This window comes from Myxosarcina sp. GI1, from assembly GCF_000756305.1.
In the GTDB taxonomy this organism is placed as follows: domain Bacteria; phylum Cyanobacteriota; class Cyanobacteriia; order Cyanobacteriales; family Xenococcaceae; genus Myxosarcina.
Map to the genome: position 1 here is coordinate 1 of NZ_JRFE01000029.1, position 57,671 is coordinate 57,671.

Consider the following 57,671-nt stretch of genomic DNA (forward strand, 5'->3'; position numbering starts at 1 on the left):
AGGCGGTAGCCTCTGTGGGTCGCATCGCTTTTTCTAAAAATCGTACTTTAATTTACTAACGCCAAATGTTATTGCTAGTTTGCATTTCTGACTCGTGGTCTGCTATTCGTTTTTCCACTTCTCGTAATGAAGGAAAAGCATAACCTCCCAATGCTAATAGAAAACCACAACTAGAAAATAAAGCGATCGCCAGTGCCATACCCGCACCGATTTGAGTACCAAATAAACCGCCAAAGATTGGAGCCAAACTACCCCCTTTTCGCATAGCTGGCTCGAAAAAGCGATCTGCTAGAGGTCCTGCGATCGCGGCTCCTAGAGGAATGGCAATCTGAGCGATGAGATCGCGAGCGGCAAAAACTCGTCCTTGCAGATCTGGTTTGACTTTTGACATCCAAATTGCTTGGTTAGAACTATCGGGGAAGGGAGAGCAAAAACCGCAGGTTAGGGCTGCGCCAATCTTTACAGACGTAGTTCGGGTAAGGGATAACACGATTAAACCCAGTTTCCAAATCGCACTACCAAGTAAAATTCCGTGAATGCGACGTTTAAAACCGCCCCAAATACTAAGAGTTGCCGCACCTAATACGCCGCCGATGCCAAAGCTAGTTAAAAGTCTGCCCCAGGTAGTTGAGTCGTTACCGCTACGAGCTAAAATCATCGCGGGCAGAATGGCAAAATTAATATTTTCAATTAAATTTTCTAGTAAAAAAAAGATAAGTATGGCTAGTAAACCAGGATGTTGTAGCAGATAGCGAAAGCCAAGAGTTAAATCTTGTTTGAGATTAGAATGTCGAATGACTGGATTCTGCCTAAATTGGGGTATACGAACGATACTAAGGGTGCTAACAGCAATAATAAAGGTAATAATGTCGATAACTAGAATACCCGTTAGTCCAATTATCGGGTAGAGAGTTCCTGCTAAAGCAGGAGCTAAAATATAGGCTCCCGACATCCGAACCGAATTAAGGGCAGTAGCTCTGGTGTAATGCTGCTTGGGAACGATAGACGAGAGAGAAGCAGAATAAGCCAAACCCTGCAAGGAACCAAACAAGCCATTGACCGCAGCAGTAAAGTAAAGATGCCAAATTTCTAGGCGATCGCCCAAAAACAAGAATAAAATGGCGATTGTCGAACAACCAGCCAATAAATCTCCTACCATCATTAATTTTTGGCGATTCAGGCGATCGACCAATACCCCCGCAAACAAGGCAGCAATCACCTTGGGAGTTTGAGTAAAAAACAAGATAAAAGATAGGGGAGTTGCCTGTTGAGTAACCGACCAAGCCCAAATTGTAATGGCAAAATTGGTCATTTCCGAACCAAGCATGGAAGCTAATTGACCGAGCCAAATTATGATAAATTTACGCACTTGTTAAGAGGGAGTAGGGGAGATAAAGTTATCTGTCGTATTCTTTTTGCTAATTGGTATAAAGATACTGAATACAAAAATTACAATTGAAAATAAAATGGAAAATCATAAGCGATCGCTCAAGCGAGATGATGTACTGATACGATTGAACAGATACAAACCCAATTTGGAAGAATTTCAAGTTAAGTCTCTCTTGCTTTTTGGCTCAGTGGCACGAGATGACGCAAATACCGAAAGCGATGTAGATTTATTAGTTGAATTCGAGCAAACTATAGGTTTATTTACCTTTGTTCGCTTAAAACGATATTTAGAGAAGATTTTGGACTGTCCAGTTGATTTGGGAACACTTGATTCTTTAAAAGCACATTTACGAGAAAAAGTTTTACAGGAGGCGGTGCGTGTCTTCTAGAGATTTGCGCCGACGACTTCAGGATATTCTGGCAATGTGTGCTGAAATTGCAACTTTTACAGCAGGAATGTCTTTTGCTGATTTTGAACGAGATCCGAAAACGATAAAAGCGGTTTTGTATAATTTGGCAGTCATTGGCGAAGTAGCTAGTCAACTTTTGCCAGAAGTAGAATTGTTGTATCCAGAAATTCCTTGGGTAGATATTCGTGGAATTCGTAACTTGATAATTCACGAGTATTTCCGGGTAAATTTAAATATTGTTTGGGAAACAATTCAAACTGATTTACCGTTATTAGTGCATCAGCTAGAAGAATTAATAGAAAATTTAGACAAAGAAAGTTAGCGATCGCTCCAAAATTGTCCTAATTCATCCACTAAGTGCTACGGCTAAGACATTAATCGAAGTGGTAAATACGGTTTAAAACTCAAATGAAATCGAACCCAACACCGTAAAAGGCTCGCCGCGATCGTTACCTCTAACTCTTACAGTAGAAGCACCTGCTATGTAGTCCACATCGAATATATTTCTAAAATTAAGTGCCGCACGCCAGTTATTACGCTCGTAAGACACGGCAGCATTGGTCAGAAAATAACTATCTAATTCAAAAGAATTATCTAAATCTCCCTGTCTTTCGCCAACAAAGTTAAAACCCAAACCCAAACCGAGTCCTTGTAGATTGCCTTTTTGAATTTCATAAGTCGTCCATAAACTGGCACTGTTTTCGGGAGCGTTGTTAAGGCGGTTGCCAATTTCAAAAATATTGTCTTCGGTAACTTCGGCATCTATATAAGCATAGGAAGCAATAACATTCCATCCAGGCATAATTTCACCTACTACATCCAGTTCGATACCCTGGCTTTCTTGTTCTCCCGTAGCCACCACAGAAAAAGGATCTTCGGGATCTTCAGTGGCAACGTTTTGCTTGGTAATGTTGAAATAAGCCAAAGTCGCCAATAAATCTCCCTCTAAAAACTCAGATTTAACTCCAACTTCAAAACCTTCTCCTTCTTCAGGGTCTAAAGCTTCTCCTTCAGATGTGGTTTCCGTATTGGGTCTAAAGGATTGGGAATAGCTGGCATAGAGAGAAACCGTATCGATAGGTTTGTAAACTACTCCTACACGAGGAGTAAGATTATCGTTAGTATTGCTGACTTCTGTTTGTTCCAAATTATCGGTAACGATTTGTTCTACAGTGTCGTAACGCAACCCTGCTAAAAGAAAGAAATTATCGCCAAAAGAGAAGCGATCTTGAGCAAAAAGTCCCAGTCGTCGAGTTTCCGTTTCGCGATCGCTAATTAAGGGTAAAGTATCAAAATCTGGTCTGGGGGATGTACCGTATACGGGGTTAAATAAATCTAATTCCAAAGGAGTTTCAAGATCCAAGCGAATTAAATCGTTAAAATTATCTTCGGTTAAATTAAGATCTAAGCCAAATAAAACCTGATGATCGATCGCACCCGTAGCAAACTCTCCCTCGGTACTGGTTTGTAAAGAATAACTCTCTCCTTCTTGGGGTTGTGCCGCCCAAAAACGAAACACATCACCCGTTTCATCGTCAATTTCAAAAGGAAAAGCCACTTCTAGTAAGCCGTTTTGTTGCGTGTAGCGAAAAGCATTCCGCAATTTCCACTTATCGTTAAATCGATGCTCCAAGTCATAACCAGCACTGAGAAATTCTTCTTCACCAAAGTCATCGGGTTCGTTGGTAATGCGATCGTAGGGAATGTCGGCAATTTCGTTACCAATGGCAGGTAAACCAAAACTGGGTGGTCGATCTTCATCGAAATATACTAACTCAAAATCAATATCGGTGCGATCGCCTATTTTCCAGGTAACTACGGGTGAGATAAAAAACCTTTCGATATTTTCGTCAACATCCTGAATATCGTCACTGCTACGATATAGGGCATTGAGTCGATAGAGTACGTTTCCATCTTCGGTTAATGGTCCTGAAAAATCGATGCTAGGACTAATAAAATCGCGGTTGCCAAACTGACCTTGGATTTCATAAAAGGGTTCGGATGTAGGCTTTTTGGTGACGATGTTGATTAAACCCCCAGGGTCTATTTCTCCATATAGAATTGAGGCTGGTCCTTTTAATACTTCTACCCGTTCTAAATTTGCTATCTCTGGAACCACATCCGCGCCAAATTGCCGAAAACCATTACGCAAAATCGGTGCTTCGTCAAAACCACGAATGCTAAACTGCAAATTTCTCCCCAAATCCGTACCGCCAAATGTTACCCCACTAACGTTACGCAAGGCTTCATCAAGGCGAATTACCTGTTGGTCTTCTAAGACTTCTTGGGGAACTACCTGAATCGATTCTGGAGTATCGAGAATTGGTGTTTCGGTTCGAGTAACAGATGTAACATCAGGAACAAAATAATCATCGTCCTCTGCTTCTCCCGTAGCGATAATTTCAATTTCTTCATCCGCTTCGGTTTGTGTCGTACTTGCTTCTGGGGTAACACTCAATACTAAGTTTTCCTGCGATGGAATTACTTCAGCATCAGGTGTTTGCCCTTCGCCTGCGATAGTCACGCGAATGCTGCTGTCATCTACTTGAGTAACATTAACTTCCCTAATGCCTTCTACGGGATTGGTTTGATTAAATTTATCTCCCTCTGGCAAAGCTAAGGTAGCATCAAGAATATCGATAACCAGATTATTTCCTTCTGGAAGGATTAAAGGTACTAATCGTTGTCCTGAAGGTGTTTGGAAAGTTATTTCTAGTCCACGCTCTGTTTGCTCTAGTTTTATTTCCGTAATCCGAACCAGTTGAGATTGGGTATTTTCCTGAGCTAGCAAATCTCGGGCAGATATAGAAGAGCTTGTCTGTCTATTTTGAGAAGCAACATCTGTTAAAGCCTCTGTTTTTGCCAGGACTGGCTGCACTTCAGATAAACAGATTGATATCCCCAACCAACTCACGAAAAAAACAAGATTGTCTAATTTTATTTTCATTAACTTACACTAAAATTTTTTGTTCGTATTAAGCGCGATCTCACTCCGCGATCTTGCAAAGCTAATCGCGCAAGCCAAACCAAGACCGTCAATAAAATCCACGATCTGCATTGCAGACACATACGCCAGCTAAATTTTTAATTTACTGCAAATAATTTGCAGTAAATTAAATTAATTATTGTCAATAGTTAAAATTGGTTGTTTTGGATATTTCTCTGTCTGAAATGACAAAAGCCGTGAAACAACCTAAATAAGCGTGCAATTTTAGTTAAATATCATTTTAAAATCGGTATGTATTTGCCAAAGTAATCTTATAGCTTAATGAAATCTATAGTCAATAAAATTAAAAACAAATTTTGAAAGGGTGATGTCGTTCGACAAAAACTTTTCCGCTTTGTCGCCAAAAGCATTGGAAAGTCAGATTTTAGCAAAGTTGTTACTTAAATCACCTTACAAGCTAAATAGAAACAGTTCTTAATAAACTCAGTTCTCCAAACTTATTGATAAATTCTTTTAATAGCTTTTTTGAATAGCAACACAAAAACTTAACGATCTGCGATTGGGTATTTTTTTAGAAATAAAGATGGTACTATCTGGATTATCAAGTTTATTAAAACTAATTCTCAATAAGCGATCGCCAGATAAAGCAATTTTGGTGTATTGAATTGTTGGAGATAGGAGGCTGGATAGTGTGACAGACACTGTAAAAGCAATGAATCACCTTAAAGAGATACTCAAAGATTTAGGGATTCCTAAAGATTTAATTAGAGCAAATGCTGCAATCAATCGAGATTTACAGCTAGATTCTACGGAAATAGTTGAAATTTCTCTGGCATTAAAGCGCAGATTGGGAGTAAAGGTAAAGTTAGAAAGCCGTCAGGATAAGACTTTAGCAGAAGTTTCTGACGCGATCGCCTCTGCAATGACAGAACGCAATAACTAAAAAATTTAGCTTTACTTATTGCAAATTATTTTATATAGTGAAGGAAATCAATGAACTATATTGCGCTGGCAAACTCGCTCATAGAACAAAAATTCAAGCAGTGGGTGTTGACATTGCATCCATATCCAAAATTGCCAGATTAATTAATGCTAGCGATCGCAAAACTTTAAGTCTGATTTTTAGCGATCGCGAACAAAGTTATTGTCAGTTAGTGAATAATTCTTTTATCTACTATGCCTTATGCTTTGGCATTAAAGAAGCCGTTGGCAAAGCGTTAGGTACTGGTTTAGTAGGAATTGACTGGCATGAAATTGAAGCCGATATAAGTAAAGAACTTGTATCAGTGAATTTATCTGGCAAAGCCAAGACACAGGCACAAAAACTATGTATACAAAAATGGTGGGTCGATTGGTGGGAATGGCAAGATTGCGTGTTAGTGAACGTTTTAGGTTTCTCTGAGGAACGGATAAATGAAAATTAAGAAAATACCAAATGTTTTTAACCTCGCTGACTATTTACTAGAGGCTAATCTACAGCGAGGTAATGAAAATAAATTCGCATTTTGCGACAAAGATCGCACCTATACCTATTCGCAGTTAAGTAATTTAGTACAACGTAATGCTGGTTTACTAACCAAACTCGGTGTCGAAAGAGAAAATCGGGTGGGGATATTATTGACCAATTGTATAGAGTCTGTTGTATTTTTCTTAGGAGCAATCTGGCTTGGTGCCGTCCCCGTACCGATTAATCCTGCTTGTTCTGAAGAAGAAATTGATTACATTCTGCAAGACTCGCGTATAAAGGTTTTGTTAACCAGTAAAGCATGGGCAGAAAAATTGGAATTGTCCCGTCAGTTGTTTGTGGAGGGAGACGGGGAGACGGGGAGACGGGGGAACAGGGAAATTGGCTATCTTTTATCAGATTATTTACGTCACGTCTTACTAGTAGATGGCGAAAGGTCTTTCTTATCTTTGTTGGAAGATTCTCCAGAGTTAACTTCTTGTGCGCCGACATCACCCGACGAAGCAGCTTTTTGGCTATATACTTCGGGCAGTACGGGCAAACCCAAAGGGGTAATTCATGCCCATCGTAGTGCTTTAGTGTGTATCGAACAATATGCTAAAGGTATTCTAGGTTTAGATCCAGAAAACGTTATTTATTCTGTTGCCAATATTGCCTTTGCCTATGGTTTGGGTAATAGTCTTTATTTCCCGATCGCAGTTGGCGCGACTTCAGTTCTGTCTGATGCTAATAATGCTTTCGATATTATCGAAGATATTCATAAATATCGACCGTCGGTTTTCTTTGGTATACCTAGCGTTTATGCCCGAATTCTAGAGGTACAAGAGATTGCAGCTTTAGATTCGTCTTCTCTGCGTTTGTGCGTTTCCGCAGCAGAACAGCTACCCAAAAGTATTTGGCAGCAATGGAAAGATAGGCATGGCATAGAGATTTGTGAGGGAATAGGTACGACCGAATTTTTGCATATATTTCTTTCTAACCGTTTAGGAGATTCGCGATCGGGTAGTTCTGGTCGTCCCGTACCTGGTTATGATGTGCGGGTTGTCGATGAAAATGGTCTTCTCTGTGAAGATGAAGAAATTGGCGAACTACAGGTAAGTGGTGACAGTTTAATGTTGGGCTACTGGAATCAACTGCAAAAAACTCGTCAAGCTATCTACGGCAATACCATGAAAACTGGCGATAAATATAAACGCGATCGCGATGGTTGGTTTTATTTTATGGGAAGAGGCGATGACTTATTTAAAGTTAACGGTCAATGGATCTCGCCTTTTGAAATAGAAGCGGTTTTGTACCAGCATCCACAAGTATTGGAAGTGGCAATAGTTCCAGAATATAGTAACGGCGATCGACTTACGGAGATTTCCGCCCATATTAGTTTGAAATCCGAACAACAGCCTGACGTGGAGATAGAAAGAAGTATTCGCACTTTCGCCAAACAGCACTTACCTCATTTTAAAACCCCGAAACAGATTTACTTTGTTGAAAGTTTGCCCCGTACCTCTACAGGAAAAGTTCATCGTCAGCGATTGAAACATCAGAAGGTAAAAGTCAAAAGTTAGAGGCGGTTCGCGCGATGCGTTTGCGAAGCAAGTCGTTAGACTCAGCAAGTCCTTTAGGGAACCGCCGTACAAAAGGCAAAAAGATTTAATTCATTATTCATAATTCATCATTAAATCAATGGTCGTAGAATTTAAAACCGCAGTTAAGTATCGCGAAACCTTTGTTCCAGGGCAAAGGGAAGCAATTATCGTTCTCCATAATCTTCTTGAAGCTGGAATTTTTAGTAAATATGTTTTATACGAAGGTAAGGACGAAGTTCGTATTGCTGGTGGGGAATTAGCGAAGGTAGTAGTTACTCAAGATAAGGTTTTACTCGACAATGCAGGAAAGTCTACTGTCGAACCCGTCAGCGATCCTTTAAAGCAGGTAGAGGCTTTATTAAATTCTGTGTCTATTGAAGACTGGACGGCTTATGGTTACACCGCTTTCGATCTGGCGCGTTTTTATTCTTCTTATTCTCAAGTTAGTTCGCAGCCATTATCTTATTTTGTAATCCCCGAAACCGAACTGCACTTTACTTCACAGGGAGTAAGAATCAAAACCACTCAGTCACTAGATTTTGTAAGAAGACAACTATTTATCGATACCCAGTTACCAGATTACCAAGCAGCAGCTTTTGACTTAGATGGTAGCGATCGCAAAAACTATCAAAACTCTATTAGCAGTTTAATTGAAGCTATTAAGAACCAACGTTTGCATAAAGCAATTATTGCGCGATCGCTTAAGCTGGCTGGAGAACTAGATATTTTAGGAACTTATGTTTTAGCTGGCAAAACTAACAATTCTGCAAGGTCATATTGTTTCAATTTGGGCGATATAGGTGCAGTGGGTTTTAGTCCCGAAACTTTGATGGAAGTCGATCGCAATGGTTTTGTAATTACTAATCCTCTAGCGGGAACTAGACCTCGCGGTGTCAGTATCGACGAAGATATTCAATTCAACAACGAACTATTTACCGATGCCAAAGAAGTCAAAGAACACGCCCTTTCGGTGTGGTTAGCACAAGATGAAATTGCTGCGGTTTGCGTACCAGAAACGGTAAAGATTTTAAACTTTATGGAGGTCAAACAATATCGCTGCGTACAGCATCTATCCTCAAGAGTTGGCGGTCAACTAAAGACAGATAATACTCTTTGGGATGCTTTAAAAGTATTGTTTCCAGGAATCACCGTATCGGGGATTAATAAAGAAAAAGCCCTGGAATGGATCGATCGCCTGGAAGAAGAACCAAGAGGTATTTATGCTGGTGGAGTTGGTTGGGTAAATAGTCAGGGAGAAGCAGATATTGCGATCGCAATTCGTTCGGTATTTCAATATGGCGATTGCATTCAACTCAATGCAGGGGCGGGTATTGTCGCCGAATCAGTGCCTGAAAATGAGTATATCGAGTCGGTTAATAAGATGAATACGATGTTGAATAATTTGGTGTTGAAGTAAAACATTAAACATTTAGCATGTGATAAATGATAAATGAAATGACAATGTATGCAAAAGTACCCGTTCGTTTCCAGACTCCTAATAGTAGTTTGCAAGTAATAAAAATTCAGCCTTTTAAACAGCTTTTAGAAGGAAGAGAAAATTTTATTCAACAACACTATACAGATGTAGAACTTAACGTTAACTATATTGGTGAAAGAAGAATTCAATATCTAGCGGGGCGTTGGGCTGCTAAAAGAGCAATTATCAATATTTTAGATAACGGACGCGAATTTTCTTATCTCGATCTTGAAATTCTACGATTATCTACAGGACAGCCTTCAGTAATTCTATTCGGTCAATGCCAAGCAATAGCAACAAGATTGGGGATTGCACAATGGTTAATAAGCATCAGTCATACCACCACTCATGCCGTCGCTAGTGTAGTTGCAATAGTTTAGAGATTTCTCACATTGAGTCTGTGTGATGACTCAAAATAAAACTTTTTTCAGTTTCTATCTCTCCCAGTCCCCAAGTCCCCAAGTCTCCACATCAGTCATTTAAATCAAATAACTCATGTCCACACACTCCACAGCTATAGGTATCCATTCTTTAGCCGTTAGCTTTCCCAGCGTCATTCGCACTAACGATTATTGGCAGCAAAAATATCCTGATATGGTGCGTTCTCAACCCAGACGAAGAAGAAATCGTTCTGTTGTACCGAGTTCGGTAGATAACGGCTTCGATCTTTGGTCGCAGGAGGTTGCACCTTATTTATCAGATCCTTTTCGGGGGAGTGTCGAACGGCGTGTATTGGGAAATGAATCTACTTTAGAAGTTCAGTATCAGGCTGCGACGGAGGCGTTAACCGCAGCCAAACTGAATGTGGCGGAAGTGGATGTAGTAATGGTGACATCTCTGTTTGCCGATAATCTGGGCTTGGATAATACTACTCTATTGGCGCGAAAATTAGGTTTTAACTGTCCCGTCTGGAATCTAGAATCTACTTGTTCTAGTGCTTTAGTGGCATTGCAAAACGCTCGCGCTCTAATTCAAACGGGAGAATATAACAATGCTTTAGTTATTGTCTCTCACTTTGGCTCGAATACGGTACGAGAAACGGATACTCTAGCTTGGTCGATGGGAGATGGTGCGGGGGCTTTTGTAGTCGGTAAACTAAAACCAGATCGGGGTGTTTTGGCTAGTAAAGTAGTGTCTACTGCTAATACCTACGGGGCTTACCATCATCAATTAGAAATTGGCAGAGAAGGTAAACCGCGAATACTAACGCAAACGGGAGAAAACGCTAGCAGTTTAGCAGAAACAGCCGTAGATTGTGTTCGTACTTGCTGTCAAGAGGCTGCGCTTAAAGCGGGAGTAGATTTAGCAGAAATCGATTTTTTTGTATTTAATACCCCTACCGCTTGGTATGCTCATGTTTGTGCCAGGGCTTTAGGTATCGCACCAGAACGCACCCTCAATCTTTATCCTTATTATGGCAATATTGGGGTTGTCTTTCCTGTGGCTAATCTCTACCATGCTGTTAAGGAAGGAAAGATTAAAGAAAATAGTCTAGTTCTGGTATACACTAACGGCGCATCCGCTACCGCAGCAGCTACAGTTATGCGTTGGGGAGATGTCGCTTTAGGAAAAGCACCAGCAGCACCCAAGCATGAGTTGAGTTCGGAACTTACCCTTGAAGCAGCAAGGGGGCAGGGGGCGGGGTGCAGGGGAGATTCCACTACGCTTTTGAATGGTAAATCAGAAAAAGAGCGCGCTACACCAAAACTTTCTCAAGCGAAAATTTTAGCCGTTAAACCAGAACTAAGAGAAGAGTTAATTAAAAATTACTTAACTATATGGCTGGCTAATACCTTACAGGTTTTACCCAATGAAATTGATGCCTCTCAACCCCTAACTATGTGGCTTGATTCATTGATGGCATTTTCCTTCAAAAGTCGCCTTGAAGCAGATTTGGAAATCAGAGTGCCAATAGAAAGCTTTTTTGGCGACAACAATTTAAATACCCTAACTCAACTAATCCTAGAAAAGTTAACTTTAAGCACTTTAGTAATTCCCGAATTGGTAAGTAACGACGAAGCATCAGAACGGGAAATTTTGAGTTTATAAATCCAATAATTTTATAAAAACTAATTGCAACCATGAATTTACTTTTACTGTTACGAACTCTTTTAGATAAAGGCGTAAAATTAGCTGCTGATGGCGATTCCTTAGCCGTTGATGCCCCCAAAGGAGTTTTAAGCCCCGAACTAAAAAACTCTTTAATCGAGTATAAAGCGGAAATTTTAAAGTTATTGCGGCAAAATAAGAGCAATCCGACTGCTTTACCTACCATTGTTCCCGAATCAGATAAACGCTACGAACCTTTTCCTCTAACAGATATGCAGCACGCCTTTTGGGTAGGTCGCAGTGGAGTGTTTGAGTTGGGTAATGTTGCCAATCACGGTTATTACGAAATTGAAGGCAAGAATTTAGATTTAGATCGGCTAAATACAACATTGCAAAGATTAATCGATCGCCATGATATGTTAAGAGCGATCGTCTTACCCGATGGAAGACAGCAGGTTTTAAAAACTGTTCCGACTTATGAAATCCCAGTTTTAGATTTACGAGATAAAGAAGAACCAGAAGTTAAAACAGAATTAGCAGCAATACGCGATCGCCTGTCCCATCAAGTTTTACCTACAGATCGCTTTCCTTTATTTGAATTTCGCATCACTCTGTTAGATGAAACACGGTTTCGTTTGCACGTTAGTTACGACTTACAAATATTCGACGCTTGGAGTTTGTTTCGATTATTCGATGAGTGGTTTCAACTTTATGAAAATCCTCAGATAGAACTCGAACCTTTAACGATTTCCTTTCGCGATTACGTCTTAACCGAACAAAAGATCCAGCAGACAGAACTATACGAGCGATCGCGTGATTACTGGTTAAATCGCCTGGATAGCTTACCTCCTGCCCCCGACTTGCCTCTAGCAAAACGTCCTAGCGAACTGAAACAGCATCTCTGTAAGCGTTATGCAGGAAGATTAGAAAGCGATCGATGGCAGCAACTCAAACAACAAGCTACTCAAGCGGGTTTGACTCCTTCGGGTATATTACTAGCTGCGTTTACCGAAATTCTGACAATTTGGAGCAAAAGCCCAAAATTTACGATTAGTTTGGCTTTATTCAATCGTCTGCCTTTGCATCCACAAGTGAACGAGCTTTTAGGTGACTTTATTTCTGCCACTCTCTTAGAAGTAGATAATTCTCACCCCGAACCTTTCAACAAAAGAGCTTCCAGTCTGCAACAGCAACTATGGCAGGATTTAGAACATCGTTACTTTAGTGGCGTGAGGGTAACGCGAGAACTAGCGAAAAGAAAAGGTACTACCCCTAGTGCGATACCGATTGTCTTTACCAGCACTCTCGGTTTAGAAAACCTGGGACAAGAAACCTCTACCTTCAGTCATTTTGGCAAACTGGTTTACGGCATTTCTCAAGCTTCTCAAGCCTGGATGGACGTGCAAGTATGGGAGGAAAAAGGCGCATTAACTTTCAATTGGGATGTAGTAGAAGAATTATTTCCTTCAGGAATGATTCAGGATATGTTTGAGGCTTACTGTCGATTGCTTGAAGTAATGTCTGCCCCCCTAGCCCCCCAATCTTGGGGGGAACGAATTAATCGTGAATTACTTTTAAAACATCAATTAAAACAGCGATCGCATATTAACAATACGGCTGCACCGATTTCCGAGGAAATGCTACACACTCTATTTGCAGCGCAAGTAAATAAAAGCAAAGATGAATATGCAGTAATTTCTTCTCAAGGTAATCTCACCTATCAAGAATTGTACGAGTGTTCAAATCAAGTAGCTCATAAACTGCGTTCCCTTGGCGTATCTCCCAACCAACTGGTAGCGGTGATGATGGAAAAAGGATGGGAACAAGTTGTAGCGGTAATGGGAATTTTAACTGCTGGTGCTGCTTATGTCCCTATCGATCCTAATTTACCTGAAGAACGTAGGGATTATTTACTGCAAAATAGTCAAGTTAGCGTAGTTTTAACCCAATCTTGGTTCAAAGAAAAACTAACTAATTACCAAATATTGTGTCTGGAAGATGTAGCCGAGGAAAGCAAAGAAACCCTACAACCAATACAAACCCCTGACGATCTAGCTTACCTAGTTTATACCTCTGGTTCGACAGGTGTTCCTAAAGGGGTGATGATAAATCATCGCGGTGCGGTTAATACTATTCTCGATATCAATCGGAGGTTTAACGTAACTCCAAGCGATCGCGTTTTAGCCCTTTCTTCACTCAGTTTCGATCTGTCCGTTTACGATATTTTCGGAACTCTAGCTGCTGGCGGAACGATTGTTATTCCCGATAAACATAAAGAACGAGATCCCGCACATTGGAATGACGCGATCGCGCAATACAAAGTTACCATTTGGAACTCCGTACCAGCCTTAATGCAGATAATGGTGGACTATGCAGCCGAAAACAACGTTGTTCTAGATAGTCTCCGTTTAGTTTTACTCAGTGGCGACTGGCTACCTCTTACTCTACCCCAACAAATTCAAACCCTAACTAAAGAAGCAAAAGTAATGAGCTTGGGAGGGGCAACAGAAGCCTCAATCTGGTCGATTTTATATCCTATCGAGAAAGTAGATCCAGCCTGGAAAAGCATTCCTTATGGTCGTCCGATGATCAATCAGCAATTCCACGTCATCGATCGCTTTTTAGAACCATGTCCTAATTGGGTTGCAGGAGAACTATATATCGGTGGTATCGGTTTGGCGATGGGTTACTGGCAAAATGAAGCCAAAACCGCAGCAAGTTTTATCGTTCATCCCCAAACGGGTGAGAGATTGTATCGCACGGGGGATTTAGGATGTTACTTACCCGACGGTAATATTGAATTTCTGGGAAGAGAAGATTTTCAAGTCAAAATTGGCGGATATCGCATCGAATTAGGGGAAATCGAAGCAGTTTTAACTCAACATCCCGCAGTAGATAAAGCAGTAGTAGTAGTAGCAGGTAAAAACTCAAAAGAACAACGCCTCGTCGCTTATGCGGTAGTCAACGAAGAAATATCGTGTAACGAACTGCGCGGTTTTCTCAAAGAAAAACTGTCCGAATACATGATTCCCTCAGCCTTCATGTATCTAGAAAAATTACCCCTCTCCGCCAACGGCAAAATCGATCGCAACGCACTTCCCAACCCAGAAATATTACTGCAAGAATTCGCCATCCCCTACACACCACCCCAAAACGCGATCGAAGAAACCCTTGTAAGCATTTGGCAAACGGTACTGGACTTAGAACAAGTAGGAATCGACCATAACTTTTTTGAAATCGGCGGAAATTCTTTGTTAATCACTCAAGTTTATAGCAAGTTGAAAAATCAATCGGGAGACAACTTAGAAACTTTTTCCATAGTCGATCTCTTCAAATATCCCACCATTCGTTCTCTAGCCCAATATCTACAAACCCAAGAAAGCACAGCAGAATCAGAAAACCCAGAATTAATCGAACAAATCGCCGCAGGAAAAAACCGCCTCAGACAGAGATTGCATAAATCGAAATCTGTAAGTTAGGGCAATTTATGAATTGCCCCTACGGAAACATAAACTTTACCAATAAACAAAAATGACACGATCGACAACAGGCTTGGAAATAGCAATCATCGGACTATCGGGACGCTTTCCCAAAAGCAAAAATATCGAAGCCTTCTGGCAAAACCTGATCGACGGTAAAGAACTAACCTCAACCCTACCAGATACCACTACCGCAGGAGGCATTTTAGAAGATGTCGAACTGTTCGATGCTTCCTTCTTTGGCTTCAACCCTAGAGAAGCAGAAGCAATGGACCCCCAACACCGCTTATTTTTAGAATGCGCTTGGGAGGCTTTGGAAAATGCGGGTTATGACTCGGAACGAGAAACTAGACCGATTGGAGTCTATGCAGGAGTTGGTATCAGTACCTATTTACTCTATAACCTCAGTCACGAAATAATTAAATCTAGAGGTTTCGTTCCCACCCTAATAGGAGTCGATAAAGACTACCTACCCACCCGCGTATCCTATAAATTAAACCTCACAGGTCCCAGCGTTAGCGTCGGTACGGCTTGCTCTAGCTCTTTAGTCGCAGTGCATTTAGCCTGTCAAAGCTTACTCAGTGGAGAATGCGACATGGCTTTAGCTGCTGGCGTGGCGGTGAAAGTACCCCAAACAGAGGAAATTTTATCTCCAGGGCAAATTGTCTCGCCCGATGGTAAATGTCGAGCCTTTGCTGCCTCGGCAAATGGCACTCTTGGCGGTAACGGAATTGGGGTTGTAGTTTTAAAACGCTTAGAAGATGCGATCGCCGATCGCGATTATATTTACGGAACTATTAAAGGTTCGGCAATTAATAACGATGGTGCGCTCAAAGTTGGCTACACCGCACCGAGTCAGGAAGGACAGGCTAAGGTAATTCGTTCGGCGCAAATTATGGCGGAAGTAGAGCCAGAAAGCATATCTTATATTGAGGCACACGGTACGGGAACTACTTTAGGCGATCCGATTGAAATTGCTGCTTTGACTCAGGCTTTTCAGTCTAGTACGAATAAAACAGGTTATTGTGCGATCGGTTCGGTAAAAACCAACGTCGGACATTTAGATGCTGCTGCGGGAATTACAGGTTTAATTAAAACCGCTCTGGCACTCGATCGCCAAGTAATACCACCCAGTCTCAATTTCGATGCACCCAATCCTGAAATAGATTTTAAAAATAGCCCGTTTTACGTCAATACCGAATTAAAAAAATGGCAAACCAACGGTAAACTGCGTCGCGCTGCTGTTAGTTCTTTTGGGTTTGGCGGTACGAATGCTCACGTAATTTTAGAAGAAGCACCTTTAAAAAGTCAAAAGTCAAAAGTCAGAAGTCAAAAGAAATTTTGGCAATTATTAATTCTGTCCGCCAAAACCAGTTTGGCATTAGAAACTGCTACGAGTAATTTAATTGATTATCTAGAACAGCATCCAAAAACGAACCTCGCTGATATCGCTTATACCTTACAAGTTGGTCGTCGGATGTTTAGTCATCGTCGTCTGGTTGTCACTGAAAACGTCGAAGATGCAGTTAAAGCCCTAAGATCGCCCGAACGAATTTTAACTCAACATCAAGAAGCCAAAAATCGCCTCGTAGTGTTTATGTTTACGGGGCAGGGTTCGCAATACGTCAATATGGCGCGGGAACTATACGAAACCGAACCTGTATTTCGTCAGCAGTGCGATCGCTGTTTTGCCTTACTGCAATCTCAATCGGGATTAGATTTAAAAGCTTATTTATACCCACAAGCAGATACAGAACAAGCAGCACAGCAGTTGCAGCAGACGGCGATCGCTCAACCAGCTATCTTTGTTATTGAATACGCCTTAGCCAAATTATGGATATCTTGGGGCATAAAACCCGTAGCTGCGATCGGTCATAGTATTGGGGAATATGTCGCTGCAACCATAGCAGGGGTATTTTCTCTGGAAGATGCTTTAACTTTGGTAACTGTACGGGGTCAATTAATGCAGCAACTACCATCGGGGAGTATGTTAGCGATTCCTCTATCGGAAGTGGAAATACAGCCTTTATTAAATGAAAATATTTTTTTAGCGGTAATTAACGGTAAATCGAACTGCGTAGTTTCGGGAACAAATGAGGCGATCGCAGCATTACAAGATCGATTAACAAATGAGGGGATTGATTGTCGTCTTCTTCATACTTCTCATGCTTTCCATTCCGCAATGATGGAACCAATTTTAAAACCATTTGGCGATCGCGTTTCTCAAATTAAGCTCAATCCCCCTCAAATCCCCTATGTTTCTAACGTTACGGGTACTTGGATTACTGCCGAAGAAGCAACTAATCCCGATTACTGGACGACTCATCTACGGCAAACGGTACGCTTTGCAGAAGGCTTACAGGAATTATTCAAGCGATCGGACTCTATTTTATTAGAAGTAGGCGCGGGTAGAACGTTAAGTAAATTAGCCAAACAGCATCCAGATAAACCACCCCAACAGGTAGTATTAAATTCCCTTCGTCATCCTCAAGAACAACAGTCTGATGTCAGGTTTTTGTTGAACACATTAGGACAGCTTTGGCTGGCGGGAGTAAAAACAGATTGGTTGGGTTTTTATAACGGAGAAAAATTAAACCGCATTCCTTTACCGACTTATCCTTTTGAACGTCAACGTTATTGGATCGAACCTTCTATTAATATCAGTTCGGGTTGGAAGACGAAAAGTCTGGCAGAGGAGGAGTCTGGCAGAGGAGGAGACTGGGAGAAAGATAATTCTATTCAAAAAACTGCTAAAATTTGGGATTCTTTAAACAAAGCTGGTAAAAAACAAGATATCGCCGACTGGTTTTATGTTCCTTCTTGGAAACGTTCGGTATTACCTATAAGCCCCCTAAATCCCCCAAAAATGGGGGACTTTGAAAACCATTCCCCCCAAACTTGGGGGGCTAGGGGGGCAAAATCCGAATCTTGGTTAGTATTCGTCGATGAATTAGGTTTGGGTAAGCAGATTTTAAAACAGTTAGAGATCGCAGGGCAAAAGGCGATCGCGATTTATATTGGCGATAAGTTTAGTTATTTAGGCAAAAATTCTCAAAATCAAAGACTATATGCAATTAATCCCGAAAATAGACGAGATTATGAGGCTTTGTTTGAAGAGTTGTTCGATCTGAATTGGACACCAAGTAAGATTTTGCATTTGTGGAGTGTTACACCCGAAAAGCAAAAAGAGGATGTTCAAACAAGGGGATTTTGTTCTTTATTGTTTGTCGTGCAGGCTTTAGTGAAGAAAGATCGCGCACAGAAACGCAGAGAGGATTTATCTTTTGTTGTTATTTCTAACAATCTTCAGTCGGTTACGGGTGAGGAAGTAATTACTCCAGAGAAAGCCACTATCCTCGGCGCGGTTAAAACGATTCCTTTAGAGTATCCCCATATTTCTTGTCGCAGTATCGATGTTAGCTTTCCTACTGTTTCAGAAGAAAAACTTGCTGAACAATTAATAACAGAAGTTTATACTTCAACTTCAGACCAAATTATTGCCTATCGGAGTAAACATCGGTGGATACAAACCTTTGAACCCGTCAGACTAGAGAGTAAGTCGTCTTTAGATATCAACCTCAGTCGAAATGACGAGGAGACGGGGGGACACGGGGACACGGGGATAAATGAGATAACACAACAGGATCGTTTTACCTCGGCAACATCAACTTCACATATAAGAGAGGGCGGAGTTTATCTGATTACGGGTGGATTGGGCGGTATTGGCTTGGTTATAGCAGAATATCTAGCCAGAACGGTAAAAGCTAAATTAGTTCTCTGTGGACGATCGCAATTTCCTCCCCGCAGTCAATGGAAAGAATGGTTACACTCTCACGATGAAAGCAATTCTCTTAGTGAAAAAATTCGACAGATTCAGGCTTTAGAAGCATTAGGGGCAGAAGTTTTAGTTGCTAGTGCCGATGTGAGCGATCGCGCTTCAATGCAAGCCTTAGTAAATCGAGTACACGCTCGCTTTGGAGAAATTAACGGTATCATTCACGCAGCAGGGGTAGCAATTCCAGGCAAAATTGAGTCTAGAGATAAAGAACCCGTAGAAACAGTTTTTGCTGCTAAAGTACAAGGAGTTTTGGTACTAGAAAAAGTTTTTGCAAATACGCCTTTAGATTTTACGGTGCTGTTTTCTTCTCTTAGTTCTCTTTCGGGGGGATATGCAGTAGATTACGTGGCTGCCAATGCCTTTTTAGATGCTTACGCTCATTATCGCAATGCTAAAGATGATTCTTTTACAGTTGCAATTAATTGGGATAACTGGCAAACAGTCGGCATGGCTTCACAAATAGAAGTTTCCGAGGAATTAAAACCGTTTTATCTAGAAAATCAGAAAAATAGCATTGCTGCCGAAGAAGGGATCGAGGCATTTAAACGCATTCTTAATTATCGTTTACCCCAAGTTGTCGTTACGGGAAGGGATTTAGAAACTGCGATCGCCCAACACCATTCGGCTAAAGCAATGGAAACCCAAGCAGAGGTTACTACGCAACAATTATATCCTCGTCCACAGTTGAGTAATACCTACGTTAGTCCTCGTAATTCCAGCGAAGAAATTTTGGTAGAACTTTGGCAACAACTTCTCGGTATCGATCGAGTAGGCATTTACGATAATTTCTTTGAATTGGGTGGTGATTCTATTCTGAGTTTCCAAGTAGCATTAAAAGCCAAAGAAAAAGGCTTACAGCTAAAACCCAATCAGTTATTTGAACATCCCGCGATCGCAGATTTAGCAAAGGTAGTTGGTATTGAGAAGACGGAGGAAAACCCAATAGATACGGCTGAATCTTCCCAACAATACACGGCTAATTTATCTCAAACCGAACTAAACAAGCTTCTAACCAAGATTGGTAACAAACAAAGTAGGTTGGGTTGAGGTTATCATTTTGCCCCCCTAGCCCCCCAACATTGGGGGGAACAAATTTTTTAAAGTCCCCCACTCGCGCATTCCCTTGCGCCTGTCGTCGGCGCGGGGTCGCTCGTCTTGGGGGATTTAGGGGGCGATATACAAGCAAACGAGACAAACACTAATGAAAACCGAAAATATTCAAGACATTTACGAACTATCGCCGATCCAGCAAGGAATTTTATTTCACTGTATTTATGCACCAGAATCGGGTTTTTACTTCGTTCAAAAAATATTTACTTTACGGGGTAAACTTAACTTTGACGCATTCGATCGCGCTTGGCAAGAAGTAGTAGCGCGTCATACCAGTTTGCGGACGGGTTTTTATTGGGAGGACATCAATAAACCCCTACAGGTGGTGTACCAACGAGTACAAGTACCAATTGGGCAAGAAGATTGGCGAGGATTAACTGTAGAAGAACAAGAACGGAAATTTGAGTCTTTTTTGCAGCGCGATCGCGATTTGGGGTTCGATCTGGCTCAAGAATGTTTGATGCGAATAACTTTATTCCGTTTGGATGAAGATACTTATAAGTTTGTCTGGACTTCCCATTTTATTAATATGGATGGTTGGTCGGTAGCTTTGGTATTAAGTGAATTCGTGCAGTTATACGAGGCATTTTGCCAGCAACGCGAGGCATCTTTAACCTCTGGTAGTGCGTTTAAAAACTATATTACCTGGTTGCAGAAACAAGATTTTGAGGAAGCGGAAAGCTTTTGGCGCGAGAGGCTTAGGGGTTTAAAAGCACCAACACCCCTGAGTAATTTGTATACCAAGCAAAGTTCTAATAAAGAACAAAAATACGACCAGCAAAGACGCTTGTTATCCGAGACGACAACCACAGCATTAAAATCTCTAACGCGTCGGCATCAGTTAACTTTAAATACTCTCATGCAAGCAACTTGGGCTTTACTTCTAAGTCGCTATACGGGAGAAAAGAAAGTCGTCTATGGCTATACTACCGCAGGTCGTCCCGTAGAATTAAGCGACGTAGAATTGATGGTGGGAATGACCATCAATAGTTTACCTGTCTGGGTAGAAGTAGACGAACGGCAAAAATTACTAACCTGGAGTCAGCAGTTACAAAAGCAGTTAGTAGAAATGCGCCAGTACGAATACAGTCCTTTGGTAGATATTCAAGGCTGGACAGAATTACCGCGAGATGTGCCTTTGTTTGAAAGTTTGGTGGTGTTTGAAAAAGTACCGATGCTGTCAACGTTTCAGGTAAGTCAGGGGGAATTAGAGATTGAAATGACCGATATTTTATACAAAACTAATTATCCTCTCAACATCGTAATTTATCCTTTTGCTCAATTAACTATAGAAATTTCTTACGACTGTAGCCGTTTTGATGCTGTTACTATTGAAGGCATTCTTCAGCATTTAGAAATATTGCTACAGGGTATAGTCAATAATCCCCAAGCACGTCTTCAGGACTTATCTTTACTAACGCCATCCGAACGAGAATTTACTCGAATTTTAGAACGAGAAGCAACCTTTAATTTTGATGTTGTACCTCTGTAGGTGCGATTCGCGAATCACCTCTACTTATCTTTACTTTTTATACCAAAAAACGCCATGAATGTCTTTGAACAATGGGAATCAAATGTTAGAAGTTACTGTCGTAGTTTTCCTGCTACATTTCATCGAGCAAAAAGTTCGATAATTTACTCTAATGATGGAAGAGAATACATCGATTTTTTAGCAGGTGCGGGTGCTTTAAATTACGGACATAACAATGAGAAAATCAAACAAGAAGTTATGTCCTATCTCAACTCCGATACTATTATTCACGGTTTAGATTTACATACTTCGGCTAAAGAAAAATTTCTAACTAAGCTTTCCGAAACGATTTTAAAGCCAAAAAATTTAGATTACCGAGTTCAATTTTGTGGTCCTACGGGAACAAATGCGGTAGAAGCAGCTTTAAAGTTAGCTAGAAAAATTAAGCAAAGAACGGGCATATTTTCCTTTATGGGAGCATTTCACGGTATGACTTCTGGTAGTTTAGCCGTTACGGGAAACACCACTATTAAAGAAGGGATTTGGGGTACATCAAATAACGTTACTTTTATGCCCTATCCGTACGGATTTATGGCGACTTTCGACACTATTGACTACATAGATTCGGTACTCAATGATGTTAATTCGGGGATCGAAAAACCAGCAGCAATTATTTTTGAAACGGTTCAAGCAGAAGGAGGAATTATTGTTGCTTCTGTAGAGTGGTTGCAGAGACTGAGAGAATTATGCGATCGCCACGACATTCTCTTAATTTGTGACGATATTCAAGTTGGTTGTGGGCGTACTGGTTCTTTCTTTTCTTTCGAGCGAGCTAATATTGTTCCCGATTTGGTAGTGCTATCAAAATCAATTAGTGGCTATGGTTTTCCCATGTCATTGCTGTTAATTAAATCAGGCTTAGATTTGTGGCAACCTGCGGAACATACTGGTACTTTTCGCGGTAATCAATTGGCTTTTGTGGGAGCAAGAGCAGCTTTAGAATATTATTGGCAAAATGATAACTTGTCAAAAGAAATTAAACTTAAAGAGACTTTTTTACGCACTTTTTTGACAGAAGAAATTGGCTCGATTAGCGATCGCATCTCTATTCGAGGCATTGGCGCGATCTGGGGCATAGATTTAGCTAATTTTGGTGGCGCGAGTTTGGCGAAGGAAATTACTTCTTTGTGTTTTGAGTCGGGATTGATTGTAGAACGGGTTGGCAGAAACGACACGGTAATTAAAATTTTACCGCCTTTAAATATTGAAATGGCTACTTTACAGAAAGGTTGTTCGATTTTGCAACAGGCTTTTACTAAATGTTTAGTATCACCTGTTTTGTAACTACAAGGTGAAGTACATATCTGGGTAAAAAAACGATTTTAATTTTTAGATAATTCAATGCAAACTTTAATAAAAGAAATAAAAACGAAACCGCTACAAAATTATTTAACTAATAAAACTTATTGGTTAAACCAGCTAACAGGAGAATTACCTGAAACAAACATTCTTATCGATTGTTTAAGACCTGAAGTTTATCGAGGCAAGAATAAAGAAATCTCTTTTAACTTGTCGGCTGAACTATCACAGGCTGTTATTAAATTAACCAACGGTTCTTCTTTATCAATTTATTTGTGTTTGTTGACAGCATTTAATGTTTTGCTGCATAAGTATACTAACAGCAACGATTTAATTGTAGGGATACCTAGTTATCGATCGCCTTCTAATACCTCTGATGTTTTACCTTTACGAATTGATGTAGATGATCGATTTAGTTTTAAAGAGTTTCTATTGCAGGTTAAAGAAAATGTAATTAGTGCTTATACCCATCAAGATTATGCTTTTGAGGAATTATTGGATTTATTAGCCATACCCCAAGCACAAAATCGCTGTTCACTTTACGATATTGTAGTTCTGTTAGAAAATATTCACGATCGCAATTGTGTAGCTAATCTCAACAACGATCTAACAGTTTCTTTCTCAGTACATAATTCTGTAATAGAAGGAAAAATAATCTATAGTCAAGCTTTGTTTAAATATGAAGCGATCGCGACGCTAGTTAGACATTATCTGAATGTTATCGAGACGGTTGTTAAGAATATAAATACGGAAATTTCTAGTATAGTTTTATTCAAAGACGGAGAACGAGATTTATTACTGAGAGGTTTTAACGATAATGCTAAAATCTATCCAGTAGATAGAACAATTCACGATCTGTTTGCCGAACAAGCAAAGCGGACTCCAAACGATCTTGCTGTTGTTTATAACCAAGAACAACTAACTTATCAACAATTAAGCGATCGCGTTAGTAAATTAGCTGCATTTTTACATAGCTTGGGAGTCGAACGAGGCGATCTTGTCGGTATCTATCAAACACGCAATATTAATTTTTTAATTTCCATCCTGTCTATTTTAAAAGCAGGAGGTGCTTATGTTCCTTTAGATTGTACCTATCCACGCGATCGCCTCAAATATATGCTGATTAATAGTGAAGTAAAAATTCTTTTAACCCAATTTTCACTATTAGATTTGTTTGCAGACGGTTTAGAAGATTATCGGCATTTGCAGCATATTATTTGTTTGGATACTAATAATTTAGCAGACACAGAAATAAAGGGAATTAATTTATATTCGACAGAAGATATCGATCGCTGTGAAACAAAAAATACAGAAAATGTAGCAACGGGAAAAGATAAAGCCTACACGATCTATACTTCTGGTTCAACAGGATTACCCAAAGGTGCAATTATCAGACATGATGGGGCGATTAATCATATCTACGCCCAATTCGATGCCTTGGAGTTACAGCCAGGATTTAGTTTTCTCCAAAGTGCGCCAGCGTCTTCTGATATTTCCGTATGGCAATTCCTCGCACCTATTTTGTTTGGTGGTAAAACGGTTATTGCCGATAAGGAAACTATATGTAATCCCGATAGGTTATTTGAGTTAATCAAACAAGAAAAGCTAACTCTAGTGGAACTCGTTCCTGTAGTTCTCAGCAGTTTACTCGATTACGTTTCTCAATTATCATCCCAGGAAAGATTTTTACCCAATCTTCAGTGCATGATGATTACGGGGGAATATGTAGCGGTGGAATTGGTCAACCGTTGGTTGAGTCTGTATCCTGAAATTAAGGTAGCCAATGCTTATGGACCAACAGAAGCCTCAGATGATATCACTCAATATATCATTAACGAGCCTTTGGCAGCGAATCAAAAAACCGTTCCCATAGGTAAACCTTTAGCTAACAACAGTATTTACATTGTTAATTCTCAGATGCAGTTACAGCCTATTGGCATACCTGGGGAGATTTGTGTATCTGGTATTGGTGTGGGAGATGGTTATTGGCGCAATGAAACCAAAACAAAGGAATGTTTCGTCCCCAACCCATTTGCTGTAAGGGCGAACGGCGGTTCGCCCCTACTATACCGAACAGGCGATCTAGGCAAATGGCTACCAGATGGCAATATTGAATTTTTAGGACGCATCGACCATCAGGTGAAAATTCGCGGATTTCGTATTGAATTAGGGGAAATTGAGACAGTATTGAGTCAACATCCAACGGTGTCGTCTGCTGTAGTAATCTTGCGGGAAGATACACCAGAAGATAAGCGTTTGGTTGCTTATGTTGTTCCTCATAAAGATAATGACACCGACGAACTACCTACTATTCTGCGAAATTTCCTCAAAGCCAAACTCCCAGAATATGCCATCCCTTCAAATTTTATTTTCTTAGATGCTTTACCCCTAACTCCTAGTGGCAAAGTAGATCGACAGGGTTTACCCGCGCCAGAGATAAATCGAGACAACCAAGAGAAATCAGATATTTTACCTCGCACTCCAGTAGAAGAAGTCATTGCAGGGGTTTGGAGTCAGGTATTAAAAACAGACTGCGTAAGCATCAACGATCATTTCTTCGATCGCGGGGGACATTCTTTATTAGCTACTCAGCTTATTTCACGGTTGCGTCAGATTTTCCAGATCGAGTTACCCCTACGCTATGTTTTTGAGTTTCCTACCATAGCAGAATTAGCTAAAGGGGTAGAGTCGATGAAGCAATCTCAAAACGTTTTAGAAATTCCGCCTCTAGTACCCGTTTCTAGAGACGATAACTTACCCCTTACTTATGCCCAAGAAGGATTGTGGTTTATCCAGCAGTTGAATCCCGATCTTCCTATTTATAATAGTCCTGCTGCGGTACGGTTGACTGGTTCGTTAAACATTCCCGCTTTTGAAAAAAGTCTCAATGAAATTCTGCGACGACATGAAGCTTTACGCACTAGGTTTACTCTCGTAGAAGGAAAGCCAGTACAGGTTATTGTCCCCAATCTAACCTTAAAAATTCCTGTAGTCAGTTTAGAGGATTTACCAGAGGCAGAAAGAGAAGAGGAATTTCTGCGACTGGCAGATAAAGAAGCCAAGTTACCCTTTGACTTAGCCAAACCACCTCTACTAAGAGTAACCCTACTAAAATTAAGTGCTACCGACTATGTAGCCTTATTTACCATGCACCATATCGCTACTGATGGTTGGTCGATCGCAATTTTAATTCAAGAATTATCTACTCTTTACGAGGCTTTCTCTACCGAAACCCCGTCACCCTTACCAGAATTAACAATTCAATATGCCGATTTTGCCCACTGGCAACGTCAATGGTTACAGGGAGAAGTATTAGCAGAAAAGTTAGACTACTGGCAGCAACAACTAGCAGGTATTCCTACCAGCTTAAATTTAGAGAAATTAGCGGTAAATAAACCCAAAACAAAACAAAATAGAGAATGTGCTGTCCGATCTTTCTTATTACCTCCCGAACTATCGACAAAAATTAAGGCTTTAAGTTCTCAAGAAGGTGTCACTCTGTTTATGACACTGCTAGCGAGTTTCCAAACCCTCCTGTATCGCTATACAAACCAGGAAGATATTATAGTGGGAACAGATGTTGCCAATCGCGATCGCCCCGAACTAGAAGCAATTGTGGGTTTCTTCGTCAATCTTTTATTATTACGAGGAGATTTATCGGGAAATCCTACTTTTAGAGAATTATTAGAACGAGTGCGAGAAACCACTTTAGCAGCATACGATCGCGCCGATGTACCTTTTGCCAAATTAGTCGAAGCTTTACGCCCAGATCGTACAAGTAGCGTTACACCTCTATTTCAAGTTTTATTCGTTTTGCAAAATGTTCCCATGCCAGCCTTTGAGTTATCTGGTTTGCAAGTCGAGGTGATGGAATTGAATACGGGTTTGGCGAGATTTGACTTGGCTTTATTTATGGAAGAAACGGCAGCAGGTATTAAAGGTACTTGGAAATACCGCAGCGATTTATTTACACCAGATGCGATCGCCCGTATTACCGATAATCTACAAACCTTATTGTGCGGTATTACCGATAACCCCGATACACCTATAGATACTTTAAAAATGCTGAGTGAATCGCAGAAACAAGAGCAAGTTACTACTAAAAAAGCTAAATTCAATAAATTCAAACGAATTAAGCCCAAAGCGGTTACTATTGCCCAACAGGAATTAATTACCACCAGTTATTTACAACCCAAACAGCATCTTCCTTTAGTCATTCAACCCAATAACAATGACATAGACTTAGCAGACTGGGCGTGTAACCACAGAGAATATTTAGAAAATAACTTACTCCAACACGGTGCAATTCTGTTTCGCGGTTTTCAAACCGATACAGTAAGCAAGTTTGAACGAGTAGCCAGTGCGATATGTCCCCAACTCTTTGCTAACTACGGCGACTTACCTAGAGAAGGGAAAAGCGAAAAAGTCTATAAATCTACACCCTATCCCAGCGATCGCGCTATTTTGTTTCATAACGAAAGTTCTCACCTACACCAATATCCCCTCAAAATTTGGTTTTTTTGCGTCCAACCAGCCCAACAAGGAGGAGAAACCCCAATTGTAGACTGCCACCGAGTTTATCAACTCCTAAATCCCAAACTGCGATCGCACTTAGAAAACCAACAATTAATGTACGTCCGCAACTACATTGAAGGTTTAGATGTCAGTTGGCAAGACTTCTTTCATACCAGCGATAAAAACTTAGTGGAACAATACTGTAGGGAGTCGGAAACCGAGTTTGAATGGTTGCCCAATAACGGCTTACGCACCCGTAAAGTACGCCCCGCTATTTCTCCTCATCCCAAAACAGGAAAATCTCTTTTCTTCAATCAAGTACAACTACACCATATTTCCTACCTAGAACCAGAAGTTAGAAATTCTCTCCTTTCAACCTTTGGCGAAGCTAATCTACCCCGTAACGTTTACTACAGCGACGGTGCGTCCATCGAAGACTCAGTAATGGCAGAAATTAACGCAGCCTACCAACAAGCCCAAGTTAGCTTTCCCTGGCAACAAGGAGACATTTTAATGCTAGACAATATGCGCGTTGCCCATGCCCGCAACTCCTATACAGGCGATCGCAAAATTGCTGTGGCAATGGGGGAAATGAACATTACTGAAACAAATTGAACTCAATACATATTTTGTAAGGGTGTTTCGCGAAACGCCCCTCCTTTACTTAATCTATCGCTACAAAATTCAAATCTATAAATGCAAAATTTAACATTGGAAGGTTTTTGGCTTTCGCCCCAACAAAAACATCTTTGGTCGTTACAACCCAATAGTTCGGCATATCGTGCCCAATGTGCCGTTAATCTTGAAGGTGAACTAGACGTAGAAATTTTACAACAAGCTATAAAACAAATCGTCAACCGCCATGAAATTCTTCGCACGCGGTTTGTTCGGCAACCTGGAATGATAATGCCAATGCAGGTTATTGAAACTGTTAGTAACTTTTCTTGGCAGACGTTAGATCTAAAAGATTTAACTTCCCAGCAACAGCAATTAGAAATAGATAAATTATTCCAAACAGAAAGAAACTATACTTACGATTGGGAAAAAGATGCTTTACTGCGCTTATCTTTACTTATTCTGTCGCCTCAGAATCATACACTTTTAATTACTCTGCCATCTTTGTGTTGCGATCGCACTTCTCTAAAAAATTTAGTTAAAGAAATTAGTTATATCTATAGTAGCCCCCTAAATCCCCTGCCCCCCTATAATCCCCCCAACTTTGAGGGGATGGGGGACTTGGAAAATGAAAATGATTCCCCCCAGAATTGGGGGGCTAGGGGGGCAACAGATGAAGAACCAACACAATATCTTCAATTTTCTGAATGGCACAACGAATTACTAACAGAAGAGGATGTAGAAGAAGGACAAGCTTACTGGCAACAATTAGATTCACCAAAAACCGCAACCCTTCCTTTTGAAAAGCGATCTAGTGAAATTAACTTTCAATCGGATGTTTATTCCGTACAATTCGATCCAACAATAGTAAATAAATTGGAATGTGTAGCCAGTCTACATAACACCACAATAGAGAAATTATTATTAACCTACTGGCAAATATTTCTCTGGCGACTTACGGGACAGTCAGAAATTACCGTAGAGACTATTTTTGATGGTAGAAGCTATGAAGAATTAGAAGAAACTTTAGGATTATTAGCCAAATGGTTGCCCGTCTGCTGTTCGTTTAAAAACGAAGCTAAATTTAGTGAAATATTAGACCAAACTAGCCAAAATTTAGAAAATCATCACCAATGGCAAGAATATTATCTCTGGCAAGAGAATACAGATTCTAATAACAGAATTGCCTTTGAGTATGTAGATTTGTCAGATAAATATAGTGCAGATGGAGTTAGTTTTATAAGCGATCGCCAGTATGTTTGTTTTGAACCATTTAAACTCAAACTAACTTGTATACGTAAAGCAGAATCTTTAATCGCCGAGTTTCACTACGATCGCGATCTTATCGATTTAGAAGATATTAAATATTGGGGCAATTTATTTCAAAATTTAGTAGCGAGTGCGGTTAATAATCCAGAAGCTAAAGTTAGCGAATTGGAGATTTTAAATACAAGCGATCGCCACAAGTTACTGGTTGAATACAATCAAAATCAAGCAGATCATCCTTTAGATAAATGTATTCACCAACTGTTTGAAGAACAGGTAGTAAAAACTCCTAATAATATTGCCGTTGTTTTTGAAGACGAACAATTAACTTATGCCGAATTAAATCATCGTGCTAACCAACTGGCGCATTATCTACAACGTCTGGAAGTAAAATCAGAAGTCTTGGTAGGAATTTGTCTAGAGCGATCGCTTGAGAATATTATTAGTTTATTAGCCATTATCAAAGCTGGTGGGGCGTATTTACCCTTAGATCCAGCTTTGCCTCCTGCTGCTGTAGCTTTACGTCTACAAGATGCCCAAGCTAAAGTTTTACTAACCCAACAAAAATTAAGCCAAAACTTGCGCGAATTAGACAGCAAAATAGTTTGCTTGGATAGTAACAAAGAGATAATTGCCAGAGAAAGCAAAGAAAACCCCGATTCTGAAGTAAAACCCGAAAATTTAATCTATGTAATTTATACTTCTGGTTCGACGGGTAAACCTAAAGGAGTTGCGATAGAACATCGACAACTACTTAATTACTTCTATGCCATTCAACCCAGACTAAATATACCTGCCGGAAGTAACTACGCCCTAGTTTCAACTTTTTCAGCCGACTTAGGCAACACGGTTATTTTTCCTTCCCTGTGTACTGGTGGCTGTTTGCATATCATCCCTTCCGAAACCGCCTCCGATCCCCAAGCCTTATCGGCATATTGCGATCGCCATTCAATTGACTGTCTTAAAATCGTTCCTTCCCACTTAAACGCCTTGCTCACAGCCGAACAACCAGCCAAAATATTACCCCGACAGCGATTAATCTTAGGGGGAGAAGTCGCCAGTTGGGATTTAATCGATCGCCTTCGAGAATTAGCCCCAGAATGTAAGATTCTCAATCATTATGGTCCTACAGAAGCCACCATCGGCGTAACTACTTTTGAAGTAGACATCAAAGCAAAAAACAAATCTGCAACAGTTCCCATTGGTAAAGCGATCGCTAATACCCAAATTTATCTCCTCGACTCCCAAGGGCAACCCGTACCCATCGGCGTACCAGGAGAATTACACATCGGCGGTACGGGATTAGCACGGGGTTATTTAAACCAGCCACAATTAACCGCAGAAAAATTTATTCCCAACCCCCACGTAGTAGGGGCGATTCGCGAATCGTCCCTACTGTACAAAACAGGCGATCGCGCTCGATATTTACCAGATGGTAATATCGAATTTTTGGGTAGAACCGACAATCAGGTCAAAATTCGAGGTTTTCGCGTCGAATTAGGAGAAATTGAAGCAGTATTAAGCCAACACCCAGATATAGAACAGGCAGTAGTTACAGTCTCAGAAGATCGCCGATTAGTAGCACATGTAGTTCCAAAACAACTAAAAACCCTCAATAGTAAAAACTTACGTAATTTTGCCCTTAATAAACTACCAGAATACGCCACCCCCTCAACTTTTGTTTTCCTCAAAACCTTACCCCTAACTCCCAACGGCAAGATCGATCGCCAAGCATTACCAGCATCAGATTCAATCCTCCCCGAACTAGAAGCAGTTTACACACCACCCCGCACCCCAATAGAAGCCGAGCTAGCAGAGATTTGGCAAGAACTTTTAAATCTAGAAAGAGTGGGTATTAACGATAATTTTTTTGAACTAGGAGGACATTCTCTACTCATTACCCAACTGCTTGCCCGCATCCGCGATACTTTTAAAATCGAAATTTCCTTACAAAGTTTGTTTAAACTGCCTACTGTCGCTAATATCGCTCAGAAAATCGCAGGAAAACAAGATAATGCAGCTAATTCTATTGACTTACAAGCCGAAGCGGTTTTAGATCCGACAATACACCCTAATGGACTTGTTTACAGTCGAGATATAAAACCCACTGCTATCTTCCTAACTGGCGCAACAGGTTTTTTAGGGGCTTTTTTACTCTACGAACTCTTGCAGCAAACCCAAGCGGATATTTACTGTTTGGTGCGATCGCCCGATCTTGAGTCAGGTAAGCAAAAGCTACAAAACAATCTCGCATCCTATCTACTTTGGAAAGCTGGTTTTAATAATAGAATTATCCCCGTCATTGGCGATCTATCACAACCACTACTAGGCTTATCCCAATCTAAATTTCAACAATTGGCAACCCAAATCGATGACATCTATCACAATGGGGCATTAGTCAACTTTACCTATCCCTACCAAACCCTTAAAAAACCCAATGTATTAGGAACTCAAGAAGTTCTCAGATTAGCAAGTCAAGTAAAACTCAAACCCGTACATTTTATTTCTACCACTAGCTTTGTTTATCCTGCAAAAGAGGGAATAGGAGAAGATTCAAACCTGAGAATAATTAGAGAAGAAGACAGTATCGACAATGCCCTAATGCCTACCGATGGCTATGCCCAAAGTAAGTGGGTAGCAGAAAAACTAGTTACTATCGCCCGCGATCGCGGTATGCCCATTTTTATCTATCGCCCTGGCAGAATTTCGGGACATAGTAAGACTGGTGCTTGTAACAGTAACGATCATACCTATCGCATTATCAAAGGTTGTATTCAATTAGGAAGCATCCCTGACTTAAACATCGAATGGAACTTAAGCCCCTGCGATTATGTAAGTAAAGCGATCGTTTATCTCTCCCAACAAAGCGAATCTTTAGGTAAAGCCTTTTACCTCCGCAACCCTCAGCCATTTAATCTCAAAGCAATGGCTCAATATCTTGATTTTTTGGGCTATCCCGTTAAGTTAGTTGACTACGAACAATGGCGATCTCGCCTAAACAATAATTCTACCAACAATGCCTTATATCCTCTAATTTCTACTTTTACCAACCCAGAAAAATCGCCCGTACCCAAACAAAAATATGACTGTAGCAACGCGATCGCTCTCTTAGCCGATAGTGACATTAATTGTCCTCAAATAAACCGAGAATTATTTGGAATTTACATTTCATATCTCGTTAAAACAGGCGTTTTAAATCCTGTGAATACTTAATCCGTTGAAGGCGTACGGCATACGCCCCTGCACAATTTATCTATCGTAAAAATCTTTATGTCTTCTCATACAACAACTCGTTATTCAGAATACGATCGCTTTGCCCGCATTCACAGCGAAACTTGGGGTTTAGAACTCAAGCAATGGGTACCAGAAATAGCCAAATTACTCAAACAACATCTTCCTGGTGAAGTTCCCAAACTCCTTCAGATTCTCGATCTTTGTTGCGGTACGGGAGAACTAGCAGCAGGTTTGCAAAACCTGGGTTATCGAGTGACTGGCATCGATGGTTCGGTAGAAATGTTACGCTACGCCCATCAAAATGCACCCGACAGTCAATTTATCCTCGATGACGCTCGTTTTTTTCAACTGCCATCTACCTTTCATGGCGTTATTTCTACTAATGTCAGCTTCAACCACATACTCGAACTTGAAGACTTAACTCGCGTTCTTTGTAATGTTTATAACGCTTTACTACCAGATGGCGTATTTATTTTCGACTTAAGATTAGATGCTAGTTATCGCTCAAGCTGGCAAGATACCGTACTTGGTGACATCAAAGATGATTGCGTTTGGACGCTACTGCGTAGTTACAATCTTGAAACTAGAATCGGTCAAATAGAAATTGCCATCCTCGAATTATTACAACAAAAATGGCAGCGATCGAATATAACTTGGTCGGTTAAAGGCTATTTTCAAGATGAAGTTTATTCGGCACTTGAAGAAGCAGGTTTTAGAAATATTAGCGTTTACGATGCAGAACGAGATTTTCAACATCCTAGAGGAATTGGCGTAGTTTATTTTATCTGTCGCAAGTAAATAGTTATAAGCTAGTCTGCCTTTTAATTTGCTAGTCAATCGGATAGGGAAAAGGCAATAGGCAATGGACAAAATACGCTGAAAGTTTTGACTATTGCTGCGATCGCGCTGTCAAATTATCTGGATTCGATAAATCGCGTCAAACATTTTTTTTACTGTTAAACAAAAGGTCAAATCATGAACTTCACCACACCACAACAACAATACCTACAAAGATTCATCCACGACTACAACCAACGCACGCCAAAATCCAAACAGTTAGCAGAACAAAACCGCCCGTATTTCGCCGACCATAAAGCCTCAATTATTTTTACCATGCTTCTCAAAGAAATTTGCTATCCGATCGCGGGCGATCGCTCTATAGGTTCTAAAATCTGGGATATCGACGGTAATGAATATTTAGACTTTAGTATGGGTTATGGAGTCAATCTTTTCGGTCATAATCCACCCTTTATCAAACAGGCGATCTCAGAACAGTTAGAACGAGGTATCCATTTAGGACTGGGATCGGAAATTGCCTGTGAAGTAGCCGAAACAATTTGCCAACTTACCAACACCGAACGAGTCGCCCTCAGCAATACTGGCACAGAAGCGGTAATGACTGCAATTCGCCTCGCCCGTACTGCCACTAATCGTTCTAAAATTGCCTTATTTTCGGGTTCTTATCACGGTCATTTTGACGGCACTTTAGTTAAAAATCAAACCTTAGATAATACTCCTCAAGCCTTACCCCTCGCCCCAGGAGTTCCAGCCAGTATAGTAAAAGATGTTTTAGTTTTAGATTATGGCAATCCTAAATCTTTCGATCTTATAAAACAATACCAACAAGAACTAGCTGCGGTTTTAGTCGAACCAGTCCAAACTAGCAACCTGTCACTACAACCTAAAGAATTTCTCCACCAGTTAAGAAAATTCACCCAAGATAACAACATCGCCTTAATCTTTGATGAAATGGTAACGGGTTTTCGTATCCATCCAGGAGGCGCACAGGCATGGTTTAATATTGAAGCTGACTTAGCTACCTACGGCAAAATCGTCGGCGGAGGAATGCCCATTGGTGTCATTGCTGGTAAAGCCAAATATATGAATGCGATCGATGGGGGAATCTGGAATTATGGCGATCGCACTTGTCCCCAAGCCAAAAAAACCTTTTTTGCTGGCACTTATTGCAAACATCCCCTCGCAATGGCAACCGCCCGCGCCGTACTCCTAGAAATAAAAAGTCAGGGGGTTCCCCTTCAGCAACAGTTAACCCAACGCACAGCCGAGTTAGTAGCAACTTTGAATGCTTATTTTATTAAAGAAAAATTACCTCTAAAAATGGTTCACTTTGGTTCTTTATTTGCCGTGAACTTTACCGAAGATTGTACTTCGCCCGATATTGTAGCCTTGTTGCTTTATTACAATCTAATTCATCAAGGAATCTTATTTAGAGAACTAGGCGGTTTCCTTTCCACTGCCCACACAGAGGAAGATTTAAATTATTTAATTAACACTATTAAAAATATAATTGCCGAACTAACCCAAGCAGTTTTTTTATCTAAAGAATATGTATTGCGGTGATGCGATCGCTTTTATTAAACTTGCTAACTATTTACTCTTAGCTTAATCTACTTCTTTGCCTCTTCATCAAACTGAATACTCGATCGCTAGATATCAGAGCAAATTTTTTAACTAAATGAAAATTTATAGCAATAAGTATGATAATGTTTGAACTGAATAAAGCACAAAATTGGGTTTCACAAGACGATTGCTTAAAATAAATCATTAATAACTATTGACAATTAAATAAAGCTATTGTGAATAAGATCGATTTCTCAAAAATGGGACTGCTGGCTAGCCTGTATGTCTCGCAATATATACCGTTAATGTTTTTTTACGAGGCATTGCCAGTATATATGCGACAACACGGAAGTTCTTTAGGCGCGATCGCTCTAGTGAATTTGTTAATTTTGCCTGTGGTCTTAAAGTTTCTCTGGTCGCCTCTAATCGATCGCTATGGCTTTACTCCTTGGGGACACTATCGCTTTTGGATTGTCTTGTTTCAGTTGTTGGTTTCTTTACTAACGGTAGTTTGCGCCTTTATCGATATCGAACAAAACCTAAATCTCTTACTCATAATTGGCTTTGTCATGTGTATCTTCTGTACCAGTCAAGATATAGCAGCAGATGCGATGGCAATTAACTTACTTACTCCTGCCGAAAAAGGTCTGGGCAATGGTATTCAAGTAAGCGGTCATTATTTAGGGGCGGTAATTGGCAGTGGTGGAATGTTAATTTTACTCGACGCGATCGGTTGGCAAAAAACAATGCTGTCGATCGCCTTAATTATGTTAGTTTCCTTGCTACCAATTTTGCAGCATCAAGAACAAATAAGAATCAAACCCAAACGAGTACCTCCAATTTGGCGCGACTTGGGCGAGTTTTTTAGTCGCCGAGAATTGTGGCTGTGGCTATTGGTTTTGGCTACTTATACCACAGGTTCGAGTATGGCAATTACCATGTTTCGTCCCCTGTTGGTAGATATAGGACTATCCGCAGCCCAGATAGGTTTATTAATTGGAGTTGTCAGTTACGGTGTGGGAACAGTAGGGGCTTTAGCAGGCGGTATGACGGTGAATTTTTTAGACCGCAAACGATTATTAATTATTGGTGGCTGCTTTCAGACAGTAATTATTTTAGGTTTTTTGTTACCTGCCTGGGGATTTAGTAGCTTGCTTATCTTGTATGCCTTGGGGATTTTATTTAATGGAATTTTTGGCTATGCTGAAACTGCCACCTCTACTATCAAGATGGATAAAAGCGATCGCGATAGTGCGGGTAGAGACTTTACCATTCAAACATCTTTAGTCTTTGTCAGTAGTACACTCGCGGGTAGTGTCAGTGGCGCAATCGCAGAAACTATTGGTTATTCGGGTTTGTTTGTTCTTAGTGCGGGATTGACTTTGTTAAATTTAAGCTTGATTTTAAAACTGAAATTGTAAGGATAGATGACAATAAGCGATCGCTTCAATGCTATACAAATTGGTTTATCGACCCCATTGTCTGTCGTTACTCAGAAGTTACCGCTCAAAGATGGGGTTTTCCTGTACTGACCTGGTTTCGTCTACGTCAACTTTATTGCTACACTACCGTCACTTTTAGCTTTCCTAGCTTTACGCCATTTTGATAAAGAAAAGCCAATTAATTTCGCTCGAACTTCTCTATTTTTTCCCGATTCGTTTTTATGCTAAAAAAAATTCATTTTTAGTTCTAATTGCTTTGTCAGCTCGTTGACCGTAAGCGAAAAATCTCAACTACTGACTCGCTTTGTCTGTTGAGAGCAGAGTAAATTCTGGCTATAAAAACTAATTTATTTACCATGCAGCAATTGATGTCTAAAATTTTGCATCGCTTAGTTAGTGTTTTATTAAAGCGGATTATTATAGTCTTGATAGTTCTCATGTGTACGGGAGGAATACTCGTTCTAATAGCTGTCAAAAATCTTTCTTTAGAGCTAGTTGAATTACAAGCCAGTAAAAATGCTGAATGGTGTCTTAAAGCTTTAAAAGAAGTAGTAGATGTTTACAGTGATGATGTAGTAGATCGCGTCAAACATAAAGTTCCAGTTAGCGAAAACTATCCTACTATTGAAGGCGCAATTCCCATTCCTCCTACTTACTCAATTGTTATAGGAGAAAGAATCAGCGAACAAAAAGGCAATTTTCGCTTTCGAGTTTATAGTGACTATCCTTTTCCAAGTCGTGTAGAAGATGGTACGGGAGGAGTACAAGACAAATTCGAACAAGATGCACTTACTTATTTAAGAAATAATCCAGGCGATTCATTTTATCGTATGGAAAACTATAACAATCGGCTTTCTATGCGCTATGGAATGCCAATTTTGATGAAGGCTAGTTGTATTTCCTGTCATAATACTCATCCTCAAAGTCCCAAGACAGATTGGCGCATTGGAGATGTTAGAGGTGTTATGGAATTGACTCAGCCTTTAGACAAATTTATGGAACAAAATCAAGATCATATAAATGAATTATCTCTAAAACTAGGCGGATTATCCATGTTATCTTTGTTGGGAATCGGCTTGGTTATCGGTAGATTACGTCAGGCTACCAAAGAATTAGAGTGGAAAGTTAAATCGCGTACGGCACAGTTGACCGAGGCTAATGCCAATTTGGAAGAAAGAAATGGTTTGATTCGGCAAGTTTTTGGGCGTTATCTCAGCAATGATATTGTCACTATTTTAATAAAAGATGCTGCCGAGAAAAAACTAAAGCTAGGCGGTGAAAGGCGCAAAATTACAATTTTGACTTCCGATCTTAGAGGCTTTGCGGCAATTGCAGAGCAGTTTTCACCCGAAGAAGTAATCAAAATACTGAATATTTATTTGGAATACATGGCGGATGTAATTAGCGAATATCAAGGAACGATAGATGAATTTATGGGTGATGGTATTTTGGTTTTATTTGGCGCACCCGTTGCCAAAGAAAATGATGCTATTAGAGCGGTCGCCTGTGCTTGCGCGATGCAGTTAAAAATGGGTGCGGTCAACGAACGAATGAAACAGATGGGCTTACCTACAATAGAAATGGGAATTGGAATTAATACTGGCGATGCAGTTGTGGGAAACATTGGCTCGGAAAAACGCACCAAATACGGAATTGTAGGCAGTCAAGTCAATCTTGCTTATCGTATTGAATCTTATACTACAGGCGGACAAATTCTTATTTCTGAATCTACCTTCAAAGAAGTAAAATCTATTGTTAAAATTGCGGGTCAAAAACTAGTAACTGTTAAAGGTATAGAACAACCAATTTGGATTTATGATGTTTGGGGAATGGACGGTTTCTACAATCTGTTTTTACCCAAAGAGCAAGAACAATTTTTTCCTCTTGCAGTAGAAATTCCCATTCAATATAGAATTTTAGAAGAAAAAGATGTGGCTCAAACTATTTTTAAAGGTAGTTTAATAAAACTTTCTGCTAAAGGAGCAAAAGTAAAAATCAATTCAGTAGAAAACAATGGTAAACCCAAGCCCAATACTAATATAAAACTTAATTTTATTACTCCAACTAGCCCCAAACCTGTTAGCGACTACGCTTATGCAAAAGCAAGCGAAAAACTGACAAATAAAAATTACTTTTATATTACTTTTACTTCTAAATCTCCAGAAATAGAGGCAAGATTAAACAAAATATATCAATGGATAAGTAGATAGTCGATCTCGTTTTACTAAGTGAATGATAAATGTTTAAATTATTATTTTTGGGTTCTGGCTCTGCTTTTACTGTAGGAGCAGATAATTTTCAATCAAATATGCTGTTGATAAACGATCGCGGCAACAAATTATTAATTGACTGTGGTTCGGATATTAGATTTTCTCTATATGAAGCAGGTCTTTCTTATTTAGATATTACAGATATTTATATCAGTCATTTACATTCGGATCATGCTGGAGGACTAGAATATATTGGATTTAGCACTAAATTCGATCCCCAATGTAAAAAACCAAATTTATATTTAAGTAAAGATGTCGGTATAGAATTATGGCAGAAAACTCTGTCTGGTGGCATGAGTTCTATTGCTGGCGATCTAGCAGAATTAAGCACTTTTTTTAATGTTAGTTATATTAGCTCCAATAATTTTTTTGTCTGGCAGAATACTAAATTCGATCTGGTAAAAGTTTCTCATGTCGATAATAGCTATTATTTAATGCCCAGTTATGGTGTGTTTTTCCAAATAAATAAAAGTAAGATTTTTATTACTACCGATACTCAATTACACCTAAATACACTTCAAAAATACTATAAAAAAGCAGATCTAATATTTCAAGATTGTGAAATAGGCGAATATCCTACTAATATACACGCTCACTATCAACAACTACTTCAGTTGCCCAAGCTAGTAAAAAACAAAATGTGGTTGTATGGCTATCAACCAGGAAAGTTACCCGATGCCCGACAAGATAATTTTCTTGGTTTTGTCAAGCGAGGTCAAATATTTAATTTTTGAATAAATTTATCGAGCTTTGTTTTAAATAAATGAACCATCACATAGGTAAAAATTTATTTGGAAAAATATTACCAGTTGCTAATGAAGCTTCTGACTCTGCAAACATTGTTCTAATAATAACTAACATGGTACAAATTTTTTTTCGCGTACCAACTAAGATCGCAATTTTTTGTTTTATCTTCCTGGCAGCTAATAACTCAGTTAAGGCACAAAACCTCGAACAAAATAATTTTCTTGCTTTGCCCAACGATCTAGCTGAAGTCGAGCGACTTCGAGATGTAAACCCAGAAGATTGGGCGTATGAAGCACTAAGAAATTTGAGCGATCGCTATAATTGCCTCGATGGTTATCCCGATGCAACCTATCGAGGTAATGCAGCTATGAGCCGCTATGAATTTGCCGTTGCTTTGAGTTCCTGCCTGCAAAGTATTAGAAAACTTGTAACTTCAGGTCAGATCGAGATAACTCAAGAAGACCTTGCGACTATAGCAAGATTACAAAAAAACTATAGTGCAGAATTAACTAAACTAGACAGTCGCATCGATAAACTAGAAACTAATATCGGACAGTTGGAAGATACTCAATTTTCTACTACTACCAAACTTTTAGGCAACTTAAGAGTTCAAGCCAATACTTTTGTTTCTGGAGATGGCGAACCTCAAACTAACATTCAATACAATCTCTTTTTAGGTCAGCTTACTAGCTTTACTGGTAGAGATTTTTTACTTGCTGCACTAGGTGCAACCAATACTACTTTTCCCGAATTAGCCAGCAATAATAATGGCATTGATTTTGGTTCGACTAGAGAAGGAGCGAGCGATACTGCTGGTTCTGGAAGTACTTTTGGTAGCGTCCGCTTGATTGGCTTAGAGTACCAATTTCCCGTCGGCGAGCGAATTGTAATTGATGTAGTCGCAGCCAACCGCTATCGCTTTAGCCCGATTTTGCTTCCGCAATTTTTTCCTGGCTATACCATCGGACAAGGTCCTGTGAGTACCTTTGCCGAAGCACCGCCAATATATTTACTAGGAGCGGGTTCGGGACTATCGGTTAGCTATGAATTTATTGACTCTGCCGTACTAACTCTGACCTATCTCGGTACATTTGCCAACGATCCTCAAGCGGGAAGGGGTTGGTTTAATGGCGATTATATCGCCGCAGCCCAGATTAACTATAATCCTAGCCCCGACATATTTTTACAGTTTTTATATCAAAAGGGCTATTTCGACAATGGTAATTTCGGTTTCAATAACGGACAAACCTTCAGAGGTAATGGTTTTGTTGGAACGTCTTTAGCCAATCGTTTTGACGATCCTGGAGTTTTCTTTGACGAAGGGGCGGAAGTTTTGAGTAACGCCTACCAAATTGGTGGCTACTATACAATTAGCGAGGGCATTATTGTAGGCGGTTGGGCTAATTTAATTAAAGCTCGGTTGCTGGGCAAAGGCGATGCAGATATTTGGACTTATTCACTGCAAACAGCTTTCCCCGATCTGTTTATTGAAGGCAATCAAGGGGGCATTGTAGTTGGTGTCGAGCCTACTCTTACAGGGTTAGATAGTAGTCTGGAAATTCCCGAATTTAAGAACGACACTTCTTTGCATCTTGAAGTTTATTACAGACATCAGCTTAATGACTATATCTCAGTTACTCCCTCGGTAATTTGGATTACCGCCCCCAACCAGGATGCCAACAACGAAGATATCATTATTGGCGGTGTTAGAACGACTTTTAATTTTTAGTAAAGATCGACAAATACTACTGCCAAACATCTTGCCATTTAACAATACCGCGATCGGCTAAAATCCAGCGACGCGAAATGGTATTTTCATAAAGTGGCGTATCGTTTTTTCGCCATAAAGCATATTTATAGGCGATCGCTTTACCAGAACTCGCCGTAAAGGGAATTTCGCCAAACCAAGTATTAGAGTTAATATATTCCAAAGCATAGGCTTGACTCAAATCCCAATTACCCAATTCTGGACAGTCTCCCGTAACGACAACTGTTTCACCTGGTTGAGTACTAATGCCATTTACCTGTACGCGAACGATAGTTTTACCCTTAACGCGATCGCCAATATAGCTCAGGATAATAATTTCTTGCGATTTTAATTCTAGTTTTGATAGTTTGCCGTTATGGATTTCAAAAACACGATGAGTTAGCAAACAACGATATTCACCATCTTCTAAGTTGGTATCTACGTCAATAATCGATCGTTCGCCGCGATTAATGGCAACCAAACAGCGAGAATCTCGATAGCTGCGAGTATAACAATAAATATCGGATGTAATATATCTTTCTACCTGACTGCCTAAAGATACTGCGGAGTTGAGCCTTCTTAGTTTGGAAAGTAAGTGTAAATCTCGATAGAGGGGACTATTGACATCCCAATTTTCCATCATGGGACGATTGTAAGGATCGCGACCGCCATTGGTATCATTATGTAAGTATTGCTCGGTTCCATAATAAATACAGGGAATGCCCCGCGAAGTCATCAGTAGAGCGATCGCCATACGTAAATTAGCAGGATCTAAGTTTAAACTTTGGAATCGGGGCATATCGTGATTGTCGATAAAAGTAATTAGTTCTGTTGCCCGATAATAAAGGCGATCGAGATCGAACACCTCTTTAACCAAATAAAATCCTCTGGGATCTCCCGTTGCCAAAGCACCGCGAATTGCCTCACACAAACCAAAGTCGAGAATTGACATCCCCGAAAAATTGGCAAAATCTACCGATTTTTGTTCCCAGGGTTTACTAAAACCCCATTCACCAAACATAAACACGCTCGGTTTGTGTGTTTGAATATCGGTTATAAATTCTTGCCAGAACCAGAGTGGCATATGTTTTACCGTATCGATGCGTAAGGCATCTACACCCCGATCTAACCACTGCTTAACAGCAGATTTGATATAGTTACGAAACTCAAGATTGCTTTCGTTAAAAGTAGCCAACCCTGCCATCTCGCCGTATAAAAGCTGCCATTCATCTTCCCAGTTAGTAATTTCGGGATTGTGATGGTACCAATGGCGATCGTCGTAATAAAAATCGGCAATTAATACCCCATCATCATAAAGTTCGCCTTTGTGTCCGTTAACATCGGGACTGCTATGATTACAAACAATATCTAAAATTAATTTCATGCCGCGAGCGTGCATCTCAGCAATCAATCGATCGAATGTCGTACATTTATGTAGAGAATTTTCCTCATCTGGTGCCAAAAAGCGGGGGTTAATACGTTTAAAATCTTTCGTCCAATACCCGTGCATCGCGGCGCGTAGCGAAGCCATGCCGTTAGGCTTATCGAACTGTAGTTCTTCTACCTGCTCGAACAGAGGAGAAATCCACAAAGCCGTTACGCCCATATTTTTGAGGTAGTCCAGCTTATTGATAATACCTTGTAAATCTCCTCCCCAATATTTACCCCACTGTTGCCGAGTCGGATCGTAAAGTTGGGAATTTATTCCTGGATTATTGTTGGCATCACCATCATTAAAGCGATCGACAATGATAAAGTAAATTGTCTCTTGGCGAAATTCGATCGCTCTGGTAAATAAGAATTCAAAATCCGAACTCGACTCTAATTCACTGTGGCTTTCTGTCAGAAAACCCGATGCAGTTTTAACGGCTTGTCCCTCGTTTTTAGTTTGCGTTGCCATAATTTTATTCTGATTAAAATTTAAGTCCCCTATTCATTGCTACGCAATAGAATAGTTTTTAACTAATTAGCTAATGGCTAAAAGCTAACGGCTAAAAGCTTAGTTTTAACGATGCACGACCAAAATATTACGATTGCGATTGTCTATTCTTTCGTAACGAAACTCATCGACGCTATTTAAGGCTAAGTGAATACCCAGTCCACCAATCTCTCTAGTTTCTAGCATTTGGGTTAAGTCTTCTAGTTGTAAGGGAATTTTTTGCTGGGGATTGTAGTTTATTCCCGTATCTTCTAAAGAAAGAGTCAAACTAGAATTGTCAACAATAGCAGTTAGATGTATCTCTCCCGTCAGCCCAGCCTTTTGATAACCGTGAGTGATAATGTTGGTAGCAATTTCGTCTACTGCCAGACGTAGTTTATAAGCAGCCTGACGTTTTAGATCGGCAGCAGTCGTTACTTGTTTGACATATTGAGCGATCGCGCTTAAAGAATCTATAGTTCCAGGAACGGTTAAAGTTTCCACGATTTCTATCATCTATTTGCATATAAAACACTTTTAGCCTTGAGGCTATTAATTTCTAACTTCGTCGCACCGCCAGCATAGTAATGTCATCAAACTGAGGCGTGCGATCGATATGAGTAAATAAATCAGTTGCTATAGTTTCGAGTAATTTAGTAGCTTGGGTATGAGGTTGTTCCAAGAGCGATCGTAAACGATGGGAAGTAAACAATTCGCCGTCGGCATTTTTTCCCTCGGTAACACCATCGGTATAGCCAAACAACGTATCCCCTGCTTCTAACCGAACCTGACCTATTGCAAATTTAACATTAGGCATCATTCCCACCGCAGGACCAGTAGCTTTTAAAGTTTGTTTAATTCTAGAATCACCAACCACAAATAAAGGTTCGTGTCCGCCATTGATATAAGTCAACTCGCCTGTAGCGGGATCTAGTACCCCAAAAAACATGGTGGCAAACATACTCAATTTCCAGTGGTTTTGAGCGACATACTGATTGGTAAGTTCTACCGCTTGCAAAATTTGTTCTTGACTAGATTTGCCAGTTGTAGAAAATCCTTGAAGTTGAGTTTGTCCCGAAAAGATTCTAATCAAACTACGCATCAAAGCCATAAATAAAGCTGCACCAACCCCTTTATCGCAAACATCGGCAATGACCAATCCGACATAGTTATCTAAAGGAAAAATATCATAAAAATCGCCAGCAACTTGTTTGGCAGGGTGAAAACAGGCGGCAATTTCCCAATTGAGAGGTTGGTAAACAGTGTCGGGCAAAAAGTCGATTTGAAACTGTCTGCCTACTTCTAATTCGTTGTCTAAAGCTGCTGAATACTGTTTGAGTTGGAAGTACAAGCGGGCATTTTCTAAAACCAAGCCAAGTCTCTCGGTAGTTATCTCTATTTGTCGGGCGAGTTCTCGACTAAAGCGATTGGGTTCGGAATGTAATAGGGTCAGGATACCTAAAAGTTCGTTTCCTCTGTGAATGGGAACTGCTAAAGCCGAACGTACCTTGTATGGTTGATCTGCTAGCGTCAACCAACGGCTATCTTTTTCAGTGTCGGCAATCAATCCTACCTGATGATGGGTACTAACCCAGCCTGCCAAGCCTTTATCTAGCACCCTCCCAATTAATTGAATCCGTTGTCGATCGCTAACTTCCGAACGAGACAAAATAGCATCGATTACCTTGCCAGAATCGAGCAAAAATAAACTACCCTTCTCCGCATTGGTTAAAGCCGTGACCAAATCTAGTGTCGTCTGCAAAGAAGCTTTGAGTACTCCATCTCGCACGGGACAACGTTCGATCTCGACCAAATTTTCTAGCAACTGTTGTTGAACTTCAAAAGCCGCTTTCTCGGTTTTGAGACTGGCAACTTCTTGTCGTAGAGACTCTAGTTCTTGTATTTGTTCTATAGTTAAATTGCAAGTACTCACGATTTGGCGATTAGAAATTAGTAATGAGTTGAGTAAGCAAGAGAAAAACAAAATCGTTCCTCTTGCTTGGTAATATTGTCTTTAGCTGGCAACTGGTTCGTATTCATCTACAATCGTAATGCTGTGATGAAAGCCAGTTTTTTCTAAAGTGTCTAAAACCATTTCTTGAGGGCTAACAACGTATATCTCTACGTCAGCACCCATTTTTTGCTTGGAGAAAATCAGTACTCGCAAACCAGCACTGGACATATATTCCAAGTCTTCGGTCAGCAAAACTAACCTGTTAATATATTGAGTTGGTATTGATTCGATTTTTTCTTTAAATATGGGTGCGGTACTGGCATCCAATTCGCCAGATAAAGTAATTTGAGCGACATTATCCTCAATTTGTAAAATTGCTGCAAAACTCATGTTTTTCTCCTAAAAATAGCGTTGATAATTCTAATTTTTTACTTCTACTTACCGACTAAAATTACTACCGAGCGATCGCCCAACAGAATTCCTGTTTGATTTTCCAGTTTGGGTTCTGTTCCTAGTTGCCAAATATCTTCGGGGGAAGGTACACCAGTATTAGCAAAAACGTGCCAGTTCATTCCCGTAGGTAAGCCTGGTAGTTCAAACCAGTTTGCCTGCCAGTGAACATTCATCGCCACATAGATATAGTTATCTTCAACCGTTCCCTGTCGAGCGTGTTTGCCACACAGCATAAAAGCTAATGTACGGCTGGAATCTGACCAGTCAGCCTGCCAAGCTCGATCGCCGTGCCAGGTAATATCTGCATAGCCGCTACCGACATAATCACGATTTTGGAAGTGCTGGCGATTGCGTAAAACGGGGTGTGCTTTACGAAAAGCAATACAGTGTTGGAAAAACCCAAACAAGTCGGCATTGCTTTCTAACAGATTCCAATCGAGCCAGTTTAACTGGTTATCGTGACAGTAGGTATTGTTGTTACCCTGTTTGGTACGTCCGAGTTCGTCTCCCATGAGAATCATCGGTACTCCCTGACTGACCACTAACATCGCTACGGCATTTTTAATCTGTCGCCGTCGCAAAGCATTAATTTCAGGATCGTCGGTCGCACCTTCCCAACCACAATTCCAACTTTCGTTACTGTTATCGCCGTCGTTGTTGTTTTCGCCATTGGCTTGATTGTGTTTCTGATTATAAGAAACCAAATCCATCAAGGTAAAACCATCGTGAGCGGTAATAAAATTGATTGAAGTAGCAGGGGCGCGTCCTTCCCAGGCATAGAGGTCTGGCGATCCTTGCAATTTCTGAGCCATTTCGCCAACGGTGGCATCGCCTTTAAGAAACTTACGTATGGTATCGCGATACTTACCGTTCCACTCCGCCCAGCGTCCATAAGCGGGAAAAGAACCAACCTGATACAAACCGCCAGCATCCCAGGCTTCGGCAATCAGTTTGCATTTAGCCAAAATCGGATCGAAAGCCAGAGTTTCTAACAGAGGTGGGTTGGCTAGAGGAAAACCCCAGGGATCGCGTCCTAAAATTGATGCCAGGTCAAAGCGAAAACCGTCAATGTGATATTCTTCTGCCCAATAGCGCAGACAGTCTAGAACTAAGTTACGCACGATGGGATTGTTACAGTTGAGAGTATTACCGCAACCGCTAAAGTTGAAATAATACCCTTCGGGAGTCAGCATATAGTAGGTCTTGTTATCGATACCGCGAAAAGAAATCGTCGGTCCTTGTTCGTTTCCCTCAGCAGTGTGATTGAAAACCACATCTAAAATTATTTCAATGCCGTTTTTGTGTAATTCTTTGACTAAAGCCTTTAACTCGTCCGCCTGCATTCCCAGCCTTCCCGTAGCGGCGTAACCCGCTTTGGGAGCGAAAAAGCCAACAGTACTGTAACCCCAATAATTGAGTAATACTTCTCCCGTTTCGGGGTTGAGACGGCTATTTTCAAACTCATCGAATTCAAAAATGGGCATCAATTCGATCGCATTTACTCCCAATTCTTTGAGATAGGGAATTTTATCGCGAATTCCCGCAAAAGTACCCTGGTGTTTCGCTGGTACTCCCGAAGAAGCATCGCGAGTAAAGCTACGGACGTGCATCTCATAGATAATCTGATCGGCAGGTTCGATTTCTAAAGGACGGTCGTCTTCCCAATCAAAGTCATCAAAGACAATGCGAGAGCGATGTTGGTATGTATCTTCCCAGTTTGGAGGAGTCCCCCAAATATCTCGACCACCCATAATTTTGGCATAGGGATCTGCCAGAATTTTATTACTGTCAAACCACTGACCTGCGGCAAAGTCATTGGGTCCATCCATACGATAGCCATATTCTAAGTTCTCGTAATCGAGATCGAAGACCACCATACAGTAAACATTGCCGATGCGAAACTCTTTAGGGAAAGGGATTTCCACCATTGGCTGGGGTGCGTGTTTTTTAAACAAAACCAGGGTGCAGGAAGTGGCATGACTGGAAAAGATCGAAAAGTTTACTCCTCCAGGTACTAAAGTCGCACCAAAGGGAAACGGTTTTCCCCGACGCAGCTTTAAGTTGCTATAGTTATGAGTGGGATGAATATCGATGCGTTCGGTGGCGATCATGCTACTGACTCCTGAAGTTCGGTTAATGCAGCTTCGCGAGTTTCACCTGTAGTAAAAAAGTCGAGAAATCCCGTAACGGACATGGTATCTTGTAGGTCTTCGGAAAGTCCGACTAAAACTAACTTTCCGTTTTTAGCTGTGGTTTGTCGATACAAAGAGAGCAATACTCGTAACCCCGCACTAGACATATAGGGTACTTGGCTCATGTCGAGCAAAATTTTACTGTTTGGCTGTGCTAGAGGTAATATTTGTTGCTGTACTTGGGGAGCAGTGCTGGCATCGACATCGCCAGCTAATTCTACTACTGCGATATCTTCTAAGTTTTTGACGTTAATTTCCATTGTTAGCGGTTAGTAGTTAGTGGTTAGTCTTGAGGTATTGGATAATCCCCCTCTGCTAGTTAATTGGGAACGATTTGAACTTTGATTTTGACTCGTTCTTTGGTTTTGGGCAGCTTGACGATTAAGTTATCGGCATCAAAATGACTGTAGGGTTCGCCATCGACTTCGCAACTGCCAATCTTGATGCTACCAGGGGGTAAAATATCGGGAGCAACTCTTAAGATGTCATCGGGAAAACCGCCAGGAAGAGGTTTGAAGTAAAAATCCATTGGTTGCTTGGTAATCAGCAGATTGGTATAGACTGCCGCCAGATAACACAATTCAAAGGAATGATAGCCGCTCATCGAGTGAGAGCCTTTACCCCTTTCGTTACCGCCAGCTAAGTAGGGAATGCCATTAGCTAGAACGTTAAAATAAATACCGCCGTCTTCAATATCGAGGAAGTTGGCATTGTAAAAACTAGAAGCTTCCCTTGCCAAACGGCGATATTCAGATTTATCGAGAACGCCCGCCAAAATTAGATAGGCTAGAATCGCTTGTTCTTGTTGCCACCAGGCTTTGCGGTCGTGCCAGACATAGCGATGAACCGTTTCGCCTTCTCCCAACAGACGCTCGACGACATCGTACCAGCCACCACGTTGGCGATCGCTCCCAACATCGGGCATTAAATAGGCGATTTTAGTAGCCAAATTGACATATTCATCTTTGGCTTTCAAGCTCTGCATCCGCATTAGATTCCAGGCAATCTTAAGATTATGTCCGACTACAGCGCGGTTTTGCTGCCAACCCCAGGTGGTATCGTGGGACCAGTCTTCATTAAATCTTTCCTGAACGAAAGGACTGTTTTGGTAATCGGGGAAGTATTTAGCAATGGTGTCGAAAGTATACTCCAACATCTCGGCATATTTGCGATCGCCAGTTGCTAAATACAAATTAATCAGATAGGCTGGAGCGTGGTCGCCGACAGAGTTCCAGTTCTTTTTGCCTTGATTGTGTCCTAAAGCCTCGCTGCGTGGATCGAGGGTCATTGGTTCTAAGTGAGAAAAGTMCCCGCCATACTCGCTTTTGTCTAAAAAGAAGTCATCGAATAACTTAATAGTTTTTTCGGCATCTTCTAAAATATTGGGATCGCCCGTACAGCGATAGGTTTGGATGGGTCCTGCCAGAGCATATATCTGTTCGTAAGCGGGAATGGCATAATAGTCGTCGCCAAATTCGGAGGCAAAGATCTTATCCTCTTTGTCACCCCGTACGTCGATACCGTGATACCAGTAAACTATGCCTTCGTCGGTATCTTCAAACCGCATGTGTTCCCTGAGATATTCCGTACCTCTTTCGGCGGCTTTGAGAAAGGCATCGTTGCCAGTCATCATAAACGCGGTAGCAAAACCATATACCAGACGGGAAATTGTATCGGTTTCCTGACGAAAACTAACTAGGGATTTTTGACCTGAAAGAGCCAGATTAGTGCGATAGTTGCGATAATCAAATTCGCGATCGCCAAATTGCGACTTGAGGTAGAATTTGCCCAGAGAATCGATCTGATGAACCCACCAGTCTTGTTTCTCAAACACATATTCGGTCTTTTTGCGACCAGGAAAAACAATCTGTTTGGCATCGAAGCGATCGCTATCGGGATAGAATACGCCATAAGTAGATAAATACTGTCCTGGGACGAGCATCGAGCGCATAATTCCCGTAGCATCGGGATAGCCTTCGTCAAAATTTTGAATCACTTTGGCATAAGCCATCGGACTCAATTTAACCTGAAATTCTCTACCATCAGAGGTTTTCAAACCAAAAGTCTCGCTTTCGGCATCGTAATTGGTAACGTAACCTGCAATAGAGTCGGAAAAAGCAAAATCTACAGTAGTTGCCATGATAGTTTGTGGGGGAATAAAGGACAGGGTATTGACTAGTTCGGGAACTAATGACTATGCAAAAGTCAAAGTATGGCAGTAGACAGAAGAATCAGGACATCTCAAACTACTGAGAACTTTACAAATTAAGCATCTTAGTTTTGACTTTTGACTTTTGACTTTTGACTTTTACTACATTGGCTGTTTCTATTTCTTTAACAAAAGCTTCCATAAATAAATCGACTACGCCTGGATGCTTGCCTGTAATCAGGTTGCCGTCGATAACTAGATCGGCAGTAACATCGCCATCATAGATAATTTCTGCTCCTGCATTCTCCACATCGCAGATAATATTGTGGGCGCAGGTTACTTGACGGTCTTTAAGTAGATCGGAATCGGCACAAAATAGCCAGAGACTATGACAGATAGTACCTAGTTTAAGGTTTTCAGTCGCCGCAGCCTGACGTAAAAATACCACTGCGGGAGCGTTATTTTTTTGATCGGGTCTGACATTGACCTGATATCTCAGGCGATCCATAGCATAAGCACCGATCGCAATAATACCTTTATAGTCAGCAGGATTAATGTTTTCTACTTCGGTGGTAACGGTAACGTGATATTCGATTTTGTCATTTTCGGGATTGGAACCAAAACGCAATGACTCGTTACCCCAGAGATGAGAAATGTATTCTACTTCATAACCCTGAGTAGGGAAGTATTCATTAAAGCGACGATACTCGGTACCATCAAAATGTTCTTCAATGAGTACGCCGATTTTTCCTTTAGATTTTGTTGCCACGATCTTTTAAACTCCTAATTGTATTGTTGAAGTGATTTGGGGATTGTTATTTGGATGCTATGGCTTGGTGATAGATTTCGTACATGTGTCCGTCGGGAGAAAGCTGTTGGAAAATCTTGGGTTCGAGCGATCGCATTGCCCCAGTAATTGAAGCTTGAAAGAATTCGGGACTTTCCCACTGGGCGTAATTAACTACTCTGGTACCGTCTACACTTCTATGAAGACTGGAGGAGATAAAGCCAGGTCGCTCTTTGACTGTAGTTTCGAGATACTGGGAAATTTCGTCAACGAGTTGCTGTTGTTGCCCTGGTTCGACTTCAAATACCACGATTACGGGAAATACTTTAGAGTTTTGTTTATCTAAAGTTACTGGTTTTATACCTGCTTCTCCCCAGGGTGACATATCTGCATATACGCGCCATTCGCTAACTTTGTTACCTCTCAGGCGGTAAATATCGCAACAGGCAATGGTTACTTTTTTGCCAGTACCGACCATTTCATAGTACGCATCCATTTCGATGGTAATAATATCTGGTTCTTGCCAGATCTTTCTGGGTTTATGACCAGTGAAAACTGCGGTAGTTTTAAAAGTGTTGGCAAAGAAATCGACCACTTCTTGTTTGCCATAACGAGCTTCACCAGAACCGACTTTGTAAAAGATATCATCGGTGAGATAGCTCTTAACTTTTGCCCAGTTTTGCGCCATGACTGCCCGAGAAAGTTCGCCTACTGCCTGGAGTTGTTCTGAAGATTTAGCATCGGGTTTGCCAATCGTCCATTCGGGTCCTGCGATCGCCCATTTTGGGATATAACCATCAGCTACTCGTTGTTTTGCTTCGGGATGTTCGGCGAAGTGCTGTTTCATCGTGCCAGGAGGCAATACGGTTTTACCTTCACTGGCTGTAAGTACCGATGCCGATGGGGGTACTGGAATACTAGAGTCAAATACGGGGTTGACATCCATAAAAATTCTTAATTCGCTGAATTTGTCTCCCTCAACGCGGAAGATATCGGTACAGGGCAGAGAAATCTCGGAATTATCTTTGCGCCAGTAGGTAACGTCCATCTCGACAAAAACAAAGTCTCCGACTTCCCAGATCATTTTGATTTCGTGGTAAACCGCATTAATTTGGCTAAAGAAGTTCTCTGCCGATTTTTGGATTGATGCTTTATCCAAACAGACATCAAAATTACCAAATTGATATACTGGATTGTCGGTAAAGAAAGTCACAAACCCCTCAGCATCAAAAGCTTCGCCTCTAGAAAACAACCGCTTGACTAAATCTACATTCGTGCCTGAAATTTTCTCGACTTTAGCGGCACCGTTATTAGCTTCAGATGGTGCGATCGACGCTAGCATCGATTCGACTACTTGACCGAAAACTACGTGAAATTGTCCGAGAGTTTGTGACAATTCATCTGAAGTTAGAGGATGACCATTTTTAGCAGCAATATCGACAAAGCGATCTGGAGTTGTCGCTGTATGTAATTGTTGTTGCAGAGAAGGATTTTTTAAAGCATCTTCCAGCAAACTTAAAATAGCGTTGGACATAAATTCACCTCAAGTGAAGAGTAGAGTAGGGGAATAAGAACTGTAGAGTAGAGAATTTGAAGCTGGCACTCTTCAAGAGAATTTTTTTCTTTGTTAGTGCTAAACTTCAGGTTTTAAATGAACCCCGATCGCTTAATTCAAACTTGTTTTTGAGATTAAGTAACAAACGGGAAGAAGTAGGGAACAAAAAAAGAGGGTTGAGAGAAAAAGCGTTGCATTATTATGGGATGGTTGAAGTCTTGCAGAGGAGCGGGGAGCAGGAAGCAAAGGAATATCAATTGTTATCAATGAGCAACAATCGTTTAACACTGTTCATTATTCATTGCTCATTGTTCATTGTTCATTGTTCATTGCTCATTGCTCATTGCTCATTGCTCATTGTTCATTGCTCATTGTTCTATGCCATACCTACAGCTTGCCTGGGCAATGCCCCGTTAGTAGATTCAGCCCAGGGAGACATATCTGCATAAACTCGCCATTCGCTAACTTTGTTACCTCTCATGCGGTAAATATCGCAGCAGGCAATAGTTACTTGTTTGCCAGTACCGATCATTTCATAGTAAGCATCCATTTCAATGGTGATAATATCTGGTTCTTGCCAGATTTTTCTGACTTTATGACCCGTGAAAACTGCGGTAGTTTTAAAAGTATCGATAAAGAAATCGACTACTTCTTGTTTGCCATAACGAGCTTCACCAGAACCAACTTTGTAAAAGATATCATCGGTAAGATAGCTCTTAACTTTTGCCCAGTTTTGCGAGATCACTGCCTGAGCCAATTCTCCAGTAGCTTTTAGCTGTTCCGACGAACCGTTGCTGTCGCTTTCAATTGCCCACTCAGGTCCTGCGATCGCCCATTTTGGGATATAACCATCGGCAACTCGTTGTTTTGCTTCGGGGTGTTCGGCAAAGTGTCTTTTCATCGTGCCAGGAGGGATGATGGTATTACCCGCACTAGCTGTGAGTACCGATGCCGATTTTGGCACTGGAATACCAGGATCGAAAACGGGGTTAACGTCCATAAAGATTCTCAATTCACTGAATTTATCGCCTTCGACGCGGAAAATGTCACAGCATGGTAGAGCAATCGTCGAGCCATCTTTGCGCCAGTAAAAAACATCCATTTCTACAAAGACCACATCTCCGACTTCCTGCATCATCTTGATTTCATGGTAAACCGCATCAATCTGACTGAAGAAATTATCTGCCGATTTACGAATTGCTTCTTTATCCAGGCAAACATCAAAGTTACCAAATTGATAGACTGGTTTATCGGTAAAGAAAGTCACAAATCCTTCTGAGTCAAAGGCTTCGCCTCTGGAAAACAGACGTTTTACTAGATCGGTATTGGTTCCTGGTAATGGTTCTAACATTGTTTTACTCCTATGGGTTGAGGTTAATAAAGATTGAGTTTGCTGTTCGGCAACTTCTTTGGCATTGAGTACGGCATTGCGAACTGCTTGTTGCAGCTTGGGAAAAATTTGGGCAGCTTTCTGCTTGGCTTCGAGACTATTCGGCAACCAATCGAAGTCATAGCTAATCGATATGGGGTCTTGAGGGTTATTACCTGGAATAACTTGATTGACTATTTTGCCTGTAAACCAAGGATTATCTATTAGGGTGTGGGTAATAGTTTTAGTCTGCTCGTCAATGAAAATTCTCTCTTTGATGGTCATTCCCAGGACGTTCATTTGACGCAGTACCCCGTCGTTATACCTGGCTAAAATCTGTGAGTTTTGCGCTTCGGAATTATAGCGAGATGTGTTGTCAATTTTGTCTTTGACTATCTCCCAAACAGTTGCTATGGGTGCATTGACGGGAGAACTAAAGGTAAACTGTATTTTTTCTGTAGTTGCTTCTGAAGTAATTTGAGCTTCGGGGAAGATAAAAGCCGTTTCGTTTGCCTGGTTGTAATCTTTTACCCCCTGGCGAAACTTCTCTTTTACTTTGCGGGTAGCCTGATTGAATTCCAATTGCTCTCCATTAGGTCCTTTACAGTAGAATAAAGACCAGCCTTCCATGGGATCTTCGCTCCAGTCTATTGGTGCTTCATCTTCTGGTTCGTTCCAAAACTTGAAGGAATTGTACTTGAGAGCGACTGCTTTTCTCTCGGCTTCAGAATTAACCCGAATGACACGGTTAAAAGCTACATTAGTCATGCCGCGACGCTGACACTCAGCTTCTAACATTTGAGCAAAAAGGTTGAGATCGATTCCCTCTTTAACGTTAAAAGAGAGGTGCATGGCGTTAACGTGACCGATATGAGAAGGCAGACTATTAACCGAGCCTTTATAGGGACTAGACTTCCCCGCTTCTCTAATTTGCAGTAGCTCGACTACTACATTACCAAAAGAGATAAACTTGACATCTAAAGCATCTTCTTTGCCGCTTCTGAGGTGGGGAATGTTAGCTTTATCTGGATCTATGCCAGCCGCGATCGCATCTAGTTCTTCTTGTTGAAATAAGGTATTCTGTGCTTTATCCCCTACCAATTCGTCTTCACTGACTACCAGTTTGCCCCCCAACACTTCGGTATAAAATTCCACCGCTTGCGCCATGTTATCTACAGTTACGCCAAAGTGTTGCACTCCCTGGAGGTAATGACCCAATCCAGTATTGCTGTGGCTCTGATTGCTAGATTGAGACTCTGACGACATGGCTCCAGCATCGACAGATCCAATTCTTCCCTTACCATTCATCAAAGCAACCACATCCTCTTTAAGCTGATTAGTTGCCCCTGCCTGTAAAATTAAATCGGCAACTTGAGAACTACATTTACCTGCCAGAGTCAGTTTGCCATCGTAGACAAAGGTATAAGTGCTTTGTTCGGGAAAAGGATAGAAGGCTCTGACGTATCGAGCCAAATCTCTGGTCGCGATCGCGTATTCAGTAGAAGCAAAAAACTGTTCCATCTCTAAAGCATTGGCAAAGGCAATTTCTACCGCTGCCTGATACTGTCGTTCGGGTGGTTCAAAGTGAGACACTCCCGAAGCATCAGGACGAGAGTTATCTACTGCTTTAAATAGATGCAGTCTTAATTTCAAAACTAAATCGCTCAGAGCGATCGCCCCTGCAAAATTATCCCTCAGATATTGACGAAACTCAGTCAAACTAACGCTGTCAGCTTTTTGCAGCATGATGTGGAATTTGAGCGCATCCACTTTACCAACAGGATCGCCTACAGGTAAGCGATCGACGTAGGTTTGAGAATTACCAACGGCAGTGTTATAACCGATCGCTTTACTAAATAAATTATGCTCGTCAGCCATTAAAATTCCCGAAGCATCAAAGAAACTCTGGCGGTCGGCTTCGGATCTAAAGGTTAATTCGGCAATTCCGTCAAACTGTGCTGTATCGTTGCAGATATATTCAACTCCAGGAATTTGCGGAAAAATACCAGCGCGTTTTGAGTCGAGATGAAACTGCCAATAGCGGTCTTGACCTGGTAGACGAGCGCAGAGAGGACCGTGTACGTTTTTCCAGTAGTCGTAGAATAATTGGCGATCGATCCCCTGACGTTTCCACAGCAGCACGTAAAAAGCCACCTTTCCTGGGCGATCGCGTATGGCATAATCTTCTTTGTTTGCAGATATCATTTGTCTGTTACCACTTAAAATCTCATTTACCATTCCGAAGCAGCTAGCGACCTTGTTGAATCCCCCATAAACGCAGAGCAACAACAACAGTTCTTCAATCTCTTTGTAGGTAACTCCCTGCCGTAGGGCATTATCTATGCTGATAGCTAGAGAATTACTCGAACTTCGATTGATTCCGTTAACCAGATCGACGGCGATCGCAATTAAAGCTTTGGTTTTGGGATTAATTAATGCCGAATTGTGTTTATCGGTCGCGCTAGCTAAAAAGTTATCGAACCTTTTATCGCTCATTAGTCATTGTTGTTTAGGTTGTAATCAAGCCGAGCAAGCTATCTGGGGCAAAAACGTCACGATAAAAAGTTAGCTGTTCGGTTTTGAGATGACATCCGCCTCTATGACCCCGACGCACCCAGGTTACATTACCTTTAGCGAGAGTTTCGTTAGTTTCGTCATCGACGCATTTCCATTCAAAGTAAGTTACCTCGCCGTGAAACATCACGATGGGCCAGCACATAGTTACACCAGGTTGAGCGATTAATGCCCACCAGTGTTTTTCTCGTTCTTTTTGCTCGTCTAAGCCATAATAAGGACCGTCTTGGCATAAATACACTAGGTCGTCGCGATATTCAGCGGTTAAAATATCGCCCCGTCCCTGTCTTAAAGCTTCGCAATGAGTGGGCCACCAGTCTTGGTTTTCCTGTTCGATTTGTTGGAGAGTATAACTAGAATCAATTTCTGGTAATGTTGGCTCTTTCATAGCCGCAAACTTTTCGCCATCTTCAATCAGCTTTTTCGCTACATAAGCAGTTACCAATCCAGGTCGAGAATAATCGGCAGCTAGCTCGCGATAGAAATTGGTGCGTTTTCTAACAGGTGTCGAGGCAGCCTGTGCCGCGCCGTTAGTCGAGGCTTTACCGTTGGTCTGAATTAGTTGTTGTTGCAGCATGAGAGTAGTTACATCCTCTTTGAGTTGGTTAGTCGCGCCAATATTGGCAATTAATTCGGCAACAGTAGAGCTACGCTGACCTGCCAGGGTCATGTTGCCGTCGTAGACAAAGGTGTATGCCGTACGTTCGGGGAAAGGTAAAAAGCGGTCTACATATCTGGCTAAATCTTGAGTAGCGATCGCGTATTCGGTGGAACTAAAGAATTTTTCCATCTCTAAAGGATTGGCAAAGGCAATTTCCACCGCTGCCTGATACTGTTGTTCTGGCGGCTCGAAGTGAGACACTCCAGCCGCATCGGGGCGAGAGTTGTCTACTTCTTCAAATAGGTGCAAACGTAATTTTAATACCGATTCGCTGCGAGCGATCGCGGGGGCGTAACTCTCGGTTAGATACTGACGAAAAGCGGCAACACTAGCCCCTGGTGATTTCCTCACCATAATATGGAACTTCAACAAACCTAGATTGCCGTTGGGTTCGCCACTGGGAATTCCATCGACATAGGTAATCGAATTACCAGAGTTGGTATTGTAGCCGATCGCTTTACTAAAAATATTATGTTCGTCATCCATTAAAATTGCAGCCGATTTAAACCAGACATTGCGTTCGGCTTCGCTAGTAAAAGTCAGTTCCGCGATCCCATTAAATTGCTCTTCATCATTGCAACTATATTCAATACCAGGAATTGCAGGCCACAAACCCCCTTCATTGCGGTCTAAATGAAACTGCCAATACTGATATTGACCGGGCAAACGAGCGCAAACGGGACCGTGAACATCACGCCAATAGTCATCAAACAGTTCGCGGGTAATACCCCTGCGTTTCCATAACAAAACATAAAAAGCCAATCTTCCCTGGCGATCGCGTGCCGCATAATCGGTTTTTCGAGTTGTAGTCAAAATTGTCACTTCTTTTCTCCTTAGTGAATAGGAAATAGGGAATAGTCAAAAAGTAACTGGATTGTTTACTGTGGAGCTAAAATTCGCTCTAACGCGCCAAAACTACCAGCAACTTTGTTAAATCCAGCGTAAACGCACAAAAATAAGAGTAATTCCTCAATTTCTGCTTTAGTTACTCCTTGTTTCATTGCCATATCTACATGGGCTGCAAAAGGAGTACCAGGACCTAATAAATTTTGATTGACTACATCAACCGCAATTACAATTAAGGCTTTGGTTTTTTGATCGATTAATGGTAGTCCCCAGGCTTCACCAGCAACGCGAGTCACAAAATTACCAAATTCAGGATTGATATTTTGTAAAGCCGCTTGTAGTTCGAGATCGTCTAGAACGGCATTTTTATATGGTGTAGCTGAAGATTTAGTCATCATTGGCATCTGAGTCATAAGACAAAATTTTCAATAAAAAATTT

34 protein-coding genes and 1 pseudogene are annotated in these 57,671 nt (G+C 40.9%); 20 read left to right on the forward strand and 15 right to left on the reverse strand.

The window, feature by feature from the left end:
- Positions 1 to 55 precede the first annotated feature (55 nt).
- Positions 56 to 1,369 carry an MFS transporter gene (locus KV40_RS22705; protein ID WP_036486299.1) on the reverse strand — a complete coding sequence of 438 codons (1,314 nt, stop codon included), beginning with the start codon at positions 1,367 to 1,369 and terminating at the stop codon, positions 56 to 58.
- A gap of 97 nt (positions 1,370 to 1,466) precedes the next feature.
- Between KV40_RS22705 and KV40_RS22710 the strand changes: the two genes are divergently transcribed.
- Positions 1,467 to 1,778: a nucleotidyltransferase family protein gene (locus KV40_RS22710; RefSeq protein WP_036486301.1), complete on the forward strand. Its 312-nt coding sequence runs from the start codon at positions 1,467 to 1,469 to the stop codon at positions 1,776 to 1,778.
- On the forward strand, positions 1,768 to 2,121 hold the full coding sequence (locus KV40_RS22715; RefSeq protein WP_036486303.1) for a DUF86 domain-containing protein: 354 nt from the start codon (positions 1,768 to 1,770) through the stop codon (positions 2,119 to 2,121). The genes KV40_RS22710 and KV40_RS22715 overlap by 11 nt, the downstream gene beginning before the upstream one ends.
- 75 nt (positions 2,122 to 2,196) lie before the next feature.
- Here the strand turns inward: KV40_RS22715 and KV40_RS22720 are convergent, their stop codons facing one another.
- Positions 2,197 to 4,746 (reverse strand): TonB-dependent siderophore receptor, encoded by a 2,550-nt coding sequence (locus tag KV40_RS22720; protein ID WP_036486305.1) that lies wholly within the window; start codon positions 4,744 to 4,746, stop codon positions 2,197 to 2,199.
- A gap of 691 nt (positions 4,747 to 5,437) precedes the next feature.
- On the opposite strand from KV40_RS22720, the gene KV40_RS22725 reads away from it, so the two are divergent.
- The 18 genes from KV40_RS22725 to KV40_RS22810 all read left to right on the forward strand — a co-directional run bounded on the left by KV40_RS22725 (position 5,438) and on the right by KV40_RS22810 (position 40,756).
- Entirely contained in the window at positions 5,438 to 5,689 is a 252-nt protein-coding gene (locus tag KV40_RS22725) for an acyl carrier protein (protein ID WP_216595674.1), read from the forward strand.
- Positions 5,690 to 5,726: 37 nt separating this feature from the next.
- A complete protein-coding gene (locus KV40_RS22730; RefSeq protein ID WP_216595675.1) occupies positions 5,727 to 6,170 on the forward strand; it encodes a holo-ACP synthase in 444 nt (147 codons plus the stop codon).
- Positions 6,160 to 7,773 carry a benzoate-CoA ligase family protein gene (locus tag KV40_RS22735; RefSeq protein WP_036486309.1) on the forward strand — a complete coding sequence of 538 codons (1,614 nt, stop codon included), beginning with the start codon at positions 6,160 to 6,162 and terminating at the stop codon, positions 7,771 to 7,773. Before KV40_RS22730 ends, KV40_RS22735 begins: the two co-directional genes overlap by 11 nt.
- 118 nt (positions 7,774 to 7,891) lie before the next feature.
- Positions 7,892 to 9,211: an anthranilate synthase component I family protein gene (locus KV40_RS22740; RefSeq protein ID WP_036486311.1), complete on the forward strand. Its 1,320-nt coding sequence runs from the start codon at positions 7,892 to 7,894 to the stop codon at positions 9,209 to 9,211.
- 38 nt (positions 9,212 to 9,249) lie between these two features.
- A complete protein-coding gene (locus tag KV40_RS22745; RefSeq protein ID WP_172657325.1) occupies positions 9,250 to 9,651 on the forward strand; it encodes a holo-ACP synthase in 402 nt (133 codons plus the stop codon).
- A gap of 115 nt (positions 9,652 to 9,766) precedes the next feature.
- On the forward strand, positions 9,767 to 11,320 hold the full coding sequence (locus KV40_RS22750) for a 3-oxoacyl-[acyl-carrier-protein] synthase III C-terminal domain-containing protein (protein WP_036486313.1): 1,554 nt from the start codon (positions 9,767 to 9,769) through the stop codon (positions 11,318 to 11,320).
- A 32-nt stretch (positions 11,321 to 11,352) separates the two neighbouring features.
- Positions 11,353 to 14,799: a non-ribosomal peptide synthetase gene (locus KV40_RS22755; protein WP_036486315.1), complete on the forward strand. Its 3,447-nt coding sequence runs from the start codon at positions 11,353 to 11,355 to the stop codon at positions 14,797 to 14,799.
- Positions 14,800 to 14,851: 52 nt separating this feature from the next.
- On the forward strand, positions 14,852 to 19,684 hold the full coding sequence (locus KV40_RS22760) for a type I polyketide synthase (RefSeq protein WP_036486317.1): 4,833 nt from the start codon (positions 14,852 to 14,854) through the stop codon (positions 19,682 to 19,684).
- A gap of 154 nt (positions 19,685 to 19,838) precedes the next feature.
- A complete protein-coding gene (locus tag KV40_RS22765) occupies positions 19,839 to 21,239 on the forward strand; it encodes a condensation domain-containing protein (RefSeq protein WP_036486319.1) in 1,401 nt (466 codons plus the stop codon).
- A gap of 54 nt (positions 21,240 to 21,293) precedes the next feature.
- Positions 21,294 to 22,562, forward strand: coding sequence for a diaminobutyrate--2-oxoglutarate transaminase (gene ectB, locus KV40_RS22770; RefSeq protein ID WP_036486321.1), 1,269 nt, complete (start codon positions 21,294 to 21,296; stop codon positions 22,560 to 22,562).
- A gap of 57 nt (positions 22,563 to 22,619) precedes the next feature.
- On the forward strand, positions 22,620 to 27,707 hold the full coding sequence (locus KV40_RS22775; protein WP_036486323.1) for a non-ribosomal peptide synthetase: 5,088 nt from the start codon (positions 22,620 to 22,622) through the stop codon (positions 27,705 to 27,707).
- 81 nt (positions 27,708 to 27,788) lie between these two features.
- A complete protein-coding gene (locus KV40_RS22780) occupies positions 27,789 to 32,186 on the forward strand; it encodes a non-ribosomal peptide synthetase (protein ID WP_036486324.1) in 4,398 nt (1,465 codons plus the stop codon).
- Positions 32,187 to 32,243: 57 nt separating this feature from the next.
- The gene (locus KV40_RS22785; RefSeq protein ID WP_036486326.1) at positions 32,244 to 33,005 is read left to right on the forward strand and encodes a class I SAM-dependent methyltransferase; all 762 of its coding nucleotides are present in this window, start codon (positions 32,244 to 32,246) and stop codon (positions 33,003 to 33,005) included.
- A gap of 177 nt (positions 33,006 to 33,182) precedes the next feature.
- Positions 33,183 to 34,568 carry an aspartate aminotransferase family protein gene (locus KV40_RS22790; RefSeq protein WP_156114120.1) on the forward strand — a complete coding sequence of 462 codons (1,386 nt, stop codon included), beginning with the start codon at positions 33,183 to 33,185 and terminating at the stop codon, positions 34,566 to 34,568.
- Between the two features lie 236 nt (positions 34,569 to 34,804).
- Positions 34,805 to 35,989 (forward strand): MFS transporter, encoded by a 1,185-nt coding sequence (locus KV40_RS22795; protein ID WP_156114121.1) that lies wholly within the window; start codon positions 34,805 to 34,807, stop codon positions 35,987 to 35,989.
- 389 nt (positions 35,990 to 36,378) lie between these two features.
- Entirely contained in the window at positions 36,379 to 38,220 is a 1,842-nt protein-coding gene (locus KV40_RS22800; protein WP_216595676.1) for an adenylate/guanylate cyclase domain-containing protein, read from the forward strand.
- A gap of 29 nt (positions 38,221 to 38,249) precedes the next feature.
- Positions 38,250 to 39,014, forward strand: coding sequence for an MBL fold metallo-hydrolase (locus tag KV40_RS22805; protein ID WP_036486332.1), 765 nt, complete (start codon positions 38,250 to 38,252; stop codon positions 39,012 to 39,014).
- Between the two features lie 29 nt (positions 39,015 to 39,043).
- Entirely contained in the window at positions 39,044 to 40,756 is a 1,713-nt protein-coding gene (locus KV40_RS22810; protein ID WP_156114122.1) for an iron uptake porin, read from the forward strand.
- A gap of 16 nt (positions 40,757 to 40,772) precedes the next feature.
- Here the strand turns inward: KV40_RS22810 and KV40_RS22815 are convergent, their stop codons facing one another.
- The 13 genes and pseudogenes from KV40_RS22815 to KV40_RS22880 all read right to left on the reverse strand — a co-directional run bounded on the left by KV40_RS22815 (position 40,773) and on the right by KV40_RS22880 (position 57,645).
- Entirely contained in the window at positions 40,773 to 42,674 is a 1,902-nt protein-coding gene (locus tag KV40_RS22815) for an alpha-amylase family glycosyl hydrolase (protein WP_036486334.1), read from the reverse strand.
- A gap of 105 nt (positions 42,675 to 42,779) precedes the next feature.
- Complete coding sequence (locus KV40_RS22820) at positions 42,780 to 43,208, reverse strand: ATP-binding protein (protein WP_253274361.1); 429 nt, start codon at positions 43,206 to 43,208, stop codon at positions 42,780 to 42,782.
- Positions 43,209 to 43,251: 43 nt separating this feature from the next.
- Positions 43,252 to 44,625 carry a PP2C family protein-serine/threonine phosphatase gene (locus tag KV40_RS22825; protein ID WP_216595677.1) on the reverse strand — a complete coding sequence of 458 codons (1,374 nt, stop codon included), beginning with the start codon at positions 44,623 to 44,625 and terminating at the stop codon, positions 43,252 to 43,254.
- 81 nt (positions 44,626 to 44,706) lie between these two features.
- Positions 44,707 to 45,036: an anti-sigma factor antagonist gene (locus tag KV40_RS22830; RefSeq protein WP_036486336.1), complete on the reverse strand. Its 330-nt coding sequence runs from the start codon at positions 45,034 to 45,036 to the stop codon at positions 44,707 to 44,709.
- A 44-nt stretch (positions 45,037 to 45,080) separates the two neighbouring features.
- Positions 45,081 to 47,210 carry a glycogen debranching protein GlgX gene (gene glgX, locus KV40_RS22835; RefSeq protein ID WP_036486338.1) on the reverse strand — a complete coding sequence of 710 codons (2,130 nt, stop codon included), beginning with the start codon at positions 47,208 to 47,210 and terminating at the stop codon, positions 45,081 to 45,083.
- Positions 47,207 to 47,551, reverse strand: coding sequence for an anti-sigma factor antagonist (locus tag KV40_RS22840; RefSeq protein WP_036486340.1), 345 nt, complete (start codon positions 47,549 to 47,551; stop codon positions 47,207 to 47,209). The genes glgX and KV40_RS22840 overlap by 4 nt, the downstream gene beginning before the upstream one ends.
- 59 nt (positions 47,552 to 47,610) lie before the next feature.
- A complete protein-coding gene (locus KV40_RS22845; RefSeq protein ID WP_036486342.1) occupies positions 47,611 to 49,431 on the reverse strand; it encodes an AGE family epimerase/isomerase in 1,821 nt (606 codons plus the stop codon).
- 118 nt (positions 49,432 to 49,549) lie between these two features.
- Complete coding sequence (locus tag KV40_RS22850; RefSeq protein ID WP_052055853.1) at positions 49,550 to 50,209, reverse strand: DJ-1/PfpI family protein; 660 nt, start codon at positions 50,207 to 50,209, stop codon at positions 49,550 to 49,552.
- 46 nt (positions 50,210 to 50,255) lie between these two features.
- A complete protein-coding gene (locus KV40_RS32450; RefSeq protein ID WP_052055854.1) occupies positions 50,256 to 51,761 on the reverse strand; it encodes a nuclear transport factor 2 family protein in 1,506 nt (501 codons plus the stop codon).
- Between the two features lie 397 nt (positions 51,762 to 52,158).
- The gene (locus KV40_RS36320; RefSeq protein ID WP_216595678.1) at positions 52,159 to 55,647 is read right to left on the reverse strand and encodes a nuclear transport factor 2 family protein; all 3,489 of its coding nucleotides are present in this window, start codon (positions 55,645 to 55,647) and stop codon (positions 52,159 to 52,161) included.
- Positions 55,648 to 55,660: 13 nt separating this feature from the next.
- Positions 55,661 to 56,302, reverse strand: a complete 642-nt coding sequence (locus KV40_RS37395) for a hypothetical protein (RefSeq protein WP_371260819.1) — start codon at positions 56,300 to 56,302, stop codon at positions 55,661 to 55,663.
- Between the two features lie 204 nt (positions 56,303 to 56,506).
- Positions 56,507 to 57,208, reverse strand: a pseudogene (locus KV40_RS37400) (EthD domain-containing protein); the annotation flags it as partial.
- A gap of 56 nt (positions 57,209 to 57,264) precedes the next feature.
- Positions 57,265 to 57,645, reverse strand: coding sequence for a carboxymuconolactone decarboxylase family protein (locus KV40_RS22880; RefSeq protein WP_052055855.1), 381 nt, complete (start codon positions 57,643 to 57,645; stop codon positions 57,265 to 57,267).
- Positions 57,646 to 57,671 lie beyond the last annotated feature (26 nt).

Bases quoted from the DNA above. Each gene is read 5' to 3' on its own strand.
- KV40_RS22710 (WP_036486301.1), top strand. From the start codon at position 1,467: ATGGAAAATCATAAGCGATCGCTCAAGCGAGATGATGTACTGATACGA.
- KV40_RS22720 (WP_036486305.1), bottom strand. From the start codon at position 4,746: ATGAAAATAAAATTAGACAATCTTGTTTTTTTCGTGAGTTGGTTGGGG.
- KV40_RS22735 (WP_036486309.1), top strand. From the start codon at position 6,160: ATGAAAATTAAGAAAATACCAAATGTTTTTAACCTCGCTGACTATTTA.
- KV40_RS22740 (WP_036486311.1), top strand. From the start codon at position 7,892: ATGGTCGTAGAATTTAAAACCGCAGTTAAGTATCGCGAAACCTTTGTT.
- KV40_RS22745 (WP_172657325.1), top strand. From the start codon at position 9,250: ATGACAATGTATGCAAAAGTACCCGTTCGTTTCCAGACTCCTAATAGT.
- KV40_RS22750 (WP_036486313.1), top strand. From the start codon at position 9,767: ATGTCCACACACTCCACAGCTATAGGTATCCATTCTTTAGCCGTTAGC.
- KV40_RS22755 (WP_036486315.1), top strand. From the start codon at position 11,353: ATGAATTTACTTTTACTGTTACGAACTCTTTTAGATAAAGGCGTAAAA.
- KV40_RS22760 (WP_036486317.1), top strand. From the start codon at position 14,852: ATGACACGATCGACAACAGGCTTGGAAATAGCAATCATCGGACTATCG.
- KV40_RS22765 (WP_036486319.1), top strand. From the start codon at position 19,839: ATGAAAACCGAAAATATTCAAGACATTTACGAACTATCGCCGATCCAG.
- ectB (WP_036486321.1), top strand. From the start codon at position 21,294: ATGAATGTCTTTGAACAATGGGAATCAAATGTTAGAAGTTACTGTCGT.
- KV40_RS22775 (WP_036486323.1), top strand. From the start codon at position 22,620: ATGCAAACTTTAATAAAAGAAATAAAAACGAAACCGCTACAAAATTAT.
- KV40_RS22780 (WP_036486324.1), top strand. From the start codon at position 27,789: ATGCAAAATTTAACATTGGAAGGTTTTTGGCTTTCGCCCCAACAAAAA.
- KV40_RS22785 (WP_036486326.1), top strand. From the start codon at position 32,244: ATGTCTTCTCATACAACAACTCGTTATTCAGAATACGATCGCTTTGCC.
- KV40_RS22790 (WP_156114120.1), top strand. From the start codon at position 33,183: ATGAACTTCACCACACCACAACAACAATACCTACAAAGATTCATCCAC.
- KV40_RS22800 (WP_216595676.1), top strand. From the start codon at position 36,379: ATGTCTAAAATTTTGCATCGCTTAGTTAGTGTTTTATTAAAGCGGATT.
- KV40_RS22805 (WP_036486332.1), top strand. From the start codon at position 38,250: ATGTTTAAATTATTATTTTTGGGTTCTGGCTCTGCTTTTACTGTAGGA.
- KV40_RS22810 (WP_156114122.1), top strand. From the start codon at position 39,044: ATGAACCATCACATAGGTAAAAATTTATTTGGAAAAATATTACCAGTT.
- KV40_RS22815 (WP_036486334.1), bottom strand. From the start codon at position 42,674: ATGGCAACGCAAACTAAAAACGAGGGACAAGCCGTTAAAACTGCATCG.
- KV40_RS22820 (WP_253274361.1), bottom strand. From the start codon at position 43,208: ATGATAGAAATCGTGGAAACTTTAACCGTTCCTGGAACTATAGATTCT.
- KV40_RS22830 (WP_036486336.1), bottom strand. From the start codon at position 45,036: ATGAGTTTTGCAGCAATTTTACAAATTGAGGATAATGTCGCTCAAATT.
- glgX (WP_036486338.1), bottom strand. From the start codon at position 47,210: ATGATCGCCACCGAACGCATCGATATTCATCCCACTCATAACTATAGC.
- KV40_RS22840 (WP_036486340.1), bottom strand. From the start codon at position 47,551: ATGGAAATTAACGTCAAAAACTTAGAAGATATCGCAGTAGTAGAATTA.
- KV40_RS32450 (WP_052055854.1), bottom strand. From the start codon at position 51,761: ATGTCCAACGCTATTTTAAGTTTGCTGGAAGATGCTTTAAAAAATCCT.
- KV40_RS36320 (WP_216595678.1), bottom strand. From the start codon at position 55,647: ATGAGCGATAAAAGGTTCGATAACTTTTTAGCTAGCGCGACCGATAAA.
- KV40_RS37395 (WP_371260819.1), bottom strand. From the start codon at position 56,302: ATGCTGCAACAACAACTAATTCAGACCAACGGTAAAGCCTCGACTAAC.
- KV40_RS22880 (WP_052055855.1), bottom strand. From the start codon at position 57,645: ATGACTCAGATGCCAATGATGACTAAATCTTCAGCTACACCATATAAA.